Origin of the sequence: Mycetocola miduiensis (genome assembly GCF_900115155.1) — a bacterium.
In the GTDB taxonomy this organism is placed as follows: domain Bacteria; phylum Actinomycetota; class Actinomycetes; order Actinomycetales; family Microbacteriaceae; genus Mycetocola_A; species Mycetocola_A miduiensis.
This window is the reverse complement of the sequence record NZ_FOVM01000001.1, coordinates 512539-568191: the sequence shown is the minus strand read 5'-3', so window position 1 is coordinate 568191 and position 55653 is coordinate 512539. Positions and strand designations below refer to the sequence as shown.

The following is a 55653-nucleotide window of genomic DNA, read 5'->3' as shown; positions in this document are numbered from 1 at the left end:
CGACGGTCGTCGACCCTGACCGCTCCGGCCAGCTCGATCGAACCGGCCACCGCGATCTCGCGCGTGGTCGACGCCGCCGCCATCGAGCGGACCACTGAGAGCGCGTCGACGGAAGCACCGATCACGAGAATCAGGTCACCGGGCGCGCCCAACGGGCGAGGGACATATGCCCGGCGCAGAAGGCGCCGGGGCAGAACCGGGGGCTCCGGCGCGAGATTTGCCGTGAGGTCGTCGAGCACCTGGGCGAACGCCCGGGCACCAGGGGCGGGCGCCGTTCCGCTGCCATCCGTGTGCAGCTCGCGTTCCTCGCCGTCGATCGAATCGAGAAGCGCGGCCATTCCGGGTGGTACCGCCGGTGCGGGCTGCTGCACCTGCGGTGCTTCAAGGTCAGGACGCCGGAATCGATTGGGCATCGCCGATCACCCCCACGGTCTCGATGTCGACGTTCGCGGCGCCTGCCTCCTGATAGGACAGCACAGGAAGACCATGCGACTGGCCAGACACAAGGCGCTTGATCGCGGGGCGGAGCGCGGGTGCGCAGACCAGGACCGCGGAATGCCCATTTGCTTCCGCCCGTGCCACTGCACCCCTCAGCGAGGCGAACAGCGATTCGATCCTGGTCGCATCGAGCAGGATCTGGGTGCCGAATTCGGACGGCCGCATGGCTTCGAGCATGGACTGCTCGAGCGTGGGGTCGATCATGATCACCCGCAGTGTGCGTCCGTCGAGGTACTGGCTCGACAGGGCAGGGCCGAGCGACTGGCGGGCGGCTTCGATCAGTCCTTCCGGATCGGTGGAGACCTTCGCCCGCAGTGAGAGCGCCTCGTAGATTCGCGACAGGTCGTTGATGGGGATCTGTTCGGCGAGCAGCCCCTGCAGCACGCGCTGGATTTCGGCGAGGCTCAGCAGTGACGGGGTGAGCTCGTCGACGGCCGACGGGTTGACCTGTTTGATGCCGTCTGTGAGAAGCCGCACGTCTTCACGGGTCAGCAGCCGGGCCGCGTTGCCGGTGATGATCGACGACAGGTGCGTGACAACGACCGAGACCCGGTCGATCACCGTCGCGCCCGTCATTTCCGCGCTGTGCCGCATCTCCTGCGGCACCCATTTGCCGACCAGCCCGAAGACCGGCTCCACCGTCGACTGCCCGGGCAACGTGTCGAGGGCGTCGCCGAGGGCGAGCACCTTACCGGTCGGTGCGAGGCCCCGGCCGGCTTCGACGCCCGCGATCCGGATGACGTAGGTCGACGATGGCAGGTCGACGCTGTCCCGGGTCCGTACCGGTGGGACGATGACGCCGAGGTCCATGGCGATGGTGCGGCGCAGCGCCCTCACCCGGGCAAGCAGGTCGTCGGAGGACCCGGATACCATGCTGACCAGGTCGGGCGCGAGCAGGATCTCGAGCGCGTGCACACGCATCCGCTCCATCAGTTCCTCCGTCGTCTCCGAGCGGGGAGCGTTGTCTTCGCTTTCGGCCAGCTCCTCCGATGCCTTCTTCGCGGCTTCGGAGGTCTTGATCCGCTGCGCTGCGAAGAGCAGGAAGAGCCCAACCCCGATGAACGGGAGCACCGGCATGCCGGGAATCAGCGCCATCGCGATCGCCGCGCCTCCGGCGATCATCAGGGCGTTTCTCGACTGGGACAGCTGGGCGGATGCGGTCGACCCCATGTCGGATTCGGCATTCGATCGCGTCACGATCATGCCAGTAGACACCGCCATCAGCAACGCTGGAATCTGGGTGACCAGGCCGTCGCCGATGGTGAGGAGCGTGTACGTGCTGACGGCTTCACCGATCTCCATGCCGTTCTGCAGCATGCCGATCGCGATGCCGCCGACGACGTTGATGATGATGATGATGATGCCGGCGATCGCGTCACCCTTGACGAACTTCGAGGCGCCGTCCATCGCTCCGTAGAAGTCGGCTTCAGCCGAGACCTCAGCGCGGCGCTCGCGGGCCTGGATGTCGGTGATGAGGCCGGCGTTGAGGTCGGCGTCGATCGCCATCTGCTTGCCAGGCATGGCGTCGAGGGTGAAGCGCGCGCCGACTTCGGCGACCCGCTCCGCGCCCTTGGTGACGACGACGAACTGGATGACGACGAGGATGAGGAAGACGACGGCGCCGATCACGATGGATCCGCCGACGGCGACGTGGCCGAACGCTTCGATCACCTGCCCGGCGTACCCGTCACCGAGGACGAGCCGGGTGGATGCCACGTTCAGGCCCAGCCGGAACAGCGTCGCGACGAGCAGCAGGGAGGGGAACACCGAGAAGTCGAGCGGTTTGCGTACGAACATCGTGGTGAGCAGGATGACGAGCGCGAAGAGAATGTTGATGATGATGAGCACGTCGAGCAGCCCGGCGGGGACGGGGACGATGAGCAGCATGAGGATGCCGACGACGCCGAGCGGAACGGCGATCTTGGAGAGGTTTCGGTTCACGTCAAGCGCCTCCTGGGCTGAGAACGGGTGAAGTCATGGTGTGCATGCCCCGGGTTGCACCGCGGCGGCGAAGCGACATCACGAACATGAGAACTTGCGCGACGGCGTTGTAGAGATCCACGGGGATCTCCTGTCCGAGTTCGCAGGCGGCGTGCAGTGCCCGGGCGAGCGGGATGTCCTGCACCATGGGGACGCCTTTCGCTTCGGCTTCGGCTCGGATGCGGGCAGCAATGATGCCGGAGCCTTTGGCGACGACGCGGGGCGCGGACTTGCCGGGTTCATAGCTGAGCGCGACGGCGACGTGGGTGGGGTTGACGAGAACGACGTCCGAGCCGGCGACGGATGCGATCATCCGGTTGCGACTCATGGCGAGCTGTCGGGAGCGGCGCTGCGATTTGACGAGGGGGTCTCCGTCGGTGCTTTTGTTCTCGTCGCGCACCTCTTTCTTCGTCATCCGTGTTCGCTTGCGGTTGCGGCGGAGAACGACGAAGACGTCGATCGCGGCGAGCACGAGACCGGCGGCGACGGCGGTCTGGAGGAGTGACCCGGTGCCGGCCGCAGCGGCCTCGAGGACCGCCGACACGGATAGGTTGCCTGCTCCCATGAGCAGCGGCATCAGGCCCTGGATCACGAGGTACAGGACGAGGCCGACGACGACCGTCTTCAGCAGCGCCTTCACGCCCTGCCACACCGCCTGCATTCCGAAGACACGTTTCATGCCGGATACCAGGTTGAACTGTTCGTACTTGCCAGTGAACTTTTTGACGTGCACGCCCTGAGCGACCGACCCGACCAGGACCACGATGCCGACGACGGCGAGGATCGGGGCGAGACTCGACAGGAGGGATCCGAGGCCCAGGCCGAGCGCGCCCAGTGCCTCGCCCGGATCCGGGTTCGACGCGATGGCCCCGATCTGGAACAGCTGCATCGTCCCGGCGTCCGCGGCGATGGCGATCGTGGCCGGCATCATCAGGGCGGCGGCGCCGATACCCAGCCAGGCGGTCAGGTCCTGCGACTTCGACAGTTGGCCCTTTGACCGGACCTCTTTCATCCGCTTGTCTGTTGCTTGCTCTGTACGTTCCGATGAGTCCGATTCGGCCATCAGCGCACCCCCATCATCTGCTCGAAGGCGTCGTTGGTGAGGGAAGAGACGACCTGTGGGAGCGCGACGAAGGTCACGGTGACGAGGGTGAGCGTCAAAAAGATCTTGAGCGGGAACCCGAGTGCGAACGCGTTGAGGGCGGGGGCGACACGGCTGAGCAGTCCGAGCCCGGCATCCGCGAGGAAGAGGACGACGAGCAACGGCCCGGCGATCTGCACGGAGGCGAGGAACATCTGGGTGACACCGTGGGTCATCGCCTCTGCGGGGGCGGTGAAGTCGATCATGCCGCCCAGCGGCAGGGCGCTGAAGGTGCGCACCAGCCCGCCGAAGATGAGCTGGTAGCCGCCGGATGCGAACAAGAGGGCGAGCGCGGTCATGTGGAACAGCCGGGAGAACTGGGCACCGTTGATCATCGACTGTGGGTCGAATCCCTGCGCCATTTGGAAACCGCCGAACATGTCGATAAGGTTTCCGGCCGACTGGACGGCGGCGAAGACGAGCATCACGAGGAATCCGAGGACCGCGCCGATGAGGATCTCGGCGACAAGGGCGATGAGGAAATCGGCCGTTGCGAAGGACTCGTAGCCCGGGGTGAGGCGGGGCGAGACGGCAAGCGCGAGGGCGACCCCGAGCATCCCCTTGATCCGCACAGGGATGGCGCCGTAGGAGAACGGGGGAGCGATCACGAGGAACGCCACCATGCGGACGCTCGCGAGCAGGACGGCTTCGATCCACGCGAAGTCGAGAGAAATCGACATCTCATCCCCCGTTCAAAAGCGACGGGATCATGTCGAACATCCGGTGGGTGAACGAGACGATCTCAGAGATCATCCAGTGACCGGCGACGAGCAGGGCCAGTGCGACTGCGATCGCCTTGGGGACGAAGGAAAGCGTGACCTCCTGGATCTGGGTGATCGACTGCAGGAGCGAGATGGCGAACCCGACCACCAGCGCGGTGACCAGCACAGGGGCGGAGAGCTTGGCGGCGATGATAAGCCCCTGCAGGGCGACGTCGAGAACGGCATTGGAGTCCATCAGCGGACCCCGTAACTCGAGATGAGGGAGGTGATGATCAGGCCCCAGCCGTCGACGAGGACGAAGAGCAAGATCTTGAACGGAAGCGAGATCATCACAGGCGGGAGCATCATCATGCCCATCGACATGAGGGCGGCTGCGACGACGAGGTCGATCACGAGGAACGGCACGAAGATGACGAAGCCAATGATGAACGCGGCCCGCAACTCGGAGATCATGAATGCGGGAATGAGAGTCGTGAGAGGAACGGCCTCAGGACTCTCCGGGTTCGGCTGGTCGGCTGCCCTGGTCATCAGGGCGAGGTCTTCCTCGCGCGTGTTGGCGAGCATGAACTCGCGGAGCGGCCCTGAGCCCACGTTGAGCGCGTCGGTGAAGGTCAGCGTGCCGTCGAGATAGGGCTGGACGCCGATGGCGTGAATGTCGGTGAGCACAGGGGCCATGATGAACAGCGACAGGAACAGGGCGAGGCCCGCGAGCACCTGGTTGGGCGGGATGGACGGCAAGGAGAGCGCGTTCCTGGTCATCGCCAGAACGACGAAGATCTTTGTGAACGATGTCATCATCAACAGCAGCGCGGGGGCGACAGACAGCAGGGTGATGCCGACGAGCGTCAGGACGGCGGCCGACGGCGTTCCGTTGATGCCGTTGATGTCAACCGAAACGTTGCCGGGATCGGCGGGACTGGCAGGGTCGATCGGTGGCGTCGGGTCGACGGGTACGGCGTGCGCGGCGGTCGGCGTGATCAGGAGAAAGAGGACGACGAGGGCGAGAACAAGCAGAGCAGCTACGACTCGGCGCGCGATGTGCCGAGGCACTGTCGGCGTCGAGCGTGCGGTCATCAGCGGATCTGCCGGAGGGCGGCAGCGGTCTGCTTCCACGTCGTCGGCGAGAGGATCGAGCCGCTGGCCTGCGCGGCCTGCGCGGCCTGTGCGGCCTGCGCATGGCGTCGCGGCCGGAGCGCCTGCGTTGTGGCGGATGCCGTGTCGATGCTAGTGACGCCGGCGAGGGTCGCGGCGAAAGCATCCGAGGGCGATTCGTCCTGTGCCATGACCCGTCGGACTCGGGACCCGGCGCCGGCTGGAATGTCCGTGGCTGGGCTGTCCGAGCTGTGCAGAACATTGACGGCGTTTTCGGTGACTCCCAGGAGGAAGCGCGTGCCGTCGACGTCGACGACGACAACGGATGCCTTGAGGCCGATCCCCTGTCGACCGACGACGGTCACGAGCTCGGCGGTCTTGCCCTTCGCTTTGCCGCGGGTGATCCGCTTCTGGGCGTACCAGAGCAGCGCGAGCACAGCGGCGAGGGAGAGCAGAACGCGAAGCGCAACGAACAGTGTGTCCATCTAGTCGAGGCCATCCGCAACATCGAGGATTTGCGTGATGCGCACCGCGTAGTCCTGGTCGACGACGACGACCTCACCGTAGGCAATGAGCCGGCCGTTGAGCAGCACGTCGGCGGGTGCCCCTGCTGACCTGTCCAGTTCGATGATGCCGCCGGGTTCGAGGGCGAGGACGTCACGCACCGACATGCGGGTGCGCCCGATCTCCACGGTGAGCGCCATCTCAACGTTATTGATCCTGCTGAGCTTTCCGACCACCGAGTCGGCAGACCGAGTGCTGAAACCGATGGTTCCGTGTTCGCGGACCCGCACAGCGAACCAGCCCGCGGTGCCGGTGTCCCCGATGAGTGCGAACACCACCGTGTCCTCATCGGAAAAGAGTGCCGACGCGTCCTCGGTTCGCGACATCCCCAGCACACCGGTGCCCAGGGCAGCGGATGCCGCCTCGAGGGCGGGACGCACGATGTCGAGAGCCGAGACGAGCGGGGAGTCGTCACCAGCAGCTGCTGCGATCGCGTTCTGGTCGAGAACGACCAGGGCAAGGTCGGCCGACGGCGAGCCGACCAGAGTCGCAACCGTTGCCTTCGCGGCGCGATCGCCGATCGACTCCCGGTCATAGCCCTGGACAGCGCGAAGCGCCGACATCGTTGGGAGCAGCGCGGCTGCTGCATCCGCGGCCGAACGGAGGGTGGTCTGGGACATGGTCATCGGCTGTTCTCCTGGGTTTCGACAACGACACAGGCGAGCCGGGAGCCGTGTGCTCCCATGGCTGCGCGCGCCAGCGGCTGACCGCCGACGGTGACATCCAGCGGCCGGTGTTTGGGGTGGGGAAGGGGAAGAATGTCGCCGACAGCGAGCCCGAGGATCACTCCTGGGCGGACGTCGGCTGATGCGAGCCGAACGGAGACGTCAACGGGCACCTGGGTGAGCTGACCTCTGATCATCGACGAGAACTCGGCAGGGGTGTCGACCGGCGCAGTTTCGCCGAGCTGGCCGAGCAATGCTTCGGCGGGGATGGCGACGGTGGCCGGTGCGCTGTGCTCGCCGACCTGGATGGTGAAGGAGGCGACGATCATCAGTTCGTTCGTCGCAGCGGCTTGAGCGAACTGCGAGTTGTAGTGAATGGAGTCCACAGCGATCGGAGCGCCGAGCAGCGCGCCGAACGAGTAGCGGAGGTCGTCGAGGGCGTCGTCCATCAGCTGACGGACCAGAGCCTGCTCGACGGCGGTGAACCGTCGCTCGGGAGTCGTCGTTCCGCGCGTGCCGCCGAGCATCCGGTCGATCCAACCGAGCGCAGCACTGGTCGGGAACTGGATGACGGCTTTGGGGGAAGGTCCGGAGAGCGTGCACAGCACCATCGCCGTCGTCGCTGGGAGCGAGGCCGCGTACGTGTCGTAGGTCTGCATCTGCACCTGGTCGAAGGAGACTTGCGACCATGCCCGCACCTGGGCGGTGAGCTGGGTCCCCCACTGACGGGCGAACGTCTCACAGGCCAGTTCGAGGACGCGGGAGTGCTCACGGGCAAGCGTCGTCGGGCGGCGGAAGTCGTAGACACTGACCGGCTTCGCGGGCACACTGATTAATGCTTGTTTCTGGACCGTCACATCCTGAACTATCGGCCGGTGTCGGGCCGAGGTTAGCGGGATGTGCTAATGATCGGAAGCTGGTGCCGCTGGTTCAGAAGTTGGCGCCGCTGGTTCAGAAGTTGGCGCCGCTGGTTCGACGACGGGCGCGGCCGATTCGGCGATCAGGCCGGGGATGAGCTGGCGAATCGACTCGGGCTGGCCTGAGAGCGCGACGACGTCGACCCTGCGGTTCAGGGCGAGTTCGTCCGCTGTCGCACCCGTCGAAAGGGGATGCGCCGAGCCGTAACCAACCGAGGCGACCCGTTCGGCGGGGATCGCGCGCTGCTCGACCAGGTGCCGGAGCACCTGCACCGAACGACCGGATGACAGCTCCCAGTTCGTCGGGAACTGCCCGCCCGGATCGCGGTAGTCCGCGTGCCCCTCCACCGATATCTTGTACGGAGACTCGGCGAGCGGCGGCGCGACGGCATCCAGGACCGCGATCACATTCGTGCTGAGTGTGTCGCTGTTGGCCTCGAAGAAGGTCTCGGTGCTGACCAGGCGGACGGTCAGCCCGCGTTCGCCGATGTCGAATTCGACCGTGGCGAGCAGTCCCTGTGCGGCCAGGTTGGTCTGGATCTTGTCCCGTAAGGCGGTGAGGTTGTCGAGTTCCATCTGCGCGATGTCGAGATCCGTGAAGCCTTCGCCGTCCTCATCGACCTGCTCCGGGGGGACGACGACGCCATCCGCCGTATCAGCGAACTCGCTCTTGGTCGCGCCGAAACCTGCTGCCAGTGAATTGCGGAGCTCTTCGAACTTTTGCTGGTCCACTGTTGACATGGCGAACAGCACGATGAACATGCACATGAGTACCGTCACCATGTCCATGTACGACGCCATCCAGCGTTCGTCCACGTGGTGGGCTTCCTCCGGCTCGAAGCTCCGGCGGGAACCCCTCGACCTCATGCCGCTTCCGGGACGGTGTACGCCGGGGCCATCGCCCGAAGTCGCTCTCCGAGCAGCCGCGGCTGGCTGCCCGCCTGCACGGCGAGAACGCCTTCCATCAGCAGCGTCATCCGCTCGACCTCAAGATCGCACAGCCTGGCGAGCCTCGAGCCGATCGGCAGCCAGATGAAGTTGGCGGAGAGCAGGCCCCAGAGCGTCGCGACGAAAGCGGCGGCGATCATCGGTCCGAGTTTGTCCGGACTGGAGAGGTTCTCGAGAACGTGAACGAGCGAGACGACGGTTCCGATGATGCCGATGGTCGGGGCGTACCCGCCGAGGCTCGTGAAGAACCTGGCGGCGGCGCGGTCTGCCTTCGCACGCGTGTGAATTTCGTCCTCGAGCAGGGTCCTGAGCTCTTCGCCGTCGGTTCCGTCGGCGATGTTCTGCAGGGCGCGGCGGAGGAAGTCGTCGTCGACGTTTTCTGCTTCCTGGTCGAGCGCGAGCAGCCCATCTTTGCGCGCCCGTTCCGCGAAGCCGACTACCTGCTCGATGACATCCCGTGGAGGAGTGGTCTTGCCCTTGAACGCGCGGGGCAGCGCCTTGACGGCCCGCAGGAAGTCCTTGAGGGTGCCACCCGCGATTCCGACGGCGATGGTCGCCCCGAATACGAGGATCATGGGTGCCGGGAGGAGAATCGCCTCTACGTGGACGCCCTCTAGCGTGAGCATCGCATAAAGGGCGGCGAACGCGACGACGAGCCCGATCAGTGTTGCTGGATCCATCAGTTGTCCCTTGGGTGGATGCGGACAGGCCTTGCTGGTTCGTCACGGCGGGGTTCACTTGCCAGGATGAGCACGCGGGCGCGGAACGACGCGATCATGTCGATCACTTCGGCCATCGACTCGGTGACGATGTACTTGGCGCCGTCCACGGTGACCAGGGTCGTATCCGGGTTCTCGTGGATGCGCTCGATGAGGTCGGGGTTGATCGCGAACTGAGTGTTGTTCAGGCGTGTTACTACGATCATCGGCTTTCCCTGCTTGCGGGCTCGGATGAGCCTCCAGGGGATACTGTCGGCCACAATGCCCGTGGAGTTAGCGGTTGCGGCGGGTGGGACGGCCAATTCCACATGCCCGTCCCACCGCATCGCCTCGCAACCCAAGCGGATCCTTTGGGCGACACCGTCCAGGCTTCGCCCGAACCGGCATGTCGCACCATCCGTCCGAACGAGCTACCTCTTGAGGTTGGTCAGCTCCTGGAGGACCTCGTCTGAGGTGGTGATGATGCGGGCGTTCGCCTGGAAGCCGCGCTGGGCCACGATGAGGTTGGTGAATTCCTGCGAGAGGTCGACGTTCGACATCTCCAGGGCACCAGCCACGATGGCGCCGAACCCTGCGGTGCCCGGTGTGCCGAGCTCAGCGGTGCCCGAGTTGAACGTGGCGCGGTAGCTGGAGGATCCAGCCTTCTCAAGACCGCCGGGGTTGACGAACGTGGCGAGCGAGACGCGGCCGACCGCCTGCGATGCGCCGTTGCTGAACGACCCGACGAGGGTGCCGTCCTTCGACATCGTGAACGACTCGAGCGTGCCTGCCTTGCGGCCGTCCTGCCCGGAGATCGCCGCAGTGCTCAACGCAGCGAATCCGGTGAGCTTGCTGACGTCGAGGGTCACGCCTCCGCCGTTGACACCGATCGTCGTGGCGCTGGTGAGCGCTCCGTTCGCGAAGGTGATCGTGCCGGCAACCCCGGTGCCGTCGTTGACGTCCCAGCCGGTCGCGGTGCGGGTGAAGGCGAGCGACAGGTTCTGGGATTCGCCGGTTTGGTCGAAGACCTGCAGGTCACGCACCAGTTCGGCGCCGAGGGCAGCGTCGTCGGGCAGGTTGCCGCCCATGGTCGCGGATGTCGTGGGGATCGCAGGTGAGATCGCACCGAGCGGCAGCGTGACGGTACCGACGGCCCCGCCGTCCTGGATCTGGCCGTTGACGGCGCCCCAGCCCTGGACGAGGGCACCGCTCGGGTCGACGAGCCTGCCCTGCGGGTCGAAATCGAACGCTCCCGCGCGCGTGTAGAGGGTTTCGCCACCGAGTTTGGTGACGAAGAAGCCGTCGCCCGAGATCATCAGGTCGGTGGCCCGGCCGGTGCTCTGCGCCGAGCCCTGGGCGAAGTTGGTTGAGATGCCGGCGACCTGGACTCCGAGCCCGACCTGAGCGGGGTTCGTTCCGCCGACGTCTGCCTGCGGTCCGCCAGCACCCTGCGCGAGCTGCGAGAGGGTGTCCTGGAACTGCACGGATGAGCCCTTGAAGCCCGCCGTGTTGACATTGGCGATGTTGTTGCCGGTGACGTCGAGCATGGTCTGGTGTGAGCGGAGGCCGGAGATGCCGGAGTAGAGAGAGCGGAGCATGAGAAAGTCCTTTGGTCGTGGTTAAGAGGCGGTTGGGCGTGTGGTCACGCCGGCGATGGCGTCAAGCGCGACGGTCACACCGTCGATGGTCACCTGGGGGACGGGCCCCGAGTAGGACACGGCGGATGCGACACCGGTGACGGTCGTTCCGTCAGCATCGGTGTAACTGACGTCCTGACCGATGAGCGCCGCGGCGGCCATGCGCATCTGAAGGGAGAAATTCTCGGTGCCGGTCTTGGTCTGGGCGGTGACCTGCTCCATCATCGCCAGCTGGGTCGTCTGGGAGATCATCTGGTTGGTATCCATGGGTGAGCTCGGGTCCTGGTTCTGCAGCTGGGTGACCAGCAGCGAGAGGAACAATTCACCGTCCATCTCCTGCTTCGGAGCCGACGTGGCCCTGGTCGCATACAGGCCGGCGGTATCGGTTGGCGCTATCGCGTCGATGGGCACAGGCGTTCTCCTTCTCTTTAGACGGTGATGTCGAGGGTGGACGTTGCGGTCGCCGAGTGCGTGGAGCGCAGCTCGGGAACCGGGGCGGGAACCGCGGCGTCGTCCCTCAGGGGTTCGCGGACCGGTGCCCGCTCGTCCCTGCTGTCCTGCGCGTCCTTCGACGACAGGTCGAGTGAGGCCGAGAAGCCGCCACCGGCGAGGTCACGGCGCAGGTCGGTCAGGATCTGTCGGAGGGCATCCCTGCCGCCGTCGGACGGCGAGAACAGCTCGATTCGGATGTCGTCCGCGCTGATGACGGCGCGGACGGTGACCGGGCCAAGGTTCTCCGGGGTCACCTGCACGGTCATCACGTGCTCGCCGGGCCGGGCGCCGGCGAGGCTGAACAGCGGCTGCGCCAACTGGGTGTTCAACGGCTGAGCGGGAGCAGGAGGCGCTGCGGGTGCTGGCGCAGACGGCGCAGCTGTTGGAGCGGCCGGAGCGGTGGCCGTTGGCGCTGAGACGACGGGCGCTGGTGCCTGCGCTACCGGTTCGGCGGCGGCTGGCTGGCTTCCGGCGAGAGCTGGCGCACGTAGGGATGCCGGCGCTTCGCCTGGGTGGGACGCCACAGGACTGGATGGGGTCGCTGTCGGGAGGCCGTCCTGACCGTTCGCGGCCGACGCCGGCGCAGACGTCGCGCCGGGGGCATCTCCACGCGTGCCGTTCGGAGCCGGTGTTCCCGCTATTGGTCCCGATGCTGTAGTCCGTTGCGGTGCCGGGGAGCCGGCGTCGGGCGTGGCCGCCGCCGTTTCGGGTGCCGATGGGTTCTGCACGGACATCGGCTGCGCGGAGGGGGACAGCGCAGCCGGTGCTGCGCTCGCAATCGGTTCGGATGGCGTTGTCGCCGCAAGCGCCGGGTCGAGCGGAACGCCCTCTCCCGCCGGGTTGTCCGCGAGTGCTGGGTCGTCAGCGCCCGGCGACGCGGGCTGCGCGGCGGTGAGAGCGGGACTCGCCGCCTGAGCATCCTGAACTGCCGGGGGTGTTATCCCAGTGGCAGGCCACGCGTGGGCGGCGGGTGCTGCCAACTCCGGTGCCATTGTCGGCGCGGTTGCCGTGCCCGCGACAACGACGGAAGCGTTCACCGACGGGTCGGCATCCGTTGTTCCGGCAACCCCGGTCCCCGCCGAACCACTTTCGGCATTCGGAACGGACTCGCCGGCGGGCAAGGCCATGAGCGCCAGGGCCGGCGCGCTCGCCGAGGGGCCCTGGTCACCGGTGGCCGCGTCGGGGTTCACCGGTGCATCGGCGGATGCATCCGCCTGGAGAACGCCTTTGAGAACCGAAGCGAAGGCTCCCGCTTCTGCCGGGTTACCCGCCGCGGGTAGCCCGGTCGACGCCGTCCGAGCTGACGATGGAGCCGAGATGAGGGTCACCAGGAGCCTCCGGTCAATGCAGCCCGCTGTGTGGCAGCGAGAAACGAGTCGATGTTTCCGGCGGATGCCGCGGCCGGAGCGGCCGCCGTAGACGGAACGAGGCGGCGGATCGTCTCGATGTCGGAGTCCTTCCGCCAGTTCTCGGTGAGCGTCACGCTGGTGCCCGGTCGCGGCGCGTGGATCACTTGGTTGTTCCCGGCGTAGATGAGGATGTGACCGCTGCCTTTGGCGACGATGAGGTCGCCCGGCTGGGCATTGGCGAGTGAGCCGACTTCGGTGCCGACCTTGGCCTGGTCGGGAACGACCCGGGGCAGGTCGATGCCGAGGTCGGCGTATACCCGCTGCACGAGGCCGGAGCAGTCCATGCCGGTGGAATCCTCGCCGCCGAAGACGTACGGCACGCCGAGGTACTTCTTTGCCGTTGCGACGACATCGGTACCGGTGGCGTCGCCCGTCGGGAGCGGGGTGCTGACAGCATCCGCTTTGGTCGTTCCGGTGATGGTCGAGAGGGCTTTTGCGAAGTCGGTGGAGGCCGGAGTGGGGGCGGTGGGTTTGGCGTTGCTCGCCCTGGCGCCCGGCGTCAGCCCGACGAGGGTGGACTGGATTTCGGCAATGCGGCCGGTCGCTTCGAGAATGCTCATGCTGTCGCTTCACCCTTCGCCTGGAACCAGGAGCGGGATGCGATCTCGTCGAGCACGATCTGTTCGGCGTGCAGGTCCTGCTGTGCCACGCGTTCGCCGTGCCGCAGCTCGAGCTTCTCAATGCGGACGGACTGTGAGCGGGCCGCCGCGAATTCGGCAGCGGACTCGTCGGCTGCGGATTGCCGGAGCACGGCGAGGGCGTTCAACTCGGCGAGCATGCTGCGCGAGGAGGCGCGCGCCGTGCTCACCGCGTGGAGCGCGGCCGTGTTCGAGACGACGGTTCCGTTCTCGTCGAGCGAGCTGCGCACCCGGGCGGTCCGCTCGGCGTTCTCGCGAACACGCGCGTTGGCCGCGGCGAGGCTGCCCGCAGCCTGGTCTTCGCGAATCCGGCGCAGTCGCAGCAAGCCGGCCAGTGAAAACGTTCGAGTCATGCTGATCCTCCAAGAAGTCGGTTGAGCCTGATCAGGTGGTCCCAGGTGTCGTGCGCGGGAGTCTGTTCGTCCATCCGCTGCTGCAGGAAGGACTGGATCGCCCCGTCGTTGTCGAGAGCGGCGTCGACGAGCGGGTTGGTGCCCCGCTGGTAGGCGCCGACGTCGATGAGGTCCTGCGCACCCTTGCGGGCCGCGAGCACCCGGCGGAAGAACGCCGCCTGCCTGGTGTGCTCCGGCGGGTTGACCCGAGATGCGACGCGGGAGATCGACTCGAGGGCCTGCACCGAAGGAAAGTGACCGGTCACGGCTAGTTTTCGATCCAGAACTACGTGCCCGTCGAGGATCGACCTGGCGGCATCCGCGATCGGTTCGTTGTGGTCGTCACCGTCGACGAGGACCGTGTACATCCCAGTCACCGAGCCGACGGCATCCGTTCCGGCGCGTTCGAGGAGTCGTGCCAGTACCGAGAAGGTTGATGGCGGGTAGCCGCGGGTGGCCGGAGGTTCGCCGGCCGAGAGGCCGATCTCGCGCTGCGCCATGGCGACGCGGGTGAGTGAGTCCATCATCAGCATCACGTCTTCGCCCCGTTCACGGAAGGATTCGGCGATGCGTGTGGCGGTGAATGCGGCGCGGAGGCGCAGGAGGGCGGGGTCGTCCGAGGTGGAGACGACGACGACTGAGCGCGCCAGGCCCTCCTGGCCGAGGTCGTCCTCGAGGAATTCGCGCACCTCGCGGCCGCGCTCGCCGACCAGGGCGATTACGGAGACGGCTGCGTCGGTTCCGCGGGCGATCATCGACAGAAGCGACGACTTTCCGACACCGGACCCGGCGAAGAGGCCCATGCGCTGGCCCTTGCCGACGGTGGTGAGGGCATCGAGCACCCGCACGCCGAGTTGCAGCGGCGTGTCGATGCGGGCGCGTTCCATGGACGACGGCGCTTCTCGGTCGAGCGACACTCTCCGCTCCACCTGCAACAAACCTTTGCCGTCGATCGGGCGACCGAGCCCGTCGAGCACCCGGCCGAGCAAACCGGATCCCGTCGGCACGAGGAGAGGGCGACCGTGCGACCGGGCAGGAGCGCCGACCTTGATGCCTGTCATCCGGCCGAGCGGCATGCATCGGATGCCGTCCCGGCTGGTTGCGACGACTTCCGCGTTCACGTCGTCGCCGAGCGTGACCAGATCGCCGACGGCGCTGTCGAGCCCGCGGAGTTCGACAGCGAGCCCGACGACGGATGTGACGGTGCCGACGCGTTCAGGACGGGCGGCGAGCAACGCTGACCCGAAGTGCTCGGCGCGCGGGCGCCACGGCTCGCTCACGAGGAACTTCCGAGGAGCGCGGCGCGCGCACGGTCGAGTGCGGTACCAATTCGGGCGTCGACGTAGCCGTCTGGCAGGAGCGCGAGCGCGTCGCCTGGGTGAAGGGTGGCATCCGCGACGAGGTCGACCCCGGCCCCGTCCCGAAGGTCCGGATCGATTAGCGCAAGGTCGCTCGGGTTCATCCGGATGCTCGTCAGGTCGGTGGACGGGACAGCGCCGAGGGCGCGGCCGAGAGCCGCCCGGGCCGCCCGGTCGCCATCGGAGAGTTCGTGGCCGATAATCGCCTCGGCAAGGTCGATGGCGGCGGCCGCGAGGGTCGCCTCCGACTCCCGCAGAACCGGCAGCGCCCGGGCATCGGCGGCTCGCGTCGCCGCGGCGAGAGCTTCGAGCGCCCGCTCGATACGGACGCGTCCGGCACGCAGCAGCTCTGCATGTTCTGCCTCGAGAACGGTTTGCCTTTCGCGCAGCTCTTTCTCAGCAGCCCGCAAGCCGGCGGCGTACCCGGCGGCATGGCCGCGTGTGCGTGCCTGCCTCTCGGTTCGCTCGGCATCCGGGTGGCTGAGGCTCGGGAGCGAGACTGCTGAAAAGGCGAGTTCAGTCAACATACAGGTCGTCGTCCGCCCGAGACAGCACGATCCGGCCGTCCGCTTCCATGTCACGGATCGCACGAACGATGTCGGCACGTGCCTCGTCCACCTGCGAAACACGTACGGGCCCCATGTTCGCGGTCTCGTCATCGAGCAACTCGCGGTTACGCTCCGACAGGTTGGCGCGGATCGTCTCGATGACGGCAGCTGGTGCTCCCTTCATGGCGAGGGCGAGGCTGGTCGGATCGGTGCCTCGGAGCACCATCTGGACGTCGCGTTGCTCAAGCTTCACGATGTCGGCGAAGGTCAGCATGAGGGCGCGGATCTCCTCCGCGAGTTCGGGGTCGCGTTCCTCGAGCCCGGCAAGCAAGGCACGCTCCGTCGCGACGTCGCTTTGGTTGATGATGTCGAGGAGGGGCCGGACGCCGCCGACGATGTCGGCCGAGGCGCGGGTGGCAACGACACCGCTCGAGCGCACCCGGAGCGCTCCGGCGACAATCCGGACGGCCTCGGGTGCAGCGGGACCCATAGCGGCGATGCACTCGGCGACATCGGTGCGGAGCGAATCGGAGAGTCCGCCCATCGTGGCCGACGCGAGCCCTGGACTGAGGTGGGCGAGGACCAGGGCGATGGTCTGGGGGAGCTCGCCCTCGAGCAGGCTGACGATCTGAGACGGCTCTGCGGTGTTGAGGAACTCGAAAGAACGCCCAGCCATGGATGCCGTTACCCGGTTCATGACCCCGGCTGCGCGCTCGGATCCGAAGGACGCCTCGAGAAGGCCAGTGGCCACGTCGCTCCCGCCGCGTGCGTTGACCCGGTCCAGGACGGTGAGCTCGTGGAATTCGGCCAGCGTCTGTTCTGCGACCGAGGACTCCACCCGTTTCATCCGCACGATCTCGGCGGTGATCTCTTCGGCCTCGGCGTCAGAGAACTGCTTCATCACGAGGACGGCCTGTTGCTGCTCCATGTTCATGAGCACAACGGCGACCTTCTGGGTGCCGGTCAGTTCGGTGGTTGCGGGCGTCATACGGGCTGCTTCTCATCCATGAGGCCTCGGAGGAAGGCTGCGGTCTTCTCGGGGTTCCGTTCGGCGAGCGAGCCGATCTCGGCGCGAGTGCGGTCGATTGGCGTGGGCCCAGCGGATACCGAAAGTGAGTCGGGGAGGGGGGTCAGCACCTCTGTTGCATCTGTCATCACAAGGTCCCTGAACTCTCCGGCCTCCAGTGAGGAAAGGGCCGACTCGGCTTCTTCCCGGATGCGCCGAGCGCGGATGATGAGGAGGACGATCGCCGTCGCGATGAGAAGGGCGGCCGCGATGATGCCGGTGCGGATCAGCTCGTTGGTTCGCTCGTCGGCAGCGGCCTTCTCGGTGGCAGCGATTGCCGCGGCGGCCTCGTCCGCCGCGGAGGTCGTGAAGTTGACGACTTCGACCGTCACTTCGTCGCCGCGGACTGTGTCGATGCCGGCTGCGGAGGAGACGAGCGCCGAGATGTCATTGACGTTGATGCCCTTGGCCACGTCGGCGCTGAGTGCAACCGAGACGGTCTGGCGCTCGATGGAACCGGCCGGGATGACGCGGGACTCGGTCACCTTGTCGATCGCGTGGTTCTTCGTCGCCGATTCGGAGGTGTAGTTTCCGTTGCCGGTCGCGCCGCCTGGCACGGCGATGTTGTCAGGGCCGAGCACTCCAGCCGCTCCGCCCGCTCCGCCGGTGTAGTTCTCGGTCGATGACGACTCGGTGAGAATCGGTGCGTTCTCTGGGGTCGTGAATGACTCCTCGACTCGTTCAGCGGACTCGAGATTGACCCCGGCGGCAACGATGACGGTCGAGTTGCCCGGGCCGACGATCCGGTCGAGCATGGCCTGCACCGATGAGCGCACCCGCTGTTCGTAGTCCGTCGTCTGCTGCGCCGCGGTCCCTGTGGCACCGACGCCAACGGCCGAGAGCACGGTGCCCTTGGCGTCGATGACAGCGACATCCACCGCGTTCATGCCGTCCACCGACGCCGAGGTCAGGTGGGTGATCGCCTGGACCTGCTCGGCAGACAGTGTGACGCCGTTCTTCGTCTCCACGAAAACGGATGCCGTCGGGTTGCTCTTCTCAGAGACGAAGACGGTTTCCTCGGGGATGGCCAGCCGGACGGACGCCGTCGTGACGCCCTCGAGCGCCGAAATGGTCGACGCCAGTTCGCCTTCGAGCGCGCGCTTGTAGGTGACAGACTGCTGGAACTCAGAGGACGTGACGCCCATCTCGTCGAGCAGCGAGTAACCGCCGGTGCTCGACGACGGCAGCCCGGCTGCAGCGGCAGTGAGGCGCTCGGCGTAGACATTCTGCTCGGGCACGAGAATCGTGGCGCCGCCGTTGGCGAGCTCGTAGTCGACGCCGTTGGTCTGGAGCTGCTCGACGATGGTCGAGGCATCCGATGCGCTGAGGCCGGAGAAGAGCGGGGTGTACGCGGGCTTCATGAGCCACGCCGACAACGCGAAAATGCCGAGCGCGAGCACGGCGACACCGAGAATGGCGATGGTCCGCTGGGCAAGGCTGAAGCTCCGGACGGCTGCCATGAGCCGGCCGAAAGCGGAGGTGATCTGCTGGGGCATTAAGCCTGCATCCTCATGATCTCGTTGAACGCGTCAACGCCCTTGTTGCGCACGGCGGCGACGAGCTCGAGGGTCACCTGTGCGCGCGTGGAGGCGATGGTGGCCGTGTGGATGTCGTTGAGGTCGCCGGTAACGGCCTTCACGGCGAGTTCGCTCGACGCCGACTGGAGGCCCTGGACGTTGTCGATGGCGCCGCCGAGGACGGAGGCGAAGGCGGAGCCGTCGGTCGTGGCAGGCTTCGTGTTCGCGAGGTAGCCGGATCCTGCAACACCCTGGAGTGCTGAGAGGGAGTCGATGGGCATCAGGAACGTCCGATCTGAATTGCAGCTTGGTAGGTTTCCTTGGCCCGGTCGACGACGGCAGCATTGGCCTGGTAGCCGCGCTGCGCCATGATGAGCTGTCCCATCTGGGACGCCATGTCGATATCCGGGTAGCGCACGTAGCCGTCGGCGTCCGCCAGCGGGTGGTCCGGCTGGTGCACCATCCTGCCCTCGGGGTCGCCATATGCGGCACCGGCGACATACACGCCGGATGTTCCCTCGCCCGCCTGCGCGAGAACGTATCGGGCCTGGAAGGCGTCGCCGTCTGTGCCGGTCACGGTGTTGGCGTTGGCGAGGTTGTCGGAGACGGCGTCGAGCCACTTGCGGTGCACGGTAAGCGCCGAGCCGGCGATGCCGATTGCGTCGAATGTCATCAGCTGGTCCTCATTGCGGAGCGGACGCTCGTGAAGGTTCCCTCGACGGCACGCGCCGCGAACTGGTAGCGCAGCACGGTGTCGATGTTCGACAGCGTTTCCGTGTCGAGGTTCACGTTGTTGCCCTGGAGATCTGTGGGTTCAAGCGATCGCTGGACAACCGCGGTCGTGGCGCCGCTCCCGTTGCGCACGGACGCGGCGAGGGCATCCTCGAATGACACCCGCTGGGCGGTGTAGCCGGGTGTGTTCACGTTGGCGATGTTGTTGGCGATGGCGCGCTGGCGCATGGAGAGCCCGTCGAGGGCGCTGGAGAGCGCAGCGGAGGACACGGATTCGAACACGATTACCCGATTCGTGAAGAAGAAACAGCGCGGCCGATCCGTGGCCTGAGGGGTGAGCAATCCGTGCTCACCCTTAGCTATCGGCGCGATATCCGTTTTGGTAAGAAGCGGATGCCGGTGAGTTGATGTCTAACCGACGACGTCGAGGTAAACGGATCGACCGGAGGCCGCCGTGGATGGGACGGTCCGAAGTGCGGAGAGGTGCCTGGCGACGGATGCCTGCTCGTCGGTCAGTGCGGCGATGGCGCGCTGTTGGGCGTCGTAAACGCGACGGGCGCGGTCGAACAGGTGCTCGGGAAGTGGGCCTGCATCGGCGGGCGGCGTCCAGGGGAGCGACTCCTCCGGGTCGAAACTCCTGTGGAGGTCGGCCTCCATCTCGTCGAGGAGGGCGGGCCAGGCCGAGTCGGGCTGGTCAGCCAATGCCGAGCATCCCGCTCGATGCCATTCTCGGGCGCTCAGCTGGTACGTCGGCGGCGGCCACGTACCAGACCTCGCGAAGTGGCTCGAGAACGCTGATGCACTCGCGGGTATGGGTGATGTTGCGGTGGATGTTGGCCGTGACCAGTAGCCCTGAGACGTAGGTGTACAGGCCGAACAGGGCGGAGGCACCGTCCCAGGCGTCAACTTTCAGCGACGACGACAACTCAGCGACGATGTCCTGGGCGTGCAGCAGGTTCTCGCGGGCGACGTCCCAGTCCTCGCGCTCCTGTGCAGCCTCGGCACGGCCGAGATCGAGGAGCAGGCGGTCGTAGAGCATGGTGAGGAGCGTTCCGGGAGTGGCGGACAGAATGGCGTCGCGGTTGTACTTCGCGCGCTGGGCTGCAAAGTCGTTGGTCAATGTCATTTCATGGTTCCTGTGCTCAGTGATGCGAGTTGTGAGGTGAGGTACGACGACTGCGCGTTGAGCGCGCTGAGCCTGACTTCCATGGCAGAGTAGATGCGCGAGAGGGTGGCCCGGCGGTTCTCGAGACGGGTGTCCCACTCCTCGATTTGACCGCTTAGGTTTTTCGTGAGGGACTCCTGGCCGGTTATCTTCGACGTGAGGGTGCCGTCGTACTTGTCGGAGGCTTGCGTGGCTGCTTCGGCGACACGGGTTGCGAGGGCCTGCATCATCGATTCGACCTTGGTCGGGTCGTCCGAAAGTGCCTTCGCGAATACGTCAGCGTCGAACTCGATCACCCCGGTCTTCGTGATGCTGATGCCGATCTCGGAAGGGGACAATCCATTGACCGGTGCTGAGGCTGCGCTCAGGAGTGACTGTTTGGCGCTCCGCACGGTGCTGTCGCCGGTGAAGACACCCCCGTTGACCGATGTGACGCCGTTTGTCGTCGTTGTGGTGACGACCGATTTGGTGGAGATGAGGGCGAACACTTCGTTGAGCGAACCGACGAAGTCCCTGGCTGTCTTCGTCGCGGCTCCAGCGTCACGAGTGACGGAAATGCTTGCCGCGTCGCTTGATGCGGCCTTGGCCGTGATCGAGACGCCGGAAAGGATGTCCGTGAACGTATTGGTGGACGAGGTGACGACCTGCTCGGCGGGAGTGCCCTTCCACAGGGTCACTTCAGCGTCCTGCGCGGAGGAGATTGTGCTCATCGCGGCGCTGGTACCTGAAAGAGTGAACGCGTTGGCGGCTCCTGTCTCAGACGCCGAGAACTGCAGCCGGTATTGCGGTTCGCCGGTGACGGCATCCTTGCCGGAGGCGACCTTCGTGGCCGTGACGCCGGCATTGGCGGCGTTGACGGCCTTGACCATGTCATCGAGCGAGGTCGATGCGGCGGTGATGACGGTGTCGACGCCGTCAGTGTTGGTGAGAGTCAGGGTATTCTCCGGCCAAGCCGTCAGGGCCGCAGACACGGTGGTCTGGGGTTGCGCGAGCTTGTCGACGACAACGTCGATATTGCCAGCGGTCGCGCCCTTCGCCACGGTTACAGAGACTTTGTCCGACGTGCTGGTCGCCGAGAACACCGCGAGAGCATCGGGCTTTGATGCAGTTGTGGCGAGGGTGCCGAGCGCCGCGATCTTTGAGTTGAGGGACTGCAGGGCAGTGATGACGGACTGGGTGCCCGCGACCTTGGTCTTGAGGAGCGACTGGGGGATCGCCTCGAGTTGCATGAGCGAGTTGATGAGGGCGGTGGTGTCGAGGCCGCTCGCGAGCCCGTCGAGTGCGAGTCCCATTCGTGATCCCGTCGTTGATGTTGGGTGCCGGAAACGCCCGGCGGCGGCCGATGCAGAAGGTCCAGTTTCTGCTCGGCTGCCGCCGGGCGTTGTTTAGGACCCGGTTTAGCCGAGGAGCTGCAGAACGCCCTGGTTGGACTGGTTCGCCTGCGCGAGCATGGCGGTACCGGCCTGCGACAGGATGTTCGCACGGGTGTAGTTGACCATCTCGGACGCCATGTCGGTGTCGCGGATGCGGGACTCAGCGGCGGTCAGGTTCTCGCTCGACACGTTGAGGCTGTTGATGGTCGACTCGAATCGGTTCTGCACAGCACCGAGGTTGGCGCGAGCGGTCGAGACTGCCTCGATCTTCTCGTCAAGCTTCTCGATCGACAGCTTCGCGGATGCTGCGGAGCTGAAGTCGAGTCCACCCGTAACAGCTGCACCTGCCGTGATGGTGGTCACGTTGTCGGCAGTCGAGGTCGCTGCGTCCACGGTGGAACCGTCGTTTGCACGAACGTTGAAGCCGGTCGCGACGCCGTTGGCGTCCTTGACCACGGTAGCGGTGAAGTTCGTGGAGAAGTTCGTGTCCGCGTTGAGCGCGGCCACGAGCTCGTCGCCACTCGTGATCGTCGCAGCGCTGAGGTCAACCGTCACAGTCTTCTCAACTGGTGTACCAACACCTGAAGCGAAGGAGAAGGCAGCCATGCCGTCAATAGCACCTGAAGTGGTGTCATCGAAGGCGAACGACGTGCCAACGGCGGCCAGCGTACCGTTCTTCAGTTCCGCTGCGATGGAGCTGACGTTTGCCGAGGTGAGGTCGACAGCGATCTGGTTGTCGTCTCCTCCGTCTGCACCGATCTGGAAGCTCAGCGACGACTTGGTGCCATCGAGCAGCTGGATGCCGTTGAAGTTCGTTGACGTGGACAGACGGTCCAGCTCAGACACGAGCTGGTCGGCTTCCGTCGAGATCGCCTCGCGCGACTCAGTGTTGTTCGAGTCGTTACCAGCCTGGACTGCAAGGTCGCGAAGACGCTGCAGGATGGAGTGCGTTTCAGTCAGTGCGCCTTCAGCGGTCTGGATGACCGAGATGCCGTCCTGGGCGTTGCGGGCAGCCATCTTGAGCCCGCCGACCTGCGAGCGCAGGCCCTCGGAGATCGCGAGGCCGGCTGCGTCATCCGCTGCGCGGTTGATGCGGAGGCCGCTGGAGAGCTTCTCCAGTGACTTCGAGAGGTCGTTCTGCGTGTTGGAGAGGTTCCGGTACGAGTTAAGTGCCGAAACGTTGGTGTTGATCTGCATACCCATGGTGTTTTCCTCCGTGATTGGGTGGTGACCCGGCCCATCCATGGTCCGGTGTGTTCACCAACAGCTATCGGCCGCGACGTCACGGGCGTAAGCATCCGTTAGAAGAAATTTGGAGGGATGCTCCCTCAGCCGAGCACGACGGCAGGCGGGCGGGTCGCCTGCAGGATCTGCTCGGAAACTCCGGAAAGATACGCCATCCGCCGCACCGGGGAGATGCGGGATTCGGGAACGATCTCAGGACTCGGCACATCGGAGTAATGCGTCGCCATGCCGTCGCGCATCAGGCGGACAGCTTCTGCCCGCTGCTGCGACACAGCAGAGTGGGTGATGCCGAGCTCGGCGGCGAGGTCCTTGACCGCTCGGTCTTCGAAGTAGATCTGCTCGATGATGTACCGCATGCTCGCCGGCAGTGCGGCGACCGCTGCTCGCAGGTAAGTCAGGCGTTCGGCGACGAGAAGAGACTCCTCGGGGAGCGGGATGTCGGCGGCGAGGTACTCGGTGGTGAGGCCGTCGAGCGTTGTCACCGTGCGCGCAGCATCGGCAAGGCCGGCGAGAACGCTTTCGCGATCGACGCCGAGTGCTGAAGCCATCTCGTCGACGCTGGGTTTGCGCCCGAGGGCGGCGGTGAGGGAGTCCTGAACGGCCGTAGTCTCTTTGATGCGACGACGCGCCCCGCGGGTCGCCCAGTCGCTTGAGCGCATGTCATCGGCGAACGCACCGAGGATGCGCTTGCGTGCGAACGCACCGAACGGCACGCCGAGGTCCGGGTTGAAGGAGTCCGCCGAGGTGATCAGCGCGATGGCGCCTGCAGAGGCGAGATCGTCGCGAGAGAGATGGCTGGCTGCAGCACACACCTCGGAGACGAGGTAGCCCACGAGGGGCAAATTGTCGACGACGAGTCGATTGCGTTCTACACGATTCAAGGCTGGACCCCGGTCATCATTCAACTTCGACCATGGATATGGTCACGATGTCCGTTCAACGTCTTTCGGGTCGTCGTTCAACGTACGATTCGAACTATAACCATGCGTATCAACGGGCTAATGGAGCGGCGTTTCTGAGCACGCCGGTCCGTCGAACGGGGGACCGACTCCTGAATCCCGGGCGTGTCGTCGGAGGGGCGACGCGATGTTACGCTCGGTTAGAAGCCGGAAACTCGCGGTTTTTCCCCAGTACGCCCGGCCGCGAGAGTCCGGGCCCACGTACCCCGTTTGGGAACAGCGAAAAGTCGCGCGCAAAAATCGAGCGTGAAGCGAATCCCGAATTGGGGGTGAAAAAATGCGTGAAACCGCTATTTAATGAGATGTTCTCACCTGTTTACCCTCGTCCGAGGGCGAAATCACGCCGCATTCATGCGTGAGCCGGATGCCGCGTCAGTGTTTGGGCGGGGCGTTACGTGGCCCGGCGTCATAGCGGGCGAGGGCATCGGCATCCTGAGCGAGGCGTGACACCCGGCGCGCGATGTCGAGCGCGTCGACGGGGTCGTCCGCTGCTTCCGCCAGGGCGAGCTGGCGCTCCGCCTCGGCGAGCCGGGTGCGGGCATCCGGCCCCACCCGTGAGCGGTTCGCGGCGATGAAGGTCGATGCGACGCCGAGATGACTGCGAGCCGAGAACAACGCACCGCGAAGCGCTTCGCGGGCAGAATCGATGCGCTGCTTGCGACTTCGTGCGGTCGACAGCGCGGAGTCGAGGCGGAACTCAGCCTCACTGAGCAGGTCGAGCCTGGCAAGCGGGTCAGGCAGGGTCGAGTGGTCGCTCACGCGGGTGAGCGCCCCGGACGCGATGGCGATGCCAGCCGAGATCGCGTTGACCGCGTCGGGGACATCCGCGGTGTCGCGCTGGCTCCATGCGTCCTCGACGGAGCTTTGGATGCGACCGATCGACGCGGTCAGCTCGACGCTTGCGGAGTCCAGCCCGGATGCGGTCCGTGTCACCCCGTCGAGCGCGTGCCGTGCAGTGAGCAGGTGCTGTGACGCGTCATCCAGATACTCCGAGGATGCCGCCCTGGCCGACACGCGCAACTCTGCCTGCGCGAGGGCCGCACGCGCCTCGGCGAGGGCGTCGCGAGCGCGCGTCGGAGCATCCGCCACCGAAGCGAAAGTCGATGGGGCGTAGGTGGAGGCGAGGCGTCCGAGCGTCGACTCGATCTCGGGGACCTGGCCTTCGGTCGCTGTGATCGCCTCACGGAGTTCGCTGAGCCGGTCTGGAGCGTTGCGTTCTAGCGACCGCCGCGCGTCAAGGTTCGCGGTGTGCTCGCCGATGCGATGGTCGATCTCGGTACACAGCTCGACGATCCGCTCGCTCCATCGGCGTCGTTGCGACTCGCTGTCGGGGGTTTCGTCACCGAGCTTCTGGTGCAGGTGGAACGCCTCGCGCAACTGTTCGCGCGCGGATGCCACGGTGCGTGCGAAGTCCTTCACGGCGGCATCCCCGAATTCGGCGGCCGCGAAGGCCACCTCGTCCTCGGCGGAATGCACGAGGTCGTCCGTGCGCACCAGTGTGATGCCTGCCTGCTGCTGGAGAGCGGCAAGGGCGTCCTGGCGGGCAGCGCCCAATCGTCGGCGCCGGGCTGCGCCGAGCCGGATGCCAACCGCTACGGCGATGCCAGCGGTGCCGAAGACGATGAGGGACGGCACCCACCACAGTCCGTCTGTCATGATGCGAGCCTAGGTGGCGGCGGTGGGAGGATGCCGAGAGGGTTTGCCGGCGCGGGTTCTTAGCCCAGGAGCAGCTTGGCGAGCTGGTCGGTCGAGTGCACGACCGCCATCGCGTGGGTTGCCTCAGCGGGTGAGCCGTAGCCCCACTCGACCATGATGGTCGGGATGCCGTGAACGGCAGCGCCCTCGACGTCGTGGTGACGGTCGCCGACGAGTACGACGTGCGTGGTGTCGATCCCCTCGGCGTTGAACCGTACGAGTGCCTCCTCGACGACATCCGCTTTGGCGCTCCGCGTCTCGTCCTCAGATGCCCCGCAGATCACCGTGAAGTAGTCGCTCAGGCCGAAGTGGCCGAGAACGGCGTGGATCTGGGACTCAGGCTTGCTGCTCGCGATAGCCGTGGGGATGCCTGTCGCCGCGACCTGCTTGATCAGCCCGGCCATGCCCGGGTAAACGGCCGAGCCGCTCCACGGCCCGTCTTCTTCAGAGATGCCCCGGTAGACCATGAGCGCCTCAAGCGCCTCGGTCGGGGTCATGCCTGCGCGGAGTTCAAGGGACTCGAGCATCGGCGGGCCGACCCAGTGCACGAGCTCATCGTCGGACGGAACGGGGCGCCCGAGAGAAGCGAACATCTTACCCAGTCGCGCCATGATTCCAGGTGCCGAATCGGTAATGGTGCCATCGAGGTCGAAGAGGATGGTTGACCAGGTGCGAATGACGGCTAGAGAGCCTGTGCCCGCGAGTTCGGGAGATGAAATAGACATGAGGACTCCATAGTAAGCAGTTCCGCGGTCGAAACGACATTTCCCGCGAGCGGGAGATACATCAGAACAGTCGGCCGTCGGCGTTGTCAAGGCCTCGCATCGAGTCATAATCCAGCACTAAACAGCGGATTCCGCGGTCTTCCGCGAGCGTTCGGGCCTGTGGTTTGATCTCCTGGGCCGCGAAAACTCCCCGGACTGGGGCAAGGTGCGGGTCGCGGTTCATGAGCTCCAGGTAGCGGGTCAGCTGCTCAACGCCGTCGATGTCGCCGCGGCGCTTCAACTCGACCGCCACCGAGGCCCCCGACGAGTCCCGCGCGAGGATATCTACCGGTCCAATGGCGGTCATGTATTCGCGGCGGACAAGGGTGTGGCCGTCTCCGAGCAGGTCGATCTGCTCCGCGAGGAGCTTCTGCAGGTGCGCTTCGACGCCATCCTTCTGCAGGCCGGGGTCGACGCCGAATTCGTGTGCGGTGTCGGAGAAGACTTCGTAAACCGACACGATCAGCTGGTCGCCGGTCTTTGCGTGGGTGACCTTCCAGAGCTGAGTGATGCCGGCATCCGCCTGGTCCTCGTCCGGCTCGACCAGACTCAGCGTGCAGGGAGGGCTCATCCAGTTGAGAGGCTTGTAGCTGCCGCCGTCGGAGTGCACCAGCAGGCTGCCGTCGTTCTTGAGCATGAGCAGCCGCGTCGCGAGGGGAAGGTGCGCCGAGAGCCGACCGGCATAGTCAACGGAACACTTCGCAATCACCAAACGCACTCGACGAGTGTAGCCCGGGATCATGAGCGGTCCGTCATTGGGTTCGTCCGTCACGGATGCCGGTTTTGGACAATCTTTCTCGACATCTGCGCCGGATGAACGGCTACGGCTTCGCTCTTTGCTCTCGCGCAGCGGGTGAGGCCAGCCCGGAGAAGACCACGAGGATGAGCACAAAGAAAAGGGCATTGAGTAGCCCGATCGCATCACCGAGCAGCCCGATGAGTGGCGGGCCGACGAGGAACGCCAGGTAGCCGATCATCGCGACAGCGCTCACCCGTGCGGCCGCATTCTTGCCCTCTGCGGCCGCCGACATGCCGAGCGGGAAGCCGAGTGCACTGCCGAGCCCCCAGAACACGGTCCCGACGATGATAATCCACAGGTTCGGCCCGAGGATGAAGACGACGAGCCCGAGCGCGGCAGACACCGCAGACACCTGGAGCACGCGCACCCGGCCGAAGCGGTCGATGAGCGGGCCCCCGGCCACCCGACCGACGGTCATCGCCGAGACGAACACACCGAAGACGATGGCGCCGGTCGCCGCCGACTGCCCGTGACCCTCGACGACCGCGAGCGCGAGCCAGTCGTTGGCGCTGCCCTCGGCGAACGCCATGCCGAGCATGATGACGCCGATGAGGATGAGGCGCAGATCCGCCCAGACAGAAAGGTTGGCACGCAGCCGGGTCACCCAATCCGCCTTGTGCGAATGGGTTGGGGTGTCATCGCCGAGCTCCTCGCGGACCGGAACGAAGCGCACAGCGGTTATCACGGCGACGGCGATGAGGACGGCTATGCCCCCTGCGTGCCAGACGATACCGATTGCCAAGGCGGATGCTGCGGCGCCGATCCCAGCGCCGATCACCGTTCCGAGGCTGAAGCACGCGTGCATCAGCGGCAGGACGGTCTTGCCCAGTTCGGTCTCGGCAGCGGCCCCCTCGACGTTCATCATGACGTCGACGCTGCCGTTGCCGAATCCGAACAGCGCGAGCCCGACAAAGACGACGGCGGGTGAGAACACGACGCCGGCACCGATGCCGATGAGGACGAGGCCGACGGCGACGAAGCCGAGCGACAACACCATGCCCGACCGGGCTCCCAGTCGCACCATCAGCCACGCCGATGCCATCAGGCCGAGGATCGACCCGGCGCTCATGCCGAGGATCAGGATGCCGATCGACCCGGTCGAGACGTCGAGGTTGGCTTTTATCTCGGGGAGCCGGGCCGCCCAGGTGGCGATGCTCAAGCCCGAGAGCGTGAAGATGACGAAGATGGCGTTCCGCCAGGCGACGAGTTCCCGACGGGGGCGAAGCGCGGATTCGATGTGCACGGAGGAAGCCATATCAATTCGTGGTTTGTTGGAGGAGAAACGAGGGATCGAATCGATTCGAGTCGTTCTCGCCTAAGCTAGCCGAGACGCCAGCACCGGTCAAGAACGGTGCCGATCACCGAGGGAGCGTATGAAGCGCGATAAGGGGGCATCCGCGGGAAACCGCGCTGAAGGCCGCCCGACGTTGGCCGCTGTCGCGGCGCGTGCCGGGGTGTCTGCTTCGACGGCCTCACTCGCCTTCAGCGGCCACGGGCCGGTGTCTGACGACACCCGCGCGAGAGTTCTCGCGGCCGCCGCCGAGCTGGGCTACGGCGGGCCCGATCCGCTCGCCCAGTCGCTCCGCCGCGGGCGCAGTGGCATCATCGGCGCTTTGATTCCCGCCCGGATCGGGGTCTCGTTCCGCGACCCGGTGCTCATCCAGACCCTCGACGGGCTGGCCGAGGAGATCAGCGCGATCGGAGCCGGGCTCCTGCTGCTGCCTGACCACGATCCGGGCAGCGGATACGTCAACGTCACCGATGCGCCGGTCGACGCGGTCGTCCTGGTGGGGTGCAATGCCGACGCGCTCGGCACGCTCGAGGGGATGCGGCGCCGCAACATCCCGATTGTCCAGATCGAGGGACCGCCGGACGCGGACGTGCACACGATCAGCGTCGACAACCGCGGGGGTGCCAGGCTGCTTGCCGAGCACGTCAGGGAGTTAGGTCACACGCGGGTCGCGCTCGTCACGCTCGCCCTCGGCCGGGATCGCAGGGTCGGTCCCCTCACGGCCGAGCGCGAAGCGGGTGGCACAGTGACCACAGCCCTTGAGCGAATCGCCGGCGCTCGGGATGTCTATCCGGGGGTCGGCGGCTGGATCGCTGGGGCGAGCAGGAGCGATGCGGGCCGTGAGGCGGCACTGGCGCTGCTGGACGTGCCGGCGGCGGATCGTCCGACCGCGATCCTCGCCCAGAGCGACCTTCTCGCTGCTGGAGTGCTCGCTGCGGCCGAGGAACTCGGCATCCGCGTGCCGGAGGACCTGAGCGTCGTCGGGTTCGATGGCATCCGCGTCGACGGTCTCGAGCGCTCGCTGACCACGGTGTGGCAGCCATCGCAGGACAAAGGGGCAGCGGCAGGTCGGGCCATCGTCGAGTTGCTCGCCGGGCGTACACCAGACCCCGTCAGCTTCGACGTGCGCTTTCGGCGGGGAAGCACGACGGGGCCCGCACCCGCCTGATCACGCGTGGGCGGTAGCGGTTGCCTCCTGCAGCGTGGCGAGGATGCGGCGGAGGTCCATCGCGGCGGTCGCCGCCGGGCTGAGTGCGGACGGGTCGACGTCGCGTTGCTGGTCCAGGCGCTCGAGCAGGATCCGGAGCGCCTCCTCGGCCACCTCGACCGCTTCGCCGACGTCTTCATCGGCGTTGCGCAGGGTCAGCGCATCGGCGACCGCGTGAATCGTGTCGCTCAGTGGCTCCCGGAGCTTCTGCGGAAGCTCGGCGGGGAACGGGCTCTCCCAGATCGCCGCGGCGAGGACCTGGGTGAGGTCCCGCACGTGGAACGTGATCGTTTCGAGGGAAGAAAGGTCCTCGTAGTCCTTCTCGAGGTTCCGGCGATGCAGCTTCGCCCGTGGGTTGAGCTTGCGGCTTTCGTCGGCCTCCGCGACCGCCTCGCGCACTCGGTCTGCGGTGTCGACGAGGGTTCCGCTGCGGCTGGCCCAGTCTTCGTGTTCGGGCGGCCAGCTCTCGACGAGCGCCTTGCCGATGTCGTGCAGGTGTGACGACAGCTGCGACCGGAACTCGATGAGCTGGATCGCCGCGCCGCTGAAGTTCAACGGGGGGAGGATGGTCACGTTCACGATGAGGCCTACGGCGATGCCGACGCTCATCTGCACGAGGTAGCCGATCGAGTAAGCGTCAGCGTTCTGCCCGCCGATGATGAGTACGAAGAGCGCGGCCACCGCCACATATTCGCCACCCGCGGTGAGCCAGCGGCTTCCGGCGATGAGCACGCCGGCCCCGACGGCCACCGAGATCGTGAACACGTTCGGTTCCCAGAAGATGATGATCGCACCGGCCAGCAGGATGCCGATGGCGAGTGCCGCGAGTGTCTGGGCACCCCGTCGAACCGAGCTCATGAGCGTCGGGGACACGCTGATCAGCGCCCCCAGCGGTGCGTAGTACGGATACTCATCGGCGACGCCGGGGACCAGATGGGCGATCACCCAGGCGAGGCCCACGGCGATGGAGGTCTTGATGGCGAGAAGGAGCCGGGGGTTAGCAAGCCAGCTCTTGAGTCGGGTGCCGGCGCCGATCACGGCCGTGCGAGGAGCTGTACCCATGGCTTCATCATCTCAACCCCGGCTGTGAACGGTGTGACCCCCTGCGCGTTGACCCCGGCATTCGGGCGCCTTCGACGTCGATCCCTTCTGCTTCGGCCTACAACATCCGGCTAGATTGAGCTCATGAGCTCATGAGCTCATGAGCTCATGAGCAACGGTGCGCGGGCCTGGCTGGCGATGGGCGTGACAGTCCTTACCGGCATGGTCCTCGTCATCCCGCTGTCCATGGCGGCGATCGCCTTTCTGCGGGACCGCATGCATCTCTACTGCAGCTTTCTGGCGATGGGGGATGACGACCCTGGCGCGTACTACTGCGCCGACGGCATCGGCTACCTCGTGCCTGGCCTGGTCCTCGGCTTCTTCACCGGGCTGATCCTTTTCGCTGCGGCGCTGATTCTCCTGATGTTCCTGGAACGGCGACTGCTCGCGGGGATCGGCATAGCCGGCACTGCGTTCGTGGTCGTCGCTTCGCTCGTGGCTGGAGCGCCGCGGCCCGGCGACGGTCAGCCGCCCGCAGGCGCCTGGGCTGACGTGATGGCCGGGCCGTCCGCGCTGCTGGCCGCGGCATCCGCTCTGCTGGTCGTGTCGATGTTCTTGCCGGTATCCGGCGCCCGCATCGCACTGGGCGGAGCGCTGGCGGTCCTCGTCATCACCACCGTGTTCGAGCCCACCCTGGTGTTCGGCACCGTCCCCGCCGCGCTGGCCGTCGGCGCCGCCCTGGTCCTGGCCAGCCTGCGGGCACCGGCGGCCTCAGCCGCGGTTCGCTGACCATTCCCGGTCGAGGATGGCGTAGACGCCGGTGTCTTCCCAGCGACCCTTGATGAACATGTCCTCGACGAAGTGCGCCTCTTCACGCATGCCGAGGCGCAGGCAGAGCCGGACGGATGCCGTGTTCTCGGGCGTGAGCGACGCCAGGATGCGGTGCGCCCCCATCGTTTCGAAGCCGAGGGCGAGGAGCGCCCGGGCCGCTTCGGCCGCGTAACCCTGCCCGGCCACGTCAGGATGGAAGACCCAGCCGATCTCGAGTGTCGAGTACTCGGCGTTGTCGACGGTGAAATACATCTGACCGATCACCCGGCCGTCCGCCCGGCGTTCCACCGCGAGTTGCAGGTAATCGCCGTTCGCCTCGAGCCGCGTGCGCCGAGAATCCTCGGCCAGCCTCGCGGCGACCGTCTTGCGATCGCGAGGCTCGTAGAGGAGGTACCGGCAGACATCCGCCCGCGACTGCCACGAGTAGACCGCGTCGATGTCGGCATCCGTCTGAAGGCGCAGGGCCAGCCGCTCGGTGTCGATCGGCTCGCGGAACTGGAGGGCGCGCATGCCCTCATGCTAACCAGCGCACCCCGGATTGCGCGAAAAGCCATTTAAGCACCGAGAACAGCCCGAACGCGCGGATTTTGCGACCCTTTTGCCCTCGCGCGTCCTTGATCCGAGCTAGAGCACGCCGAGCTCGAGCGCGAGGGTGACGGCACGTGTGCGGTCAGAGACGCCGAGCTTCTCGAACACGTGCAGCAGGTGCGTCTTCACGGTGGCCTCGCTGATGAACAGGCGTTTAGCGATGACCGGGTTGCTGTCGCCCGCCGCGACGAGCCGCAGCACTTCGAGTTCTCGCGTGCTGAGCTTCGGGCGGGCGGGAAGCTTATCCTGCCGCATCCGCGCCACGAGTTTCGCCGCGATGGCCGGGGCGAGCACTGTCTGGCCGCCGACAACACTCCGCACCCCGGCGAGGATCTCCTCCTGTGGCGCGGCCTTGAGCAGGTAACCGCTCGCCCCTGCTTCGATCGCGCCGAGGATGTGGTCATCGGTCTCGTAGGTGGTGAGGATGAGTACGCGAGTGCCCGGCACGGTCTCGATGATGCGCGCGGTCGCCGCAGCGCCGTCCAACTCAGCGCCGTCCAATTCAGCACCGCCGGCGACGGGCATCCGGAGGTCCATGAGCACGATGTCCGGCCGGTGTTCCTGGGCAAGAGCCACGGCTTCCGCCCCGTTCGCTGCCTCGGCGACGACCTCGATGTCGTCGGCGAGGGAGAGCAGGGACGCAATCCCGGAGCGGACGATCGGGTGATCGTCGGCAACGATCACCCGGATGGGGAGTGCGGTCACGGTGCTGCGTCCTTCACGAGGGGGATGGTGATGGTGAGTTCGGTTCCTGAGCCGGTCGAGGCATCCGTCACGGTGAGCGTTCCGCCGACCAGCCCGACCCGGTCGCGCATGCCGCTCAGCCCGAAGCCGTATTCATCGCTGGGCTGGAAGCCGCCGAGCCCGCGCCCGTCGTCGGTGATGCGGAGGCTGACGCTGCCCGGTGTCTGGGCGACGGTGACGGATGCCGCGCGCGCGTCGGCGTGTTTCCGCACGTTCGCGAGCCCCTCCTGGGCGCACCTCAGGAGCACGACCTCGAGGTCACGGGGCAGTTCGGTGTGCGCGGCATCCGTCGTGACAGTGACGCCTGTCTCACGGGTGAAGCGCTCGCCGAGTCTGGCGAGAGTGTCGGCGAGGGAACCGTCCCGGTGCGGAAGCCCGGCGTTCACGGCAACGAGGGAGCGGGCTTCACTGAGCGCTTCACGGGCGGTTGTCTCGATCAGCTCAAGGGCGGCGTCCGTGGTGGGCTGCTCCAGCCTGGCGCGCTGCGCGAGCATCACGATGCTCGTCAGGCTCTGCGCGATCGTGTCGTGGATGTCGCGGGCGATGCGTTCCCGTTCGGCGGTCGCTCCGGCATCCCGGCTCAGCAGGTCCAGTTCGCCTTGAGCCGCCTTCAGTTCGTCGAGCAGGCGCTGGCGCTCTTCGCCGTACTCGGCGATGTTCGTGATCCACAGGCCGAAGGCGACACTGAACGCGAGCGACAGCCCGCCGACGAAGAGGCCCTGGATGATTCCATCGATGCCTCCGCCGATGCCGACGATGAAACCGACCGTGATGACCGATGCCGCCCCGATGTTGGCGAGCACCGCTTGCTTCGTGCTCAGCGAAGTCACCCAGAGAAGAGGGAAGACAATGACCTGCGCGGTGAGCATGTTCGGCTGGAATGCGGCGCCGACGGCGAGGATGAGGCTGAGGGCCACCTGCAGGACGATGCTCGGTGCCATCGAGCGGGGCGGCGGGTTCCGGTCCGCTGCGCCGACGAGCCGGCGACCGAAGCCGTAGTAGGTGACGCCGAGCAGTGCCAGGGCGACCCAGGCGCCCCACCGCTCGGGGCCGTCGCCGGCGATCCCCACGGTCGTGGCGACAATGAGGATCGTCGCCGCCACCGCGACATCCCACCACTTCGGACTGGTCACGGGACTACTCTCTCCTATTTCGAATCTTCGGCCTATTCAGGGGCTTTGGGTTCACGTGCTCACGAGGCGAAAACACCCGTTGCGGACAAGACCATCCGGTGTGCCGGGTGTTCTTGCCCGCAGCGGGTGAAACCGCGGCGCTTCCCTCAGCCGTCCTTCCGGATCCAGCGGAAGCTGAGGCGGGAGAGCACCAGTCCGAGGACGCACCAGATGAGGAGGTTGATCGCGACCGCGCCGAGTTCCCACGCGCCGTTCTGCTCGAGGGCAGCGAAGCTCTCAGGCAGGAACACCGATCGCATTCCCTGCGCCAGCCACTTGAGCGGGAAAAGGCTGGCGATGTTCTGGAGCCACTCAGGCAACATCGTGAACATCAGGTAGACGCCCGAGATGAACTGCAGCACCAGCACGATCGGAATGACCACCGCTGTCGCGCTCTTGCCCGACCGCGGTACGGCGGATAGCGCGATGCCGAGCACGGCCGAGGTGACGATGCCGAGCAGGTAGAGCCACGCGAAGGTCACCCACTTCTCGGGCTCCGTCGGGAGTTCGATCGAGAACACCACGCGCGCGACGACGAGCAACAGCGCCACTTGCGCGATCGAGGTCACGAAGACCTGGCCCATCTTGCCGGTGAAGTAGCTGATCACCGGTAGCGGGGAGCCGCCCAGGCGTTTGAGGGTGCCGTCGCTCTTCTCGTTGGCGATATCGGTGGCGAGGTTCTGTACACCGGAGAGCAGGATGCCTGCAGCGATCATCCCGGGAAGGAAGTATGCGCCCTGGCTGATTCCGCCGCTGCCGTCTGCGTTGGTGCCGACGTTGCCGCTCGCGCTGAATGCCGCGCTGAAGATCGAGAGCATGACGACGGGAAAGAGGAACGTGAAGAACACCTGGTCGCCGAGCCGGAAGTACACGCGCACCTCGTAGCCGATGCGCTTGAGGCCCAGGCGGATGCCGCGCCCGCGCGAGAGGGCGGGGACGCCCGTCGGAACGGTCGGCCGGTTAAGGGTCTGCTCAGACATGTGCTGGTTCTCCTGTTGTTGTTCTGGCGGAGGCTGGGTTGCGGTCTGCGGCCCCGACAAGGCCGAGGTAGACGTCTTCGAGGCTAGGTCGGACGATTTCCAGGTCGCGGGGCTCGCCCGCGGCCGCGTCGAGCAGCCGGGCGGCGAGGGCGGCGGGTTCGAGGGTGCGTTCCTCATGGAGACCGGCGTGATCGCGCCAGCGGACGATCGGGACCCGAGCCTCGGCTCCTCCGATGGTGTCGACCGGCCCGATCTCGACAAGCTTGCCGGCGGCGATGACAGCGACCCGGTCGGCCAGTTGGGCGGCTTCGTCGAGGTAGTGGGTCGTGAGGAGGATGGTGGTTCCGTCTGCCTTGAGCGAGCGGATGAGCTCCCAGAAATGGCGACGTGCCTCGGGGTCGAACCCCGTGGTCGGCTCGTCGAGGAACAACAACTGTGGTCGCCCGATGACACCGAGGGCGACGTCGACGCGACGGCGCTGGCCGCCGGACAGTTTGCCGATGCGGGTTTTCGCCTTCTCGGTGAGGCCGACGGCGGCAATCACCTCCTCCACGTCCCTGGGGTGGTCGTAGTAGGCGGCGAACTGCTCCACCTGCTCGCGGACGGTGACCTGCGCTGCCTCTGCGCTGGACTGCAGCACGATGCCGAGCTGTGCCTTCCATGCGACGCCGCCCTTCTGCGGATCGACGCCGAGCACGCGCACGGTCCCGCTGGTGCGGTCGCGGTAGCCTTCGAGGATTTCGATGGTTGTGGACTTGCCTGCGCCGTTCGGGCCGAGGAGGGCAAAAGTTTCGCCACGGCAGATGTTGAAGCTCACGTCGTCGACAGCGACGAGGCTGCCGTAGCGTTTGCCGAGGTTTTCGACCTCGACGATGGTGTCGGAGGATGGGGCGTGCTGGTTCATGGTTCCAGCGTGCCGCCATCGTGCAGGGCCCGGTAGCGGTGATCCGGCTGAATCGGCCATCAACCGATCGGTGGATGCCGCACACCCGGCCCCGCGCCGCCCGCTACTTCATGCGCTCCGGACGGAAGCATCCGGTGCACCGCGTGTGCCAGTCCGGAACAGGTGAACTCGGCGCGGGTGGGCTACCCCGCGAGCGGCGCGGCCCGCGGCACGACCATCGGCGTACCGGTCACCGGGTCCGGGATGATCACGCAGGGCAGCCCGAAGACGCTCTCGACGAGGTCGGCGGTGAGGATGTCACCCGGCATCCCGGATGCCACGACGCGGCCGTCCTTCATCACCACGAGGTGAGTGGCGTACCGTGCGGCCTGGTTGAGGTCGTGCAGGACGGCGACGAGCGTGCGACCCTCGGCGTGCAGCCGCGCGCACAACTCGAGGACCTCATACTGGTGGGCGATGTCGAGGAAGGTGGTCGGCTCGTCGAGCAGAACCAGGTCGGTCTGCTGGGCGAGGATCATCGCGATCCAGACGCGCTGCCGCTGACCCCCGGAGAGTTCCGAGACGAATCGCTCAGACAGGTCGGCGCACCCGGTCGACGAGAGGGCATCCGTCACCGCGAGCTCGTCCTCGTGCGACCACTGCTGGAACAATCCCTGGTGCGGGTACCGCCCACGGGCCACGAGGTCCCGCACGGCGATCGCCTCGGGTGCGATCGGGCTCTGCGGCAGCATCGCCAGTTGCCGTGCCACGGCCTTGCTGCGGTACGAGTCGATCGGTTGTCCGCCGAGCAGGACGGTCCCGGACTCCGGCTTGAGTGTGCGGCTGAGCGCCTTGAGCAGTGTCGACTTTCCGCAGGCATTCGGCCCGACGATGATCGTGAACCCGCCGTCAGGCAGGTCGATCGAGAGGTCGTCGACGACGACGCGCTTGTCGTACGCGAGGCGCAGGTTGCGCGCGGCAAGGCGGCTGGCGCCTGCGTGGGGGGCGTCGGATGCCATCGGGCTGGTTCCTGTTCGGGCCATCAGAGACTCCCCTTATTCCACTGGGCGATGAGCAAAAAGCCGAGGTAGATTCCACCGAGCAGCGCGGTCACCACGCCGACCGGCAGGGTCACGTCGATCGGCAGTTGTTGGGTGACGAGGTCGGCCAGGCCGAGCAGGAAAGCACCCATGAGTGCACTCGCGAGAATGTTCGGTCCGGCACTGCGGGTGACCCGTCGGGCGATCTGGGGTGCGACGAGGGCGATGAACGCGATCGGTCCTGCCACGCTCACCGCCGCTGTGGCAAGTCCGATCGCCACCAGGATGGTGAGCGTCCTGGTGGTCGCGCTTCGGGCGCCGAGGGCATCCGCTTGCTCGTCACCCATCTCGATCAGCTGCAGCCGACGGCTGAGGAGCAGCGCGCACGGCACGAGCACGACGACCGCGGTCACGATAGTGGTCGCGTGGTCCCAGTCACGCGCCGCAAGGCTTCCGTTGAGATACGACGCGAGCACGGTCGCCTGCTCGCGCCCGGCCCGGACGAGTACCCACTGCACGAACGCGAGCGACATGGCCGACACGCCGATGCCGACCAGGAGCATCCGTGCCGGGGAGGAGAAGCCGCTGCCGGTGCCGATGAAGACGAGCGCCATGGCGACGAACGCACCGACCAGGGCGCCGGCGGGCAGCGGGAGGATGCCAGGCCAGAGCAGCCCGAACGCGGCGGCACCGGCCGAGGCGCCGGACGTGATGCCGATGACGTCCGGGCTGCCGAGCGGGTTACGGGTCACGGTTTGGAAGAGGGCGCCCGAAACGGCGAGGGCAGCGCCCGCGGCGAGTCCGACGACGAGCCGCGGCCCGCGGAAGGCCAGGAGCACGATCTCGTCGCGCCTCGTACCGGCGCCCTGCACGGTGGGCACGATGTTCCCGAGGGCGATCCCAAGTTCGCCGAGGGTGAGCGTGAGCACAGCGACGACGAGAATTACCACGAGCAGGCTGCCGCCGACCACGAGCGAACGCGCCCGCAGCGGCAGACTCAGCCAGCCACCGATCCGCAGGGTCGGCGGGTGTGGGCGGACGGCAGTCGCCACGCTCCCCGTCACGCGGTCGCCTTCATCCGGCGAACGGCGAGGATGAGGATGGGTCCGCCCACGAAGGCGGTGACCACGCCGACCATGAGTTCCGCCGGACTGACGAGAATGCGACCGAGGATGTCTGCGGCGAGGATAAGCGCTGGGCCGGCGACGAGGCAGTACGGGAGCAGCCAGCGGTGGTCGGCGCCGGTGAGAGTGCGGACGATGTGCGGCACGGCGAGCCCGACGAAGAGAATCGGCCCGACCGCAGCGGTGGCCGCCGCGCAGAGCAGGGTCGTGGCGACGGCGCCAAGGATGCGGGTGCGGCCGACGTGGGCACCGAGGGCCCGGGCCGTGTCGTCGCCGAGGGCGAGGGCGTTGAGCAAACCGCACAGGGCGAGGGCGAGCAGCAAGCCGACGAGGATGAAGGGAAGGACCTCGAAGATCAGCTGCGGATCCCGCCCGGCGAGCGAGCCGATCACCCAGAACCGGTAAGCGTCGAAGACCTTCGGCAAACTCAGCGACACCGCCTGGATATAGGCGGCAAGCACCGACGACACGACCACGCCCGCGAGGACGAGCCGCACGGGGGTGGCCCTGCCGCGACCGGAGCCGAGCAGGTACACGACGATCACCGCGAGAAACGCACCGGGCAGGGCGACCCACACACTCGTGGCGCCGCTCACGCCGAGCGCCGTGGCGGTGACGATCGCGGCGGCCGCTCCGGTGTTGACGCCGAAGAGCCCCGGGTCGGCGAGCGGATTACGGGTGAGTCCCTGCATAACGCCTCCGGCGACGGCCAGCGCCGCACCGACGAGCAGCCCGAGCACGGTGCGGGGAACCCGGCTCGCGATCACGGCATCCGCATAGCTGTCACCGGGCTCGAAGAGGGCGTTCCAGACGTCTGGCAGGGGGATGTATTTGTTGCCGACCGCGAGGCTGAGCAGGATAAGAACGACGAGCAGCAGCGTCGTGATCCCCAAGCCGACCAGAAGCCTGGGCGTACGCCGACGAGCGCCGGGGGTGAACCCGGCGCCCGTCGACAGGGCCGTTGCGGTCATCTCTGCGTATGGCGGCGAACGGAGCCGCCGTTACTTCGCAGCCTTGGTGACGGCATCCTCGATGAACGGAATGTACTTGTCGAGAGCCCACGGAACGCTGAGCGGCGTGATCATGCTCGACGCCATGCCCAACTGGTTGTCGACGCTCGGCACGTACGACCCACGCTCAACAGCGGGGATCTGCGCGAACAGCGGCTGCGCCTCGATGAGCTTCTGGTTCTCTTCGTCGTTGAACCAGGTGAAGAGCACGTCGACGTCATCGAGCAGGTCGGCGCGTTCCAGCCCGACCGTCGAACTGAAGCTGCCGTCGGTGAGCGGAACCTCGCCGACGCTCTCGTCGATCGTCATGCCGAGGCCCGTGATCAGGTCGACGCGGGGGTCGCCGGCCTGGTACAGCGCGAGGGCGCCCGGCTCTGCGGCGTAGACGTAGGCGAAGCTCAGGCCGGCGAATTCGGGATGCTCCGCTGCTGCGGCGGCGATGTCCTCGTCGATACCGGTGATGAGCTCGGCTGCCTCGTCGCTCTTGCCGAGCGCCTTGCCGATGATCTCGATCTGGTCGTCCCAGGTGGTCCGCCAGGCGGAGTCGGGGTAGGCGACGACGGGAGCGATCTCGCTGAGGGTCGCAAACTCGTCCTCCGAGATTCCCGACTGGGGCGCGAGGATCAGGTCTGGGGCGAGCTCGAGCACCGCTTCCACGTCGATCTCCGGGTACACGTTGAACGTCGTCGGGAGGTCGTCGCCCTTCTTCTCGATGGCATCGCGGACCCACGGGAAGTACTGGTCCTCGTCGCCGCCCCACGTTGCGGCCTCGACGCCGACCGGTGTGGTGCCGAGGGCGATCGCAGTGTCTGCCGAACCCCAGCCGATCGTCACGACGCTCTTCGGTTCACTGGGAATCACGGCGTCGCCGAGGGCGCTTTCGATCGTCACAGGGAACGCTCCGCTGTCGGTTGCGGTGGCGTCCGTCTCGCTCGATGCCGTGGTGGCGCAGCCTGACAGCAGCACGGCGCTCGTCGCCACGACGGCCAGCATGGTGGCGCCGCGGCGGAGTGAGGTGGCGCCGCGGCGGAGTGAGGTGGCGCGACGTCGCAAAGAGGGAGGAGTGTGCATCTGGGAATCCCTTCGGTGGATGCAGCGGATGCCGCGGGGCGCGGCTGGTTCGGGCGGGTAGAGGTAATCGGAATGTTCGGGTGCTCGCGAGGGAAGTCGGGCGGCGGGGTTTAGTTCTCGGCCCGGCCGGTGCGCCAGTAGCCCATGAAGGCGACCTGGTGGCGGTCGAGTCCGGTTTCTGAGACGAGGAATCGGCGGAGGGTCTTGATCACGCTTGCCTCACCGGCAAGCCAGGCGTACAGCTCGCTGCCGCGTGTCGACGGCTCCGGAACCTCCCAGAGAATCTCGTGGTCGATGTCCACGTCAGAAACGTCGGCGCCGTGGTGGGCGTCGGTGATGTAACTTGCGGTCCAGGAACGGACGGCGGGTTCGAGCGCCGAGCCGTGGGGTTGATCGCCGCGGGCCAGCCAGGTGACCTCGACGCCGTCCGGCGCGCCCGTGGCGACGGCATCCGCTTCGTGTGGAACCTCGAGGAAGGCGCAGCCTCGTGCGCTCCGCGGCAGGGAAGCGAGGATGGAGCAGATGGCGGGGGTGGCGGTTTCGTCGCCGGCGAGCAGGATGCGTTTCGCCGCGCCGGGCTTCCACTCGATGCCGACGCTGGGGTCTTCGCCGCGGGAGTCCGGCCCGACGACGCAGAGCTCGTCGCCGATGCGGGCGTTTTGCACCCAGCGTGAGGCGGGCCCACCGTCACCGTGAAGCACGAAATCGACGTCGACCTCGCTGCGCCCGGGGCGCACGGCGCGGACCGTGTACGTGCGGATCGGGTTGCGGAGTTCGTCCGGCAGAGCGCGCCAGCCGCCGAACCAGTCGGTTTCGTCGAGCGGAGTGATGCCGACGCCAGGAAGAGGCAGAACGATCTTGATGCGCTGGTCGAGGCCGTGCGTGCCGAAGTGGGACAGCTCAGCGCCGGTGAACGTGACCCGCACGAACGTGGGGCTGAGTCGTTGCACTCCGGCAACAGACACGGCGTATGGCCGGAAGTTCGGGATCGTCCGCGGACGAGCTTCCGTCGTAGTTAGCATTGCCTAAGTATGGCATGCCTAACCTCACTTTCGCGAGGACTTTTTTAGCGCCCGGTGTGAAGGTCGGCCGATAGCATCCGGTCGAGAACCGGTAATAGCTCCGGAAGTGACCGGCAACCCTGTCGTTCGACGAAGTGCCCGCCACCCGGGATGACCGTCAGCGGCGCCTCCAGGCCCTGAGCCAGGGCAGCGGTGATGGGCGGCGCGACGGTGGTGTCATTGTCTGACCCGAGCACGTGCCTCTGCCGGGCGCCGTCGAGAATCACCTCCACATCCAGCGGTGCCGTGGTGAACGGGTCGAGCTTCGGAAGGTTCGGCAGCGGCTGCGCAAAGCCTGCCACCAGGATGAGGCCGCGAAGCGTCCACGGTCGCGGCCACTGGGCGAGCATCCGGAGCGTGGTGATCGAGCCCAGGCTGTGCCCGATGAGGATGGTGTCGTCGTTCACCTCGCCGACGGCATCCCGCATGGTATCGAGCCACTGACCTGGTTGCGGGCGCGTCGAGTTCGGCAGCGCCGGTATCTGGACGACGCCAGGGGCGTACTGGTCGACGAGCCATGGGAACCAGTGCTTTTTCGGCGAGGCGAGGTAGCCGTGCGCGACGACGATCCGGGGCGACATTCTCCGAGTCTGCCAGCCGGTGCGCCCTCAATAGGGTGCCAGGGGCGAAACGAGCCCTCTTTTCCTGTTGAGTGTGTGTTGACGGCGACCGCTCAGGGCGAGCGCGTGCGGGTTACGCTCCGGTTCGCATCCACGCCGTCGTGCGGGCTCGAAGCCCGAGCGTCGTGGCGCGGGCGGCCAGATACCCCAGTGTGAACGCGGCGGTGAGCAGGGCGAGCCCCGTGGCATCCGACGGCGCGGCGACGAGCACCCAGAGGGCCAGGGGCACGAAGACCGCGACGTTCAGGATGCCGGTGAGTGCGAGATACCGCGCGTCACCGGCGCCGATCAACACGCCGTCGAGAACGAACACGAAGCCGGCCAGCGGGGTGCTGATGCCCAGCACGACGAGGCTCGGCATGAGGAATCGGGCCAGTTCGGGGTCGCCGGTGAACAGCAGCCCGGCGACCCCGGACGTAGCGATCACGATGAGCCCGAGGACCAGGCCGGCGCCGACTCCCCACTGCAGACATCGGGCGAGGATCGAGCGCACCAGGGTGGTGTCTGCGGCCCCGAGGCTCTTGCCGATGAGGGCCTGCGCGGCGATGGCGAGGGCGTCGAGCGCGAACGCGGTGAACGTGAAGATGGTCATCACGATCTGGAACCCGGCGAGTTCGGTCGTGCCGAGTCCCGTTGCGACGAACGCGGCCAGGAGGATCGCAACCCGCAGGCTCACCGTGCGCACGAACAGCCAGCCGCCCGAGAGCGCCGACCCGGAGATGCCTTCCCGATGCGGCCGGAGTGACGCGCCGGTTCGGCGGGCGTGGTGCATCACCACAGCCAGGTAGGCCATGGCCATGCCCCATTGCGCGAGGACCGTCCCGATGGCAGCGCCCGCGATGCCGAACTCCAGCAGATAAATGAACACGAAGTTGAGCGCGATGTTCACCGCGAAGCCGGCGGTCGCGACAAAAAGCGGCGTTCGTGTGTCCTGCAGCCCGCGCAGCAGGCCGGTCGCCGCGAAAACGAGCAGCATCGCCGGCAGCCCGGCCATCGAAATCGAGAGGTAGACGGATGCCTGCTCCGTCACATCCGGCGACGCACCGAACGGTGCGACGAGGACCGGCGTCGCGAACCAGCCGGAGACCGCAAGCACCGCGCCGAGGCCGAGCGCGAGCCACAACCCGTCAATGCCGACGGAGACCGCGCCCGGCTCATCGCCGGCACCCAGCCGCCGGGCAACCGCCGGTGTGGTCGCGTATGCCAGAAAGACCATGAGGCCGATGATCGTCTGGATGATCACTCCGGCGATGCCGAGTCCGGCGAGCGGGGTGACGCCGAGGTGTCCGACCATGGCCGAATCGGCCAGGAGGAACAGTGGTTCGGCGACGAGTGCGCCGAGGGTGGGGACCGCGAGTCGAAGGATGTCACGGTTCACTGTGGTCACTGATCGAGCCTATCTGCGCGGCCGGTCGAGATCTTCCGAGGGCTTCCGCAGCGAGCGGCGACGCCCGTAGTCTCGCATCGTGATCGGAGAATTGCGAAGTGTGGTCCTCGACTGCCCTAACCCCGACGAGCTCGCCTCGTTCTACGAGGAGCTGCTCGGTATGGGCCGCATCATCGACGAACCCGACTGGGTGGCGCTGAAGAGCGCGGACGGCGGCCCCCGTGTCGCCTTTCAGTTGGTCGACGGGTACAACCCGCCCCAGTGGCCTGGCCAGGTCGTGCCGCAGCAGTCGCATCTCGATGTCACCGTCGTCGATCTCGATGCAGCGGAGCAGAAAGTGCTGGCGCTCGGAGCCACGGATGCCGGCTACCGCGAAGACGATTTCCGGGTCTATCTCGACCCGGCGGGGCATCCGTTCTGCCTCTGCGTCGACGACTGACGAGCGCCTTTGCGACACGGCGCCTGACCCGCTTAACAACACTTCTGATCGAGCGTATTGTCCGCAGCATGAGCACCGTGATCTCAGCGCAGCAACTGCGGAAGTACTACGGCAAGACCCGGGCCCTCGACGGCCTCGATCTCAGCGTGACGACGGGCGAAATCCACGGCTTCCTCGGCCCGAACGGCGCCGGCAAGTCCACGACGATCCGTATTCTCCTCGGCCTGGCCAGGGCGACATCCGGCAGTGTGTCCGTTCTCGGCAGGAACCCCTGGACGGATGCCGTCGCGCTCCACCGCAAAATGGCCTACGTCCCCGGCGGGGTCGCGCTCTGGCCAACCCTCACCGGCGGTGAGGCGATCGACCTGCTCAGCAGGCTGCGGGGCATCGACGATCCGGCCGAATACCATGCCCGGCGGGAGCACCTCACCGAGGTCTTCCAGTTCGACCCGAGCCGCAAGGGCCACACCTATTCGACCGGCAACCGGCAGAAGGTCGCACTCATTGCCGCGCTCTCCACCCGGGCCAGCATCTACCTGCTCGACGAGCCCACCGCAGGGCTTGACCCGCTCATGGAAGCCGTGTTCCGCCGGGAACTCGCCGCTGTGGTGGCTGACGGCGCCACCGTACTCCTCTCGAGCCACATCCTCAGCGAGGTCGAGCAACTCTGCGACCGGGTCAGCATCATCCGGGCCGGCCGGATCGTCGAGTCTGGCACGCTGGCCGACCTGCGGCACCTCACCCGCACGGAGGTCGCCTTCGTGGCCGAGGGGCTCGCCGAAGCGGAACTGCGCGACATCCCCGGCAGCCACGACCTCGTGATCGACGGGCAGCGGGCACGGTTCACCGCCGACAGCGACGAGCTCGTCGACGTGCTGCCGACGCTCGCGCAGCTCCACGTCCGTGGCCTCACCGTGACCCCGCCCTCGCTCGAGGAACTGTTCCTCAGCCACTACGGCGACCCGTCGACCGATACCGCCCGCCAGACCCGGCGCGCCGCCCGCCACACCCGGGTCAGCCGATGAGCACCCTGGCGATCCTCGTCCGGCACCGGATGAGGCGTGACCGAATCCAGACACCGGTCTGGCTGGTGTCGATCGGGGCTCTCATCCTGTTCTCGGCGCTTGCCCTGGAGGACACGTTCGGGGATGTCGATGAGCGAACGGTACTCGTCCGGCTTGCCTCAGCGAATCCGGCCATCATGTTCATCCGTGGCGTGCCGCAGGGCACGGGTGCTGCTGCGGTGCTCATCTTCACGGTTCTGGCGTTCACCGGTGTGCTGGTCGGTCTGATGAACACCTTCCTCGCCGTCCGCCACCTGCGGGCGGAGGAGGAGAGCGGCCGCGCCGACCTCGTCGCATCGACCCCCGCCGCCCGGACGTTCCCGGCGCTGGCGACCCTCATCTACGGCCTCCTGGTGAACGCGGTGCTCGCGATCGTGGTGGCCGGGTGCCTGATCGTCGCCGGGCAGGACGCATCCGGCTCAATCGTCAGCGGCCTCGCGCTCGCTGCCGTCGGCGTCGTCTTCCTGACGGTTGGCGGCGTGACATCCGAGCTGATGCCGAGTTCGCGCGCCGCGAACGGCCTCGCCGTCGGTGTCGTCCTCCTCACCTACCTGTTGCGGGGGATCGCCGACGCTTTCGGGACGGTGTCAGCAGACGGGCTGAGCGTCGACAGCGCCTGGCCGGCTTGGCTGTCACCGATCGGCTGGGCGCAAAAGACGCGCCCGTTCACCGAGAACGATCTGACACCGCTGTTGCTGAGCCTCGCGACCGCCGCTCTGCTCGTCGGAGTCGCCGTACTCCTCACGAGGCACAGGGACACCGGGGCGAGCGTGCTGGCGACCAACACCGGCAGGACGACGGCCCGTCCATCTCTCGCCAACTCTGTCGGCCTGGCCTGGCGGCTGCAGTGGCCGTCGATCGTGGCCTGGTGCGTCGGGGCGGCTGCGTTCGGAGTCTTCGGGGGATCCCTCGGGACGGCCGTCGCGACATCCGACCTCGCGGACAGCCCCGTCGCAGACCAACTCGCCCGGATCTCCCGGGGCGGGAACACCCTCACCGAGGCGTTCATCTCGGTCATCTTCACCCTCATCGGCGTCGTTGCCGCCGGGTGCGCCATCCAGGCCATCGTGCGGCTGCGCCAGGAGGAGTCACACGTCGACGGTGAACTTGTGCTCTCGACGCCGGTGTCGCGGTACTCCTGGGCCGGCGCGTACATGGGGATCGGGGCGATCGCGGTCGTACTGGTCCTCGCGGCCGGCGGGACGGCATCCGTTCTCGCCGCACTCGCGGTGGGTGCCCCGGAGGAGAGCATTGAGGACTCGGTCGCGGCAGCGGTCGCCCAGTTGCCTGCGGCTCTGCTGTTCCTCACCGGCGTGGCCCTCGTCTGGTCGGTCGTGCCGCGGCTCACGGCGGGGCTCGGCTGGGGGTTGCTGGCGCTGTCGGCATTCCTCGGCATGTTCGGTGCCCTCGTGGGGCTGCCCGACTGGACGGCGGATCTGTCACCATTCAGCCACACACCGGTGCCGTCCGGCGCAGACACGGACTGGGCGGGGGGATTCGTGATGGCAGGGCTGGCGATCATTGCCGGTGCCGCCGCGCTCATCTTCTTCCGGCGGCGGGATGTCGCCGTCGGATGATCCGTGACGGGGGTGACCGCAGTCGGAAATCGTCCGCCCGTAACGTGCATCAGTCTCCTAGGGTGGACCTATGACGAACGCGGCTCTTCCCTCCGGAATCTCCCTCGACGAACTCGACCCAGCGGTGCGGCCGCAGGACGACCTGTACCGGCACGTCAACGGCAAGTGGCTAGCCCGGACCGAGATCCCGGCGGACAAAGCCCGCTGGGGCTCCTTCCACATGCTCGCCGAGGAGGCCGAAAAGGCAGTCCAGGCGATCATCCTCGAGGCGCAGGACGCCGCGGTCGACGCGAACGCCGATCCGGAGCAGCGCAAGGTCGGCGACCTCTACGCCAGCTTCATGGACGAAGGCCTGGTCGAAGCGCTCGGTGCGACGCCGATTGCCGGACAGCTAGCCGCCATCGAGAACATCGGCTCGATCCAGCAGCTCGTGCGTACAACGGCCCAACTGGACCGCGCGGGGGTGAGCGGGTTCTTCCAGCTCTACGTCGACAACGACCCCGGCAACCCGGAGCGCTACCTCGTGCTCCTCGAGCAGGGCGGGATCTCGCTGCCAGACGAGAGCTACTACCGCGACGACAAGTTCGCCTCGATCCGCACGGCGTACGTCTCCCACATTGAGCAGATGTTCGAGCTCGTGGCAGAAGGCGTGCCAGGGGGCTCGCAGTTCCGGAGTGCCGCCGCCCGTGCGCAGCACGTTTTCGACATCGAGACCGCGATCGCTGCCGTGCACTGGGACAACGTGCGTTCCCGCGACAGCGAAGCGACCTACAACCTGCACACCTGGGACGAGGCCGCCGCGCTGTTCTCCGGCCGTGACGGGGATCGTGCGCTGATCGACGCCTGGCTGCAGGCCCTCGGTGCGCCAGAGGGGGCATTCGACGAGGTCGTCGTCCGTCAGCCGAGCTTCTTCGCCGGGCTCGCTCCGCTGCTGGTGTCGTCGAAGCTTGAGGCGTGGAAGGACTGGCTCGCGTGGAAGGTCATCCATGGTGCGGCACCGTACCTCTCGCGCGACTTCGTGGCGGCCAATTTCGGTTTCTACGGCCGCACCCTCTCGGGGACGCCTGAGATTCGCGACCGCTGGAAGCGGGGTGTCTCGCTCGTCGAGAGCGTGCTCGGTGAAGCGGTCGGCAAGATCTACGTCGACCGACACTTCCCTGCCGAGGCGAAAGCCTCGATGGATGTGCTCGTCGACAACCTGGTCGAGGCGTACCGCGGGTCGATCAGCACGCTGACCTGGATGGGTAACGACACCCGCAAACGGGCACTCGAGAAGCTCGAGAAGTTCACGCCGAAAATCGGTTTCCCCTCGAAGTGGCGCGACTACGAGAGCCTCGACGTGCAACGCACCGATCTTCTCGGCAACGTCCGCCGCGCCAGTCTGTTCGAGTTCAACCGCGAGCTCGGCAAGATCGGCAAGCCGCTCGACCGCGAAGAGTGGTTCATGACTCCGCAGACGATCAACGCCTACTACAACCCCGGCTTCAACGAGATCGTGTTCCCCGCCGCCATCCTGCAGTTCCCTTTCTTCGAGCAGGGCCGGGATGCCGCCGCGAACTACGGCGCGATCGGTGCGGTCATCGGGCACGAGATCGGGCACGGATTCGACGACCAGGGCTCCAAGTACGACGGCAATGGAAAGCTCACCGACTGGTGGACCGCGAAGGACCGCAAGGCGTTCGAGAAGCGAACAGCGTCGCTGATCGCCCAGTTCAATGCCCTTGCACCGGCCCAGGTCGCCGACCACCACGTCAACGGAGCACTCACCATCGGTGAGAACATCGGCGACCTCGGTGGCCTGTCGATCGCGTGGAAGGCCTACCTGATCTCGCTCGCCGGTGAGGAGCCGCCGGTGATCGACGGGCTCACCGGCGCCGAGCGGTTCTTCCTCTCCTGGGCGCAGGCCTGGCAGCAGAAAGCCCGCGACGCCGAGGTCATCCGGCTCCTCGCGATCGACCCCCACTCGCCGAACGAGTTCCGCTGCAACCAGATCGTGCGGAATATCGACGAGTTCTACCAGACCTTCGACGTCACCCCGGCGGATGCCCTCTGGCTGGACCCGTCGCAGCGGGTCACCATCTGGTAGCCGCCTCCTCCGACCGCGGCAGGTCTGCGATACTTGGAGTTACGGCCACGGCGATCGTCCGTGCTTCCCGCGAGGGGCGGGCATCCATTTTTCCGGCCGGACCAAGGCAATCTGTGATCGGCGCGAGCTTCCGCGATCGAACCGCTCACTCTACGGAGATCAAATCCAGTGGTACCGTCGACGCAACATCCAGCTGCACCGCAGTCGTACAGCCGTACGCGGCAACGGGAGCGTCGACGCGCCAGGCACCGGTCGGCCGAGCCCGCTGAAACGTTCGCGCGGAGCCTGAAGGCGCTCGGATTCCTCGCCCGGAACGGCGTGCAGGTCTCGGCACGCGTCACGGACCTGTCGACGGGCGCGGAGTTGTTGAGCGTCGATGACTACGTCGTCATGCCGACCGCCTCGATCGGCAAAGTGCTCCTGCTAATCGAGGTTGCCGCCCGGTTGTCCGACACGGAGTTCGCGGCGCTCACCATCATGGACCGGGAGTCCAACGATTCGGTCGGTGATTCCGGAATCTGGCAGCACCTTCAGGCGCCTTCGCTCCCCGTGGCTGACCTCGCTGCGCTGATCGGCGCAACGAGCGACAACCTCGCGACCAATGTGCTGCTGCGGCTGATCGGACTCGACTCGGTGCGCAGGCGGGCCGAGTCGATCGGGCTGAAGCGAACCGCCCTCCTCGACCGGGTCCGTGACCAGCGCGGCCCTGACGACGCCCCGCACCTGTCGGTCGGCTCGATGAAAGAAGTCGCCTGGCTGTTCTCCGCTCTCGCCAGGGGCGAAATCGTCGACGCGGCTACAAGCCAGCGGGTGGCCGGCTGGCTCTCGCTCAACGCCGACCTGTCGATGGTGGCATCCGCCTTTGGCATGGACCCGCTGTCGCACCGCTCGGGGGACCACGGCATCCAGATGTTCAACAAGACCGGCGTCGACCCCGGTGTGCGTGCCGACGCCGGCGTGGTCCGTGGGCCGCGGGCGGGGGTCGCCTATGCGGTCGCCGTGTCCTTCGCCGACACCGACCTCTCGACGAGGCTCGCTGTGTACGACTCCCTCCACACCCTGGGCCTCGACCTCGTGGAGTACATTCACTAGCTCGGTCGCTTTTGGCTGCATGGATTCGTTGCTCGGTCGCTTTTGGCCGGACTTCGGCGCGGAAATTCGACCAGAAGCGCCCAGCAACACTCACTGTGGGTGCGGCGCTCGGTACTGCCCCGCCGGTGGCTCCCTACTACGCCACCGGGGCGGCACGCAGCACTGCTGACGCCTCCGACGAACGCACCAGGAGGTCGACGGCATCCGTCACCGCGTCCAGCGTCTGCGGCTGGTGAAGGATGGCGAAGTGTCCGTCGACGGGGAGCTTCACGTTGGTGGCGCCGACAAGCACACTGCCGTCGGGCACGTGCGGGTCGAACCCGCCGAAGATGGAGACGATCCTGGCATTAACGCTTGAGTTCTTGCCGAGGCTGACGATCGTCTCGTGCGTCGGGATGAACGCCCTCAGGGTCTGGCCGAGCACGTAGCGGGCGTACCGCGAGCCGGCAAACGGTGTGCAGATGGCGACGAGGCCCAGCAGATGCAGCTCGTCCGAAGACGAGACCAGCATGTGCTTTCCGACGAGTCCGCCCTTACTGTGGGCGACGATCAGCCGGCCGGCCGGGTTCGCCGACACCCGCGACAGTGCGCGCGCGAGCCGCTCAGACGTTTCCACGATCGGGCGGCGGTTGTAGCCCAGGCCGTGCACGACGCTGACCGGATATCCGGCGGCGTTGAGCCGCTCGGCAATCGGCCGCAGGAAGTTCCACCGCTCGTACACGCCAGGAATCAGCACGATCGTCGGCTTGCCGGGCTCACCAACGCTGAACGAGGGCGGGACGGTCCAGGCCAGCGTCGACCGGGCGTGAACGACGCCGGCATCAACATAGTCGACGGCCCAAACCCTGACCTTGTGCAGCAGCGTGCTCACCGTTTTCCCTCCGTATGGTCGGCGATGAGGCCGCCAACCGTCTTCCCGTTGGTCATCATCACCTCGTGTCCGGTTCCAGGAACCTGCACGAGCCGGGCGCTCGGGATCGTCGCGACGATCCGGTCGACCCACTCCTTCGTGCAGAGAAAATCCTCGGTGCCCCTCACGACGAGCGTGTCGGCTGTCACCTGCGGCATTGTCTCCTCCACGCGGTGGTCCATCATCATGCGGAGGGTCTTGAAGTACCAGCGCGGCCCGGCTTTGAGGTAGTAGACCAGCCCGTACCCGATCACCCGAAGCTGTGTGCCCCAGAGGTCCTGCACGAGTCGCAGTGCCTGTATCCGGGCGACACGCTCCTCCGGGTTCACGGTGGGGCTGATCAGAACGACGCGGTCGAAGAGCTCCGGATGCCGCGCGGCCGCTTCGACAGCCACCTGGGCTCCCATCGAGTGCCCGACGAGAACCGGGTTCGCGATGTGGAGGCGTTCAACGAGCTCCGCGATGAGGTCGCCCAACTCGTGCATGTCGAGTGGTGACTCGGGCTCCGGGGCGTCGCCGAAGCCAGGCAGATCGAGTGCGTACACCCGCCCGTGCTGCCCAAGAGTGTCGGTGAGCGCGCCCCAGTAGCGCCGGCCCATGCCGATCCCGTGGAGAAGGATGAAGCTCTGCGCTGTACGGATGCCGCTCTCCGCAACGACCGTGACACGCTCACGAGATCGGAACTCGGACGTGTGCGGCGCAGGCATTCCGTCAGTCTACGTTCGCCTGCCGGGGTGCGGGCTGAGCGGATTCGGTGGTTGCGGATGCCGGCGCGGATGACAGCCGGGGCGACGTGGCGGCCCGAATCTCTCGGCGGCGACCGCGCTCAGGAGGCGCGGCTAAGCTGGAGGAGCGTCCGTGCAGCCGGCACGGGCCTCTTTTTTGCATCAGGAGCCATAGTGGCCGCATCCAGCCGTCTCGACTCAGTCATCGCCCTCGCCCGCCACCGCGGCTTCGTCTTCCAGGCCGGTGAGATCTACGGAGGTTCGAGATCCGCCTGGGATTACGGGCCCCTCGGAGTGGAGCTGAAGGAGAACATCAAGCGCCAGTGGTGGAAGCACATGGTCACCCGTCGTGACGATGTGGTCGGCCTGGACTCCAGCGTGATCCTCCCCAAGAAGGTGTGGGAAGCATCCGGCCACGTCGGAGTCTTCACCGACCCGCTCGTCGAATGCCTCAGCTGCCACAAGCGGTTCCGCGAGGACCACCTGCTCGAAGCATTCGAGGAGAAGAAGGGCCGCCCCCCGGAGAACGGGATGCTCGACATCGCCTGCCCGAACTGCGGAACCCGTGGCGAGTGGACGCCTCCCCGCGACTTCAACATGATGCTCAAGACCTACCTCGGCCCTGTTGAGGACGAGTCGGGTATGCATTACCTGCGCCCCGAGACGGCTCAGGGCATCTTCGTGAACTTCGCCAACGTGCTACAGGCCGCCCGCATCAAGCCGCCGTTCGGTGTCGGCCAGATCGGCAAGAGCTTCCGCAACGAGATCACGCCCGGAAACTTCATCTTCCGCACCCGCGAGTTCGAGCAGATGGAACTCGAGTTCTTCGTCGAGCCCGGCTCCGATGAAGAGTGGCACCAGTACTGGATCGACTACCGGTACAACTGGTACACCGACCTCGGTATCGACCCCGAGAACCTGCGTCTGTTCGAACACCCGCAGGAGAAGCTCTCGCACTATTCGAAACGCACCGTCGATATCGAGTACAAGTTCGGCTTCGTCGGTGGGGACTGGGGCGAGCTCGAAGGTGTCGCGAACCGCACCGACTTCGACCTCACCACCCACGCCGAGCACTCGGGCAAGGACCTCTCGTTCTTCGACCAGGGCAAGAACGAACGCTGGGTTCCGTACGTCATCGAGCCGGCGGCCGGACTGACCCGCTCGCTCATGGCGTTCCTGGTCGACGCGTACCACGAAGAGGAAGTACCGAATGCGAAGGGCGGCACAGACAAGCGCACGGTGCTGAAGCTCGACCCGCGCCTTGCACCCGTGAAGGCTGCTGTTCTTCCGCTCAGCCGCAATGAGGCCTTGTCGCCGATCGCGAAGAAGATCGCGGCCGAGCTGCGTGAGTCGTGGAACATCGACTTCGATGACGCCGGCGCCATCGGCCGCCGCTACCGCCGTCAGGACGAGGTCGGCACTCCGTACTGCGTCACCGTGGACTTCGATTCGCTCGAGGACCACGCCGTCACCGTGCGTGACCGCGACACGATGGCCCAGGAACGTGTTCCTGTCGACAAGCTCTACCTGTACCTCGCCGAGCGGCTGAAGGGCGCGTAAGCGTCCGAACCGCAGCAGAGCACAGGCCGTCCCGGATCCGGGGCGGCCTTTGCTCTTCCCCTCCTTCCATTAGAGGCATAAGGTGGGCGGCAACGAAAGGGTGAGCAACGGCCGCGGTCATCACCCCCGCGAAGAGGGCAGTTCTGCCCATCCCATGCGCCGTCACCGCAATTGACACTCACCTACGCCGACTGCCAGCATGGAAGCCGGCTTACAAAGGAGCACTATGACTGACAACAACATTCCGCCAGTACCCCCGGCCGGCTCGAATCAGCCCTACGGTCAGAACCCGCAGCAGGCTCCGCAGTACGGCGCACCGCAGTACAACGCACCGCAGTACGGCGCTCCCCAGTACGGTGGCCAGGGCTACGGCCAGCAGTCGCAGAAGTGGAACGTACTCGCGATCATCACCCTGGTGAGCTCGATCCTCGGTTTCGCTCTCATCTCCATCGTCCTCGGTATCATCTCGCTCAACCAGATCAAGCGCACCGGTGAGCAGGGCAAGGTTCTCGCCATCATCGGTATCGTGATCGGTGCTCTCTCCACGATCGGCTACATCATCGCGATCATCGCCTTTTTCGCAATCCTCGGCTCTGCGGGATCGACAGGCTTCGAGACCTACTAGATCGTCTTTTCCAGAACGCCCGCGCCACGCTTTCGTGGTGCGGGCGTTTTCCGTTTGCTGCCGTGCGTGACGGGCGAGGGGAACTCCGGCGCGAGCCGGGACGAGCGTCAGCTCAGGATGCCACTTCGTCTTCCTCAAGGTCGACGACCGCTTCCGACTGCACGGCGAGACCGAACAGTGCATCGAGGGCATCGATGTAGCGCTGGGCGTCTCCGGCGCGAGCGAAGTCACGGGCACGCACGGTCGGAGTGTGCAGAAGCCGGCCCATCATGTGCCGCAGTGCCTGCTGGGCAACACCGTCCGGGTCGCGAGGGGCAACCCGTTCGATCTCTGACTCCAGCAGCTCCTGGGCATGCCGGCGCAGGGCGACGACGGCGGGAGCGAGGCTCTGCTCGTCGGTGACGGCGGCGAACTTGCGGGCGGCGCGGTCGACGATGTCGTGCGCATGGTCCGTCGCCTGCAGCTCCTCGAGCGGTGCGTGGATGCGGATCGTCTCGAGGTCGAGAAGGTCCACCCCGTGCACACCGGCGACGTCGGGGTCGACGTTGCGGGGCAGTCCGAGGTCGATGACCAGCTGGCCGGCGTCCGAGTGAACCGGGCAACCGGGGGTGCCGTCGTGTTCGAAGATCGGGAGGGACTCCTGAGACGCGCGGCGGCCGGCGGTCAGCAGGGCGGCGTCGAGGACGAAGCCGGATGCCGTCGTGCAGGTGACGACGATGGTCGCCTCCGCGGCTTCACGCGGGAAAGCATCCGCTTCAACCGCCCGGATCGCGTGGCTCGCGGCGAAACCGGCAGCGCGGCCGGAAGGGGAGTACACCCGGACATCGGTGACGCCGCGGTCGCGGAGCGCGGCGAGGCTTGCGCCCGCATAGGCGCCGGTGCCGATGAGCAGCACGCGGACGGCCGACCAGTCGACGATGCGGCTCTCAGCCAGGTCGAGGGCGAGGCGCACGATCGAACGGCCGGCTCGTCCCAGCGGGGTGTTGTTCTTCACGCCGCGGGAGGTCTGCGACGCGCGCTGGAACAGTCGTTCCAGGTCGCTGGTGGTGGTGCCGGCTTTCCGGGCGGTCTCAAGCGACCGACGCACCTGACCCGCGATCTCACCCTCGCCGACGATGACGGATTCGAGGCCGGATGACACGGCGAAGAGGTGCCTGGCCGCGTCCTCGTCGGTGTGGACGCTCCAGGTCGCGCGCAGCTCTTCGGCCGGGATGCCTGAGGCGGCGCTGACCGCGGCGGTTGCGGCTTCGACGCCCACCTGGTGGCCTGCCGTGACCGGCTCGTCGAGGTCGATGTACGCCTCGAAACGGTTGCAGGTCGAGATGACGACGGCTCCGCTGACGCATTCGGAATGGCCGGTGATGCGTTCGGCAACGAACTCGGCGCCCCCGGAGAGACGCTCGAGGAGGTCGAAGGAGGCGTTTTTGTGACTCGCCGTCAGACACATGAGCACCAGTCAAGGATACATTCTGAATCCAGGTGCTCTGAGCAGCACGGGTTCCGTCCGCTCAGGGCGCACAATTCAGCCTGGAACGTTGGCTGGCCGCCGGATCGGCGGCACAGTGGAGCACGGGCGCAGCTGCAGGCTGAGTTATGAGCGGAGGAAGGACCACGCGATCAGCAGCATGGTGACGAGGAAGCCGACGAGGAAGTTCAGCCAGAGAAAATGTTTCCAGCCGCGGTTGGCACGCTCCGAATCGGCGTCGCTGAGAGAGCGGTATGGCAGCGCGGCGACGATGTACGGGAGCGGGAGGAGTGCTCCGAGCGGGCCCGGCCATTCGGTGAAGAGCATCAGCAACCCGGCAGCCGTCCAGGCGCCGAGCGCGAACCGCACGGTCTTCGCCGCTCCGAGCACCGTGGCGATGGAGGCGATGCCGCCCTCGCGGTCGGGGAGGATGTCCTGCACGGCGCCGAAAGCGTGGCTGGCCATGCCCCAGAGGAAGAATGCGCCGAGCAAGGCGTACAGCTCAGGCGTCGGAGTGGCACCGGCGAGGACGAGCCCGTACACGGCGGGGCTGACGAAGTGCGTGCTCGAGGTCACCGAGTCCAGGAACGGCCGCTCCTTGAACCGCAACCCGGGCGCCGAGTAGGCGACAACGGCGAACAGGCTGATGGCCAAGACGAGCCACGACCCGGGGCCGCCGAGCAGGACGAGCACGAGGACGAAGGGGATGCAGGTGGTGGCGGCGGCGAGGAGGGTCCACCGGTGCAGGCTGCGGTCGAGCACGGCGCCCTCGACGCCGCCCTTGCGCGGATTGGCCAGGTCCGACTCGTAGTCGAAGACGTCGTTGATCCCGTACATCGCCAGGTTGTACGGCACGAGGAAGAAGACCGTTCCGACGACGAGGGCGAGGTCGACCACGCCGGCGGTCAGCAGATAGGCCGCGGCGAACGGGAAGGCCGTATTGATCCAGCTGAGCGGCCGTGACGACAGCAGCAGCTGCCCGGCGACCCGGGTGGGGCTATTCGTCGGCATCGGCGCCCTTTCCGCCCAATCGGCCGAGGAGCAGC

The 55653-nt window shown here is 66.7% G+C and carries 60 protein-coding genes (2 of these 60 cut by a window edge); 9 read left to right on the top strand and 51 right to left on the bottom strand.

The window, feature by feature from the left end; all coding sequences use genetic code 11:
- From BM197_RS02785 to BM197_RS02625, 33 genes are all read right to left on the bottom strand, one after another.
- Window positions 1-413, bottom strand: the 5' portion of a protein-coding gene (locus tag BM197_RS02785) for a hypothetical protein (protein ID WP_143094961.1). It extends 346 nt beyond the left edge of the window; 413 of the gene's 759 nt are visible here — the first part of the coding sequence; the start codon lies at window positions 411-413; the stop codon falls past the left edge of the window.
- Window positions 388-2385, bottom strand: a complete 1998-nt coding sequence (locus BM197_RS02780) for a flagellar biosynthesis protein FlhA (protein ID WP_425435672.1) — start codon at window positions 2383-2385, stop codon at window positions 388-390. Before BM197_RS02780 ends, BM197_RS02785 begins: the two co-directional genes overlap by 26 nt.
- 55 nt (window positions 2386-2440) lie before the next feature.
- A complete protein-coding gene (locus BM197_RS02775) occupies window positions 2441-3541 on the bottom strand; it encodes an EscU/YscU/HrcU family type III secretion system export apparatus switch protein (protein WP_090708580.1) in 1101 nt (366 codons plus the stop codon).
- On the bottom strand, window positions 3541-4299 hold the full coding sequence (gene fliR / locus BM197_RS02770) for a flagellar biosynthetic protein FliR (RefSeq protein ID WP_090708579.1): 759 nt from the start codon (window positions 4297-4299) through the stop codon (window positions 3541-3543). Before fliR ends, BM197_RS02775 begins: the two co-directional genes overlap by 1 nt.
- A 1-nt stretch (window position 4300) precedes the next feature.
- Complete coding sequence (fliQ, locus tag BM197_RS02765; RefSeq protein ID WP_090708577.1) at window positions 4301-4576, bottom strand: flagellar biosynthesis protein FliQ; 276 nt, start codon at window positions 4574-4576, stop codon at window positions 4301-4303.
- Window positions 4576-5415, bottom strand: a complete 840-nt coding sequence (fliP, locus tag BM197_RS02760) for a flagellar type III secretion system pore protein FliP (protein WP_090708574.1) — start codon at window positions 5413-5415, stop codon at window positions 4576-4578. The genes fliQ and fliP overlap by 1 nt, the downstream gene beginning before the upstream one ends.
- A complete protein-coding gene (locus tag BM197_RS02755; RefSeq protein WP_090708572.1) occupies window positions 5415-5918 on the bottom strand; it encodes a flagellar biosynthetic protein FliO in 504 nt (167 codons plus the stop codon). Before BM197_RS02755 ends, fliP begins: the two co-directional genes overlap by 1 nt.
- Entirely contained in the window at window positions 5919-6623 is a 705-nt protein-coding gene (gene fliN, locus BM197_RS02750) for a flagellar motor switch protein FliN (protein WP_090708571.1), read from the bottom strand. It abuts the gene before it with no gap.
- Entirely contained in the window at window positions 6620-7489 is an 870-nt protein-coding gene (locus tag BM197_RS02745) for a flagellar motor switch protein FliM (RefSeq protein ID WP_245762345.1), read from the bottom strand. The genes fliN and BM197_RS02745 overlap by 4 nt, the downstream gene beginning before the upstream one ends.
- Before the next feature lie 75 nt (window positions 7490-7564).
- Entirely contained in the window at window positions 7565-8395 is an 831-nt protein-coding gene (locus tag BM197_RS02740; protein WP_425435664.1) for an OmpA/MotB family protein, read from the bottom strand.
- A gap of 47 nt (window positions 8396-8442) precedes the next feature.
- The gene (locus tag BM197_RS02735) at window positions 8443-9207 is read right to left on the bottom strand and encodes a motility protein A (protein WP_090708567.1); all 765 of its coding nucleotides are present in this window, start codon (window positions 9205-9207) and stop codon (window positions 8443-8445) included.
- Window positions 9207-9452, bottom strand: a complete 246-nt coding sequence (locus BM197_RS02730; RefSeq protein ID WP_090708960.1) for a flagellar FlbD family protein — start codon at window positions 9450-9452, stop codon at window positions 9207-9209. Before BM197_RS02730 ends, BM197_RS02735 begins: the two co-directional genes overlap by 1 nt.
- A gap of 204 nt (window positions 9453-9656) precedes the next feature.
- Window positions 9657-10823 (bottom strand): flagellar hook protein FlgE, encoded by a 1167-nt coding sequence (locus BM197_RS02725; protein ID WP_090708565.1) that lies wholly within the window; start codon window positions 10821-10823, stop codon window positions 9657-9659.
- 21 nt (window positions 10824-10844) lie between these two features.
- The gene (locus BM197_RS02720) at window positions 10845-11273 is read right to left on the bottom strand and encodes a flagellar hook assembly protein FlgD (protein ID WP_090708563.1); all 429 of its coding nucleotides are present in this window, start codon (window positions 11271-11273) and stop codon (window positions 10845-10847) included.
- Window positions 11274-11290: 17 nt separating this feature from the next.
- A complete protein-coding gene (locus tag BM197_RS02715) occupies window positions 11291-12682 on the bottom strand; it encodes a flagellar hook-length control protein FliK (RefSeq protein WP_090708561.1) in 1392 nt (463 codons plus the stop codon).
- A complete protein-coding gene (locus tag BM197_RS02710) occupies window positions 12679-13323 on the bottom strand; it encodes a C40 family peptidase (RefSeq protein WP_090708559.1) in 645 nt (214 codons plus the stop codon). Before BM197_RS02710 ends, BM197_RS02715 begins: the two co-directional genes overlap by 4 nt.
- The gene (locus BM197_RS02705; protein WP_090708557.1) at window positions 13320-13754 is read right to left on the bottom strand and encodes a hypothetical protein; all 435 of its coding nucleotides are present in this window, start codon (window positions 13752-13754) and stop codon (window positions 13320-13322) included. The genes BM197_RS02710 and BM197_RS02705 overlap by 4 nt, the downstream gene beginning before the upstream one ends.
- Window positions 13751-15073, bottom strand: coding sequence for a FliI/YscN family ATPase (locus BM197_RS02700; RefSeq protein ID WP_090708555.1), 1323 nt, complete (start codon window positions 15071-15073; stop codon window positions 13751-13753). The genes BM197_RS02705 and BM197_RS02700 overlap by 4 nt, the downstream gene beginning before the upstream one ends.
- A complete protein-coding gene (locus BM197_RS02695; RefSeq protein WP_090708553.1) occupies window positions 15070-15678 on the bottom strand; it encodes a FliH/SctL family protein in 609 nt (202 codons plus the stop codon). The genes BM197_RS02700 and BM197_RS02695 overlap by 4 nt, the downstream gene beginning before the upstream one ends.
- Window positions 15668-16687 (bottom strand): flagellar motor switch protein FliG, encoded by a 1020-nt coding sequence (gene fliG / locus BM197_RS02690; RefSeq protein WP_090708550.1) that lies wholly within the window; start codon window positions 16685-16687, stop codon window positions 15668-15670. The genes BM197_RS02695 and fliG overlap by 11 nt, the downstream gene beginning before the upstream one ends.
- Complete coding sequence (fliF, locus tag BM197_RS02685; RefSeq protein ID WP_090708548.1) at window positions 16684-18261, bottom strand: flagellar basal-body MS-ring/collar protein FliF; 1578 nt, start codon at window positions 18259-18261, stop codon at window positions 16684-16686. The genes fliG and fliF overlap by 4 nt, the downstream gene beginning before the upstream one ends.
- The gene (fliE, locus tag BM197_RS02680) at window positions 18261-18563 is read right to left on the bottom strand and encodes a flagellar hook-basal body complex protein FliE (protein WP_090708546.1); all 303 of its coding nucleotides are present in this window, start codon (window positions 18561-18563) and stop codon (window positions 18261-18263) included. Before fliE ends, fliF begins: the two co-directional genes overlap by 1 nt.
- Window positions 18563-18955, bottom strand: a complete 393-nt coding sequence (locus tag BM197_RS02675; protein WP_090708544.1) for a flagellar basal body rod protein FlgC — start codon at window positions 18953-18955, stop codon at window positions 18563-18565. Before BM197_RS02675 ends, fliE begins: the two co-directional genes overlap by 1 nt.
- Window positions 18955-19296 carry a flagellar basal body rod protein FlgB gene (gene flgB, locus BM197_RS02670; protein WP_090708542.1) on the bottom strand — a complete coding sequence of 114 codons (342 nt, stop codon included), beginning with the start codon at window positions 19294-19296 and terminating at the stop codon, window positions 18955-18957. The genes BM197_RS02675 and flgB overlap by 1 nt, the downstream gene beginning before the upstream one ends.
- A gap of 129 nt (window positions 19297-19425) precedes the next feature.
- On the bottom strand, window positions 19426-19716 hold the full coding sequence (locus tag BM197_RS02665; protein ID WP_090708541.1) for a hypothetical protein: 291 nt from the start codon (window positions 19714-19716) through the stop codon (window positions 19426-19428).
- Window positions 19709-20140: a flagellar export chaperone FliS gene (fliS, locus tag BM197_RS02660; RefSeq protein WP_090708539.1), complete on the bottom strand. Its 432-nt coding sequence runs from the start codon at window positions 20138-20140 to the stop codon at window positions 19709-19711. The genes BM197_RS02665 and fliS overlap by 8 nt, the downstream gene beginning before the upstream one ends.
- The gene (gene fliD, locus BM197_RS02655) at window positions 20137-21471 is read right to left on the bottom strand and encodes a flagellar filament capping protein FliD (protein ID WP_090708538.1); all 1335 of its coding nucleotides are present in this window, start codon (window positions 21469-21471) and stop codon (window positions 20137-20139) included. The genes fliS and fliD overlap by 4 nt, the downstream gene beginning before the upstream one ends.
- A gap of 105 nt (window positions 21472-21576) precedes the next feature.
- Entirely contained in the window at window positions 21577-22755 is a 1179-nt protein-coding gene (locus BM197_RS02650) for a flagellin N-terminal helical domain-containing protein (RefSeq protein WP_090708536.1), read from the bottom strand.
- A gap of 125 nt (window positions 22756-22880) precedes the next feature.
- Complete coding sequence (locus BM197_RS02645; RefSeq protein WP_090708534.1) at window positions 22881-23678, bottom strand: sigma-70 family RNA polymerase sigma factor; 798 nt, start codon at window positions 23676-23678, stop codon at window positions 22881-22883.
- Between the two features lie 450 nt (window positions 23679-24128).
- Window positions 24129-25412 (bottom strand): hypothetical protein, encoded by a 1284-nt coding sequence (locus BM197_RS02640; protein ID WP_090708532.1) that lies wholly within the window; start codon window positions 25410-25412, stop codon window positions 24129-24131.
- 59 nt (window positions 25413-25471) lie between these two features.
- Window positions 25472-26176, bottom strand: coding sequence for an HAD hydrolase-like protein (locus BM197_RS02635; RefSeq protein ID WP_090708531.1), 705 nt, complete (start codon window positions 26174-26176; stop codon window positions 25472-25474).
- A gap of 61 nt (window positions 26177-26237) precedes the next feature.
- Window positions 26238-26933, bottom strand: coding sequence for an endonuclease NucS (nucS, locus tag BM197_RS02630; protein ID WP_090708957.1), 696 nt, complete (start codon window positions 26931-26933; stop codon window positions 26238-26240).
- A gap of 103 nt (window positions 26934-27036) precedes the next feature.
- Entirely contained in the window at window positions 27037-28269 is a 1233-nt protein-coding gene (locus tag BM197_RS02625; RefSeq protein ID WP_090708529.1) for an MFS transporter, read from the bottom strand.
- A 118-nt stretch (window positions 28270-28387) separates the two neighbouring features.
- On the opposite strand from BM197_RS02625, the gene BM197_RS02620 reads away from it, so the two are divergent.
- Entirely contained in the window at window positions 28388-29473 is a 1086-nt protein-coding gene (locus BM197_RS02620) for a LacI family DNA-binding transcriptional regulator (RefSeq protein WP_090708528.1), read from the top strand.
- Here the strand turns inward: BM197_RS02620 and BM197_RS02615 are convergent, their stop codons facing one another.
- On the bottom strand, window positions 29474-30574 hold the full coding sequence (locus BM197_RS02615; RefSeq protein WP_090708526.1) for an FUSC family protein: 1101 nt from the start codon (window positions 30572-30574) through the stop codon (window positions 29474-29476).
- 147 nt (window positions 30575-30721) lie between these two features.
- Here BM197_RS02615 and BM197_RS02610 point away from each other — a divergent pair, with 147 nt between their 5' ends.
- Window positions 30722-31342, top strand: coding sequence for a hypothetical protein (locus BM197_RS02610; protein WP_090708525.1), 621 nt, complete (start codon window positions 30722-30724; stop codon window positions 31340-31342).
- Here BM197_RS02610 and BM197_RS02605 read toward each other — a convergent pair.
- The 12 genes from BM197_RS02605 to BM197_RS02550 all read right to left on the bottom strand — a co-directional run bounded on the left by BM197_RS02605 (window position 31325) and on the right by BM197_RS02550 (window position 43064).
- Complete coding sequence (locus BM197_RS02605; protein WP_090708523.1) at window positions 31325-31894, bottom strand: GNAT family N-acetyltransferase; 570 nt, start codon at window positions 31892-31894, stop codon at window positions 31325-31327. The two genes, BM197_RS02610 and BM197_RS02605, sit on opposite strands and share 18 nt — an antisense overlap.
- A 114-nt stretch (window positions 31895-32008) precedes the next feature.
- Complete coding sequence (locus BM197_RS02600; RefSeq protein ID WP_090708522.1) at window positions 32009-32677, bottom strand: response regulator; 669 nt, start codon at window positions 32675-32677, stop codon at window positions 32009-32011.
- Window positions 32674-33849 carry a sensor histidine kinase gene (locus BM197_RS02595; protein WP_090708519.1) on the bottom strand — a complete coding sequence of 392 codons (1176 nt, stop codon included), beginning with the start codon at window positions 33847-33849 and terminating at the stop codon, window positions 32674-32676. The genes BM197_RS02600 and BM197_RS02595 overlap by 4 nt, the downstream gene beginning before the upstream one ends.
- Before the next feature lie 146 nt (window positions 33850-33995).
- On the bottom strand, window positions 33996-34868 hold the full coding sequence (locus BM197_RS02590; RefSeq protein ID WP_090708517.1) for an ABC transporter permease: 873 nt from the start codon (window positions 34866-34868) through the stop codon (window positions 33996-33998).
- Window positions 34861-35772 carry an ABC transporter ATP-binding protein gene (locus tag BM197_RS02585; RefSeq protein WP_090708516.1) on the bottom strand — a complete coding sequence of 304 codons (912 nt, stop codon included), beginning with the start codon at window positions 35770-35772 and terminating at the stop codon, window positions 34861-34863. The genes BM197_RS02590 and BM197_RS02585 overlap by 8 nt, the downstream gene beginning before the upstream one ends.
- A 182-nt stretch (window positions 35773-35954) precedes the next feature.
- The gene (locus tag BM197_RS02580; RefSeq protein WP_218151797.1) at window positions 35955-36794 is read right to left on the bottom strand and encodes an ABC transporter ATP-binding protein; all 840 of its coding nucleotides are present in this window, start codon (window positions 36792-36794) and stop codon (window positions 35955-35957) included.
- On the bottom strand, window positions 36794-37855 hold the full coding sequence (locus BM197_RS02575; RefSeq protein WP_090708513.1) for a FecCD family ABC transporter permease: 1062 nt from the start codon (window positions 37853-37855) through the stop codon (window positions 36794-36796). The genes BM197_RS02580 and BM197_RS02575 overlap by 1 nt, the downstream gene beginning before the upstream one ends.
- The gene (locus tag BM197_RS02570; RefSeq protein WP_090708512.1) at window positions 37852-38886 is read right to left on the bottom strand and encodes a FecCD family ABC transporter permease; all 1035 of its coding nucleotides are present in this window, start codon (window positions 38884-38886) and stop codon (window positions 37852-37854) included. Before BM197_RS02570 ends, BM197_RS02575 begins: the two co-directional genes overlap by 4 nt.
- Before the next feature lie 30 nt (window positions 38887-38916).
- On the bottom strand, window positions 38917-39996 hold the full coding sequence (locus BM197_RS02565; RefSeq protein ID WP_090708511.1) for an iron-siderophore ABC transporter substrate-binding protein: 1080 nt from the start codon (window positions 39994-39996) through the stop codon (window positions 38917-38919).
- Between the two features lie 110 nt (window positions 39997-40106).
- Window positions 40107-41018, bottom strand: a complete 912-nt coding sequence (locus BM197_RS02560; protein ID WP_090708510.1) for a siderophore-interacting protein — start codon at window positions 41016-41018, stop codon at window positions 40107-40109.
- A 44-nt stretch (window positions 41019-41062) separates the two neighbouring features.
- Window positions 41063-41638: an RBBP9/YdeN family alpha/beta hydrolase gene (locus BM197_RS02555; protein WP_090708509.1), complete on the bottom strand. Its 576-nt coding sequence runs from the start codon at window positions 41636-41638 to the stop codon at window positions 41063-41065.
- Window positions 41639-41750: 112 nt separating this feature from the next.
- Window positions 41751-43064 carry an MATE family efflux transporter gene (locus tag BM197_RS02550; protein ID WP_090708508.1) on the bottom strand — a complete coding sequence of 438 codons (1314 nt, stop codon included), beginning with the start codon at window positions 43062-43064 and terminating at the stop codon, window positions 41751-41753.
- Window positions 43065-43143: 79 nt separating this feature from the next.
- Here BM197_RS02550 and BM197_RS02545 point away from each other — a divergent pair, with 79 nt between their 5' ends.
- From BM197_RS02545 to BM197_RS02525, 5 genes are all read left to right on the top strand, one after another.
- The gene (locus BM197_RS02545; protein ID WP_218151796.1) at window positions 43144-43503 is read left to right on the top strand and encodes a VOC family protein; all 360 of its coding nucleotides are present in this window, start codon (window positions 43144-43146) and stop codon (window positions 43501-43503) included.
- A 68-nt stretch (window positions 43504-43571) separates the two neighbouring features.
- Window positions 43572-44528: an ABC transporter ATP-binding protein gene (locus tag BM197_RS02540; RefSeq protein WP_090708506.1), complete on the top strand. Its 957-nt coding sequence runs from the start codon at window positions 43572-43574 to the stop codon at window positions 44526-44528.
- Window positions 44525-46144 (top strand): ABC transporter permease, encoded by a 1620-nt coding sequence (locus tag BM197_RS02535; protein ID WP_090708505.1) that lies wholly within the window; start codon window positions 44525-44527, stop codon window positions 46142-46144. Before BM197_RS02540 ends, BM197_RS02535 begins: the two co-directional genes overlap by 4 nt.
- A gap of 70 nt (window positions 46145-46214) precedes the next feature.
- Window positions 46215-48230 (top strand): M13 family metallopeptidase, encoded by a 2016-nt coding sequence (locus tag BM197_RS02530; protein ID WP_090708500.1) that lies wholly within the window; start codon window positions 46215-46217, stop codon window positions 48228-48230.
- A gap of 168 nt (window positions 48231-48398) precedes the next feature.
- Window positions 48399-49322 (top strand): serine hydrolase, encoded by a 924-nt coding sequence (locus tag BM197_RS02525; protein ID WP_090708499.1) that lies wholly within the window; start codon window positions 48399-48401, stop codon window positions 49320-49322.
- A 136-nt stretch (window positions 49323-49458) separates the two neighbouring features.
- Here BM197_RS02525 and BM197_RS02520 read toward each other — a convergent pair whose 3' ends face one another.
- Together BM197_RS02520 and BM197_RS02515 are read right to left on the bottom strand one after the other, a co-directional pair.
- The gene (locus BM197_RS02520; RefSeq protein ID WP_090708497.1) at window positions 49459-50193 is read right to left on the bottom strand and encodes an esterase/lipase family protein; all 735 of its coding nucleotides are present in this window, start codon (window positions 50191-50193) and stop codon (window positions 49459-49461) included.
- Window positions 50190-50939 (bottom strand): alpha/beta fold hydrolase, encoded by a 750-nt coding sequence (locus BM197_RS02515; protein ID WP_090708495.1) that lies wholly within the window; start codon window positions 50937-50939, stop codon window positions 50190-50192. Before BM197_RS02515 ends, BM197_RS02520 begins: the two co-directional genes overlap by 4 nt.
- A gap of 192 nt (window positions 50940-51131) precedes the next feature.
- Here BM197_RS02515 and BM197_RS02510 point away from each other — a divergent pair, with 192 nt between their 5' ends.
- Window positions 51132-52517 carry a glycine--tRNA ligase gene (locus BM197_RS02510; protein WP_090708494.1) on the top strand — a complete coding sequence of 462 codons (1386 nt, stop codon included), beginning with the start codon at window positions 51132-51134 and terminating at the stop codon, window positions 52515-52517.
- A gap of 226 nt (window positions 52518-52743) precedes the next feature.
- Window positions 52744-53142 carry a DUF4190 domain-containing protein gene (locus BM197_RS02505; protein WP_177216687.1) on the top strand — a complete coding sequence of 133 codons (399 nt, stop codon included), beginning with the start codon at window positions 52744-52746 and terminating at the stop codon, window positions 53140-53142.
- Between the two features lie 112 nt (window positions 53143-53254).
- Here the strand turns inward: BM197_RS02505 and BM197_RS02500 are convergent, their stop codons facing one another.
- The 3 genes from BM197_RS02500 to BM197_RS02490 all read right to left on the bottom strand — a co-directional run.
- A complete protein-coding gene (locus BM197_RS02500) occupies window positions 53255-54595 on the bottom strand; it encodes a glutamyl-tRNA reductase (protein WP_090708491.1) in 1341 nt (446 codons plus the stop codon).
- A 138-nt stretch (window positions 54596-54733) separates the two neighbouring features.
- Window positions 54734-55618 (bottom strand): prenyltransferase, encoded by an 885-nt coding sequence (locus BM197_RS02495; RefSeq protein ID WP_090708489.1) that lies wholly within the window; start codon window positions 55616-55618, stop codon window positions 54734-54736.
- Window positions 55605-55653, bottom strand: partial view of a lycopene cyclase domain-containing protein gene (locus BM197_RS02490; RefSeq protein ID WP_090708487.1) — the final stretch only. 290 nt of this gene lie beyond the right edge of the window; the window shows 49 of its 339 coding nt (coding positions 291-339); its start codon lies beyond the right edge, outside the window; it ends in the stop codon at window positions 55605-55607. Before BM197_RS02490 ends, BM197_RS02495 begins: the two co-directional genes overlap by 14 nt.

Bases quoted from the DNA above. Each gene is read 5' to 3' on its own strand.
- BM197_RS02780 (WP_425435672.1), bottom strand. From the start codon at position 2,385: ATGCTGCTCATCGTCCCCGTCCCCGCCGGGCTGCTCGACGTGCTCATC.
- BM197_RS02775 (WP_090708580.1), bottom strand. From the start codon at position 3,541: ATGGCCGAATCGGACTCATCGGAACGTACAGAGCAAGCAACAGACAAG.
- fliR (WP_090708579.1), bottom strand. From the start codon at position 4,299: ATGTCGATTTCTCTCGACTTCGCGTGGATCGAAGCCGTCCTGCTCGCG.
- fliQ (WP_090708577.1), bottom strand. From the start codon at position 4,576: ATGGACTCCAATGCCGTTCTCGACGTCGCCCTGCAGGGGCTTATCATC.
- fliP (WP_090708574.1), bottom strand. From the start codon at position 5,415: ATGACCGCACGCTCGACGCCGACAGTGCCTCGGCACATCGCGCGCCGA.
- BM197_RS02755 (WP_090708572.1), bottom strand. From the start codon at position 5,918: ATGGACACACTGTTCGTTGCGCTTCGCGTTCTGCTCTCCCTCGCCGCT.
- fliN (WP_090708571.1), bottom strand. From the start codon at position 6,623: ATGACCATGTCCCAGACCACCCTCCGTTCGGCCGCGGATGCAGCAGCC.
- BM197_RS02735 (WP_090708567.1), bottom strand. From the start codon at position 9,207: ATGGATCCAGCAACACTGATCGGGCTCGTCGTCGCGTTCGCCGCCCTT.
- BM197_RS02730 (WP_090708960.1), bottom strand. From the start codon at position 9,452: ATGATCGTAGTAACACGCCTGAACAACACTCAGTTCGCGATCAACCCC.
- BM197_RS02725 (WP_090708565.1), bottom strand. From the start codon at position 10,823: ATGCTCCGCTCTCTCTACTCCGGCATCTCCGGCCTCCGCTCACACCAG.
- BM197_RS02710 (WP_090708559.1), bottom strand. From the start codon at position 13,323: ATGAGCATTCTCGAAGCGACCGGCCGCATTGCCGAAATCCAGTCCACC.
- BM197_RS02705 (WP_090708557.1), bottom strand. From the start codon at position 13,754: ATGACTCGAACGTTTTCACTGGCCGGCTTGCTGCGACTGCGCCGGATT.
- BM197_RS02695 (WP_090708553.1), bottom strand. From the start codon at position 15,678: ATGTTGACTGAACTCGCCTTTTCAGCAGTCTCGCTCCCGAGCCTCAGC.
- fliG (WP_090708550.1), bottom strand. From the start codon at position 16,687: ATGACGCCCGCAACCACCGAACTGACCGGCACCCAGAAGGTCGCCGTT.
- fliF (WP_090708548.1), bottom strand. From the start codon at position 18,261: ATGCCCCAGCAGATCACCTCCGCTTTCGGCCGGCTCATGGCAGCCGTC.
- fliE (WP_090708546.1), bottom strand. From the start codon at position 18,563: ATGCCCATCGACTCCCTCTCAGCACTCCAGGGTGTTGCAGGATCCGGC.
- BM197_RS02675 (WP_090708544.1), bottom strand. From the start codon at position 18,955: ATGACATTCGACGCAATCGGCATCGCCGGCTCGGCGCTTACCGTGCAC.
- fliS (WP_090708539.1), bottom strand. From the start codon at position 20,140: ATGACATTGACCAACGACTTTGCAGCCCAGCGCGCGAAGTACAACCGC.
- fliD (WP_090708538.1), bottom strand. From the start codon at position 21,471: ATGGGACTCGCACTCGACGGGCTCGCGAGCGGCCTCGACACCACCGCC.
- BM197_RS02650 (WP_090708536.1), bottom strand. From the start codon at position 22,755: ATGGGTATGCAGATCAACACCAACGTTTCGGCACTTAACTCGTACCGG.
- BM197_RS02640 (WP_090708532.1), bottom strand. From the start codon at position 25,412: ATGACAGACGGACTGTGGTGGGTGCCGTCCCTCATCGTCTTCGGCACC.
- BM197_RS02635 (WP_090708531.1), bottom strand. From the start codon at position 26,176: ATGTCTATTTCATCTCCCGAACTCGCGGGCACAGGCTCTCTAGCCGTC.
- BM197_RS02625 (WP_090708529.1), bottom strand. From the start codon at position 28,269: ATGGCTTCCTCCGTGCACATCGAATCCGCGCTTCGCCCCCGTCGGGAA.
- BM197_RS02620 (WP_090708528.1), top strand. From the start codon at position 28,388: ATGAAGCGCGATAAGGGGGCATCCGCGGGAAACCGCGCTGAAGGCCGC.
- BM197_RS02615 (WP_090708526.1), bottom strand. From the start codon at position 30,574: ATGGGTACAGCTCCTCGCACGGCCGTGATCGGCGCCGGCACCCGACTC.
- BM197_RS02610 (WP_090708525.1), top strand. From the start codon at position 30,722: ATGAGCAACGGTGCGCGGGCCTGGCTGGCGATGGGCGTGACAGTCCTT.
- BM197_RS02605 (WP_090708523.1), bottom strand. From the start codon at position 31,894: ATGCGCGCCCTCCAGTTCCGCGAGCCGATCGACACCGAGCGGCTGGCC.
- BM197_RS02590 (WP_090708517.1), bottom strand. From the start codon at position 34,868: ATGTCTGAGCAGACCCTTAACCGGCCGACCGTTCCGACGGGCGTCCCC.
- BM197_RS02585 (WP_090708516.1), bottom strand. From the start codon at position 35,772: ATGAACCAGCACGCCCCATCCTCCGACACCATCGTCGAGGTCGAAAAC.
- BM197_RS02580 (WP_218151797.1), bottom strand. From the start codon at position 36,794: ATGGCCCGAACAGGAACCAGCCCGATGGCATCCGACGCCCCCCACGCA.
- BM197_RS02570 (WP_090708512.1), bottom strand. From the start codon at position 38,886: ATGACCGCAACGGCCCTGTCGACGGGCGCCGGGTTCACCCCCGGCGCT.
- BM197_RS02565 (WP_090708511.1), bottom strand. From the start codon at position 39,996: ATGCACACTCCTCCCTCTTTGCGACGTCGCGCCACCTCACTCCGCCGC.
- BM197_RS02560 (WP_090708510.1), bottom strand. From the start codon at position 41,018: ATGCTAACTACGACGGAAGCTCGTCCGCGGACGATCCCGAACTTCCGG.
- BM197_RS02555 (WP_090708509.1), bottom strand. From the start codon at position 41,638: ATGTCGCCCCGGATCGTCGTCGCGCACGGCTACCTCGCCTCGCCGAAA.
- BM197_RS02540 (WP_090708506.1), top strand. From the start codon at position 43,572: ATGAGCACCGTGATCTCAGCGCAGCAACTGCGGAAGTACTACGGCAAG.
- BM197_RS02535 (WP_090708505.1), top strand. From the start codon at position 44,525: ATGAGCACCCTGGCGATCCTCGTCCGGCACCGGATGAGGCGTGACCGA.
- BM197_RS02530 (WP_090708500.1), top strand. From the start codon at position 46,215: ATGACGAACGCGGCTCTTCCCTCCGGAATCTCCCTCGACGAACTCGAC.
- BM197_RS02515 (WP_090708495.1), bottom strand. From the start codon at position 50,939: ATGCCTGCGCCGCACACGTCCGAGTTCCGATCTCGTGAGCGTGTCACG.
- BM197_RS02505 (WP_177216687.1), top strand. From the start codon at position 52,744: ATGACTGACAACAACATTCCGCCAGTACCCCCGGCCGGCTCGAATCAG.
- BM197_RS02495 (WP_090708489.1), bottom strand. From the start codon at position 55,618: ATGCCGACGAATAGCCCCACCCGGGTCGCCGGGCAGCTGCTGCTGTCG.